This is a genomic window from Streptomyces sp. NPDC059009, from assembly GCF_042740175.1.
Lineage (GTDB): Bacteria > Actinomycetota > Actinomycetes > Streptomycetales > Streptomycetaceae > Streptomyces.
Window position 1 is genome coordinate 1 of the sequence record NZ_JBHYJB010000054.1, and the last position, 57,277, is coordinate 57,277.

Here is a 57,277-nt window from a genome sequence, read left to right on the forward strand (position 1 = left end):
GCGGCGGACCTTGAGGCCGCCGGGCAGGATGCCCTCACGTGACATGCCGCGGCTGACGCACGCCTGCATGACGCGCCAGATGTCCAGCAGGCCGGCACGGATCTCGTCCTCGGTGCGCCATGCCTTCTCGTTCTCCAGCATCAGCGAGGAGATGGACAGGCCCGTCTCCCGGGCCAGGCGCAGCATCTCGTCGCCCGTGCGGAAGGGGTACTTGAGGACCGTGTCGTCGGGGACGATCGGGTTCTCGCCCGCGGTGCCCTCGCCGGACAGCACGGTCTCGTCGACGACGAAGCCGCCGCCCACCGAGTAGTAGGTCTTCTCCAGCAGCTCCTCGCCGTCGGCGTCCTGCGCCCACAGCGTCATGCCGTTGGCGTGGTACGGCAGCGCCTTGCGGCGGTGCAGGACCAGGTCCTTGCCGAAGTCGAACGCGATCTCGTGGGCGCCCAGCAGGCTGATGCGGCCCGATTCCTTGATCGTCTCGAATCGCTCGTCGGCCGTCTCCACGTCGACGGTGCGTGGGGACTCGCCCTCCAGGCCGAGCAGCACCGCCTTCGGGGTGCCGTGGCCGTGGCCGGTCGCGCCCAGGGAGCCGTAGAGCTCGGCGCGCACCGAGGCGGTGTGGGCCAGCAGGCCCTCGCCCTTCAGGCGCCGCGCGAACATGCGCGCGGCGCGCATCGGGCCGACCGTGTGGGAGCTGGACGGGCCGATGCCGATCGAGAACAGGTCGAAGACCGAGACGGCCATGGGGGCGTTTCCCTGTCTGGTGGTGGCGGAGGGGATGGAGGGGGTGGAGGAGAGAGGGGCGCCCCGTTGAAGGGGCGCCCCGTCGTTTCGGCTACGCCGACTGAAGTTCCCGGTCGGGGTGGTCGGAGGGCGACTTCTCCGGCTCCGCCCCGGCCTCCGTCTCCGACTCCTGCGGCGCGTCCAGTACGGGATCCGGCGCGGGCAGCCCCGCCTCGTGGGCCCGTACGCCCGCCCGTACCGCCCAGAAGTAGAAGCCGATCGCCGAGACCGCCACGACGGCGATGTCCACGCCGCCCGGGATCACGCCGTAGCCGCCGAACTCCGAGCTGCCGAGGGCCGACAGCGTCGCCATCCACAGCAGGAAGCCGATCATCCACCAGGCGGGCGCGAACTGCCGTGCCAGGTTCTTCTCTCCCTTGCGGCGCAGCACGATCGCCGCGATCGGCGCCGAGACCAGGGTCAGCAGTGCGACCTTGCCGGTGTCCGGCCACTTCGACCAGTACAGGGCGCAGGCCGCGAAGGCGAACGTGATCGGGCAGAGCACCTTCGCCGCCGGAAGCCGGAAGGGGCGCGGCAGTTCGGGCTTGGTGATCCGGAAGACGCCCACCGCGATCGGGCCGATGAGGTACGAGACGACCATGGCCGCCGACACGACGCTGGCGAGCGCCTCCCAGCTGTGGCCGACCGTGACCAGGAGCAGCACGGAGAAGCCGAGGTTGAGCCACATCGCGGGGCGCGCGGTGCCGTACTTGGGGTGGGTCTCGCGGATCTTCTTCGGGAAGAAGCCGGTCTCGGCGAGGTTCTGTGCCATGTACGAGGCGGAGGCGACGTTGCCGATGTTGGCGCCGGAGGGCGAGATGAACGCGCCGAACTGGAGCATCGTGACGACCCAGTGCAGCATCAGCATCTTGGCGAGGTCGGCGAACGGCGACGCGAAGTTGATGCCGCTCCAGCCGCCCGCCTCGGCGAGCTTCTCCGGCGGCACGGAGCCGATGAACGCGATCTGCAGCGCCATGTAGATGACCAGGCCGAGGCAGAGCGCGCCGACGAGGGCGAGCGGGATGGCGCGGCCCGGGTTCTTCGCGGCGCCGCCGAGGTTGACGACGGCCTGGAAGCCGTTGAAGGCGAAGACGACGCCGGAGGTGGTGACGGCGGTCATCACGGCGGACCAGCCGTTGGGCGCGAAGCCGCCGTGGTCGGTGAAGTTGCCGGTGTGGAAGCCGGAGGCGATGAGCGCGATCACGGCGAGCACGGGGATCGCGAACTTGACCAGCGTGAGCATGTTGTTGGCGCGGGCGAGCAGCGCCACCGACCAGTAGCAGGCCAGCCACAGGGCGACGGTGAGGACCAGGGCCATCGCCATGCCGGTGCCGGTGAGCGAGCCCTCCGACACCAGGCCGCGGGCCCAGCCGAAGTTCCAGGACGACATGTACTGGGTGCCGGCGATCGACTCGATCGGGATCAGCGCGGCGATCGCGATCCACACGGCCCACCCGGTGATGAAGCCGAGGACGGGCCCGTGGGATATGGACCCGAAGCGGGCCATGGAGCCGGGCAGCGGGTAGGCGGCGCCCACCTCCGCGTACGACATGGCGATCATGCCGATGAAGACGGCTCCGATCACCCAGGCGACCAGGGCCGCGGGACCCGCGACCTGAGCTGCCTTTCCGGCACCGAAGAGCCAGCCGGAGCCGAAGATCGACCCCAGACCGATCATGATCAGGGCGAAGAGGCTGAGCCCCTTCTTGTTGGCCGCGCTGATGTCCATGGACCTCAGCCTATTTGCCGATCTTTGACCATCTGTGCGCTGATGGCCCCATGTGTGTGGGACGTTCGTCACGCAAGATCCCCTCGCGAGGGGGGCGGGGCTCAAGCCGCCGGCGAAGACCTCCGCACCCGCCGCCACACCGTCGGCGCCGCGCTGATCAGCACCGTCAGGCCGACCGCGAGCGCCACGCCCTCCCACGGCTCCTTGAACAGGGAGCCGCCGAGGATGCCGATCAGCTGGTACGTCACCGCCCAGGCCAGGCACGCGGGGACGTCGCCGCGGGCGAACCGGCGCAGCGGCATGCGGGCCATCAGGCACGCCAGCATCACCGGGATCCGGCCCGCGGGGACGAGGCGGGACAGGACAAGGACCAGCACGCCGTGGTCGCGCAGCTTGTCCTGGGCCTGGGTGAGGCGCTCCTCGGGGGCCCGGTCGCGGATCGCCGACAGCCAGCGGCTGCCGTTCTTCGAGCGCATGCCGCGCTGCCCCAGCCAGTACAGGGCGACGTCCCCGAGGAACGCGGCGAGCGCCGCCACCCCGAAGACCAGGAGCAGCGCGAACGGCGCCGTCTGGTGGAAGGCCACCACCGCCGCCGAGCTCACCAGGGCGCCCGTCGGCACCACCGGCACCAGCGCGCCGATGAAGACGAGGAGGAAGAGGGAGGGGTAGCCGACCGCCTGTTGCGTCGACTCCGGCGGCACCGAGTGCGTCGCCGCGTGGGCCGCGGCAGTGATCATCGGGCGGCCTCCGGCCGTACGCTCTCGCCGTGTTCGAGGCGGTGCACCGCCACGTCCGGCGCGAGCTGTGCCGCCCGGCGCACGAACTCGTCGCCCGGCGTGTGGAATTCATGGGGCCGCACCGCGTCCATGCCGATCGGCCAGTACGTGCCGTAGTGCACCGGGACCGCGCTGCGCGGCCGCAGCCGGGCGAGCGCCTCGGCGGCCCGCCCCGCGTCGAGGTGCCCGGTCCCCAGGTACGGGCCCCAGCCGCCGACCGGCAGCAGCGCCACGTCGACCTCGCCCACCCAGTCGGCCATCTCGTCGAAGAGCCCGGTGTCCCCGGCGAAGTACGTGCGTGCCGCACCGCTGACGACGTAGCCGAGCGCCGGGGCGCGGTGCGGGCCTATGGGCAGCCGGCGGCCGTCGTGCAGCGCGGGCACCACCCGGACGGTCAGCGGCCCCTCGCGGACCTCGTCGCCCGGCACCACCTCGGTCAGGCGCAGGCCGCGCAGCCGGCGCAGTCCCGGCACCGCGCGGGGCGCGCCGCGCGGCACCAGCACGCGGGTGCCGGGCGCGAGCCGGGCCAGGGACGGCAGATGCAGATGGTCGGCGTGCAGATGCGAGACGAGCACGAGGTCGGCCACGGCCGCCGCGGGCGGCGGCAGCGCACCGCGGCGCCGGTGCAGATGTGCCAGGCGCCCGGCGAAGAGAGGGTCGGTGAGGACCCGGGCGCCCGAGTCCTCGACCGTGCAGGTGGCATGACCCCACCACGTGACCTCCACCGGCACCCGGTTCCTCCTTCGCGAGACTGTCTCCGAGCCTACGGCCAGGAGTAGGGTCTTCGGCTGACACCGGAGGTCCGACGCCAGAGGTGAGGGGGAGGTCATGAGAGACACCGCACGGGCCGCGGCCCCGCCCGCGGTGCGGGTCACGGCGATCGCCAGCCTGACGCCCCTGGAGGAGCTGGAGGCGGATCCGTTCCTCGTCGATTCGCGCAGCCAGCACGCGATGTGCGCCCAGTGGGCCGCCGCACGCGGCTTCGTCGTCACCCAGGAACTCGTCGTACGGGGCCTGCGGTTCGACCACGCCGCGCTGTGGGCCGACGTCGAGGCGGGCCTCGTCGACCTCTTCGTGGTCCCCAGCCGCCGTGTCCTGGAGCGCGCGCTGAGCAACGCGGACGCGTTCACGGCGGAGTGCGCGAGACGAGGGGTCCGCGTGGAGACGGCGGGTCTGGCGGAGCCCGCGTACGACAGCGAGATGAAGGCGCACGTCCACCGCCGCCTGTCCATGCCGACGGCGGGCTACGACGGCCGCTGATCAGCCCGGCCGCCAGCCAGCCCGTCCGGCGTTTGAGGACGAGGCGCGAAGCGCCGATGCGGGGGTCCGGGGGCGGAGCCCCCGAGAGGGCGCCCCACCCAAAAGGGAGCCTGTGACAGGCTGGGTGCCCAGTTCGTCCAGTTTCCCGAGGGGTGGCACGTGGCCGCAGGCCGTTGGCGACGGGTGGGCAGCACCCTGTGGAGGGTCATCGCCGTCTGGGCGGTCAGCACCCTGACCATGCTCGCGCTCGCCGGGATACTGCCCGACTTCAAGCTCCAGTCGGACGACGGCGACAGCGCGACCCGCGTCGCGATCACCGCCGCGTCCGGCGCCGGAGCCTTCGGTCTGCTCTCCGCCGTGGTGTGGCCGCTGCTCGTCCGGGCGCTGCTCCTGGTGCCCGCCCTGGTCCTCGGCCTGCTCGCGTTCTTCCTCAACGGATCGCTGCTGCTGCTCGCCCTGAGCCTCATCCCGGACGGGCGGGGGGAGGCGAACGCGCAGACCGCCGTCGTGGTCGCCGCCGTCATGTCGGCGGTCGCGTCGGCGACCGGTGCCGCCCTCGCGGTGCGGGACGACGACGCCTACCGGCGCCGCCTGTACCGGCTCGCCGACCGCCGAAGACGCGGCGTCGAGGTGAGCGAGGGCCCCGTCACGCCCGGCACTGTCTTCCTCCAGCTCGACGGCGTCGGCCACGACGTGCTGCGCTCGGCCGTCGACAAGGGGCTGATGCCGACCGTCGCGCACTGGCTCGGCGCGGGCCCGGAGGACACGGACAAGGAGAGCCCCGGCAAGGAAGGCCCCGGCAAGGAAGGCCCCGGCAAGGAAGGCCCCGGCAAGGAAGGCCCCGGTAAGGAAGGCCCTGTCAGGAGGGACGCCACCCACCGGCTCACCCCCTGGCGCACCGACTGGTCCAGCCAGACCGGCGCCAGCCAGCTCGGCATCCTGCACGGCTCGAACTTCGACGTGCCCGCCTTCCGCTGGTACGAGAAGGACACCGGCGAGGTCATGGTCTCCAACCGGCCCGCCTCCGCCGCCGAGCTGCAGCGCCGCGCCATCGAGCGCACCGGCGACGGCGGACTGCTCACCGTCGACGGCGCCAGCCGCGGCAACCTCTTCAGCGGCGGCGCCGAACAGCTCGCCCTCGTCCTGTCGATCGCCGCCCGCCGGGGCAAGGAGAACCGCTCGCGCGCCGGGTACTTCGCCTACTTCCGCGACCCCGCCAACGCGGTGCGCACCGCCCTGTCCTTCGTCGCCGAGGTCGGCCGGGAGATCGGCGAGTCCACCCGGGCGCGGTTCCAGCGGCGCCGCCCACGGGTGAGCCGGGGCGGGCTCTACCCCTTCATCCGGGCCTTCGCGACCGTCGTCGAGCGCGATGTGGTGGTCGCCGCGGTGATAGGGGACATGCTCGCCGGGCGCAGCGCGGTCTACGCGGACCTCGTCGCGTACGACGAAGTGGCGCACCACTCCGGCCCCTGCTCCCGCGACGCCGAGAAGGTCCTGGCCCGCCTCGACCGCTCCCTCGCGCTGCTCGCCAAGGTCGCCGAACACGCCCCGCGCGCCTACCGGATCGTGCTCCTGTCCGACCACGGGCAGAGCCCCGGCGAGACCTTCCAGGCGCGGTACGGGCTCACGCTCGAAGACCTCGTCAAGGCGGGCTGCGGCCTGCCCGTGCCGCGCAAGGCGCAGCGCACCCACAGCGGCGCCGAGGCGCGCGCGGCGGTGCGGGCCGCGCTGCGCAGGCCCGTCGAGGAGGGCGCGGGCGAGCACCGGCCCGAGCGCCGCGCCGAGCCGGTCGTGCTCGCCTCCGGCAACCTCGGCCTGGTCTCCTTCGGCGACGTACCGCACCGCATGACGCGTGAGGAGATCGACCGCCGCCACCCGGCGCTGCTCCCGACGCTCGCCAACCACCCGGGCATCGGCTTCCTCCTCGTCCGCAGTGCGGAGCGCGGCCCCGTCGTGCTGGGCGCGCGCGGCGCCGAGGTCTATCTCGACGAGGAGCCGAGGGAGCCCGCGGAGCCCGGGCCGCTCGCGGACTTCGGGCCCGGCGCCGCCGACGCGGTGCGCCGCACCGACGGCTTCCCGCACGTCGCCGACATCATGGTCAACTCCTGGTACGACCCGGACGAGGGCGAAGTGCTCGCCTTCGAGGAGCAGATCGGCTCGCACGGCGGGCTCGGCGGCGCCCAGTCCCACCCCTTCCTGCTCTCCCCGCTCACCCTCCGGCCACCCGTGGCCGACGGGGCCGACGGGGCCGAACTGGTGGGCGCGGAGCGGGTGCACGAGGTGCTGCGGGGGTGGCTGGGCGAGGAGAGCGGGCCGCAGATTCCCCGGGAAGAGCAGGGTGGCGACACAGCTTTTGCGGTCGTCCGCCGTGCCGCGCAGGACAAAACACTCTGATTTGGCGGAGCCTTATGCGTACCTGACCATGGGCCTGCGTCCGGCGATCCCGGGCCCGGGCACGACGAGAGGCACCACCACCCCATGCACGACACCGAAGCCGCACCGACTGGGGTGGGTCAGGAAGAGCCCGGGCAGGACAGCAAGCACGCCCGCCGCTTCGGCCTCCCGATCGCCACCTGCCTGGTCATGGGCAACATCATCGGCGGCGGCATCTTCCTGCTCCCGGCCTCCGTCGCCCCGTTCGGCACCGTCAGCCTCGTCGCGTTCGCGGTCCTCACCGCCGGGGCCATCGCCCTCGCCCTCGTCTTCGGCCGCCTCGCCCAGCGCGATCCGCGCACCGGCGGGCCGTATGTGTATGCGCGCGAAGCGTTCGGGGACTTCGCGGGGTTCCTCGCCGCGTGGGCGTACTGGATCACCACCTGGGTGTCGAACGCGGCCCTCGCCGTCGCCGCCGTCGGGTACTTGAACGTCCTGATCCCCGTCAACGACCACAAGTGGTCGGCCTGCGTCGCCGCCCTCGTGCTCCAACTCCTGCCCGCACTCGCCAACTTCGCCGGCACGCGGTACGTGGGCGCGGTCCAACTCGTGGCCACCGTCCTGAAGTTCCTGCCGCTGCTCCTCGTCGCCGTCGGCGGGCTCTTCTTCTTCGACAGCGCGAACCTCGGGCCGTTCCAGGCCACGGACGACTCCGCGATCGGCGCCGTCTCCGCGTCCGCCGCGATCCTGCTCTTCTCCTACCTGGGCGTCGAGTCCGCCGCCGTCAGCGCGGGCGAGGTCCGCGACCCGCGCCGCAACGTCGGCCGTGCCACCATCCTCGGCACCCTCGGCGCCGCCCTCGTCTACCTGCTCGGCACCCTCGCCGTCTTCGGCACCGTCGCCCACGACAAGCTGGTGACCTCCACCGCGCCGTTCTCGGACGCCGTGAACGTCATGTTCGGCGGGTCCTGGGGCGGCACCGCCGTCGCCCTGGCCGCCCTCGTCTCCATGGTGGGCGCCCTCAACGGCTGGACGCTGCTGAGCGCCCAGACCCCGTACGCCGCCGCCAAGGACGGCCTCTTCCCGGGCGCCTTCGCCAAGAAGCAGCGCGGCGTGCCCACCATCGGCGTCGCCGTCACCGTCGTGCTCGCCTCGCTCCTGACGGTCTACAACTACACGGCGGGCTCCGGCGGCGTCTTCGAGTCCCTCGTTCTGATCACCACGTTCACGGCGACCGTGCCGTATCTGCTCGCCACCGCCGCGCAGATCTACTTCCTGGTCTCCGGGCAGGGCGAGCGCGTCAACCGCTCCCGCCTGGTGCGCGACGGCACCCTCGCGGGCGTCGCGTTCGCCTTCTCCATGTGGCTGGTCGCCGGCTCCGGCTACGCGGCGGTCTACCAGGGCGTGCTGTTCCTCTTCGTGGGCGTCCTCGTGTACGCGTGGATGGCGGCCCGCAAGCAGCGGACCGCCACCACGAGTTGAGCCTGGCAGGTCTTACCGGGCGAGCGGGGCCACGACCCAGCGCTGGGTCTTGAACATCCCGTCCGCCGGGCCGATCTCGACGAGCCTGCGGGCGGCGAGGTACGCCTCGTTGCCCTGCATCTCGTAGCCGACCTGGAAGGTGCCGGGCACCTCGCGGACCTCGGGCTCGGCCTGCGCGGCGGCGCTCTGTCCGGGCTCGTCCGCGGTGACCGCGGCCAGCCGGGCCAGCATCCGCTGCTGGGCGTTGTCCAGGGCGCGGCGCGGGTCGCTCTCCTGCACGGTCGGCCGGGCGCCCTGAGAGGGCTCGGGCGCGACGCTCGCGTGCGGGGCGCGGGTGACACCGGTCGCCTTGCGTGTGGAGATCTGCGCCTGGACGACGGTGCCGTCGTTGTCCAGACCCACCCGGATCAGGCCGCGGTCCGGGGAGATCACCGGCACCCCGTTGAAGACCTGACGGAACGTCACATGGGTCTGGAGCGAGACTGGTTCGCCGATCTCCGCGCCGTCCTTCGTGCCGGAGTTCTGCATCAGGTCGTGCACGCTCTCGACCGCGAGCTCCGCGCCCTCGGCGTACCGCTCGGCGAACTCGCGGGCCGTCTCGACCGCGCGGTCGGTGGGCAGCTGCGTGATGTTGCGGTGGTTGGGCTCGGCGAGCTGCACCCAGCGGATGGCGTGCGGCGCCGTGGAGATGAGCCGGTCGCCGGAGGAGGCGCTGAGCACGCCCTGCCGCTCGACCTGCACGTCCTGGAGGGCCGCAGAGGGGAACCCGGTGATGCGGCCGAGGGTGGTGAGTTCCTCGCTCGGGTCGCGCGGGGCCAGCTGGATGACCTGCTGCTCGCCGGGCAGCTGGGTCAGCGGGTCGGTGAGCGTGGCGCGGGCGTAGTACCAGCGCCAGGCGTACCAGTTGTCGGAGACGTGGTCGCGGTAGAAGTTCCGCTCGGTGTTCAGGCGGTTGGTGGCCTCGGCCTGGGTCGCGCCGACGGCCGCCACGGAGGGCGCCTGGCCGTGGTAGATGTCCCAGCTCGCGTTGAGCCACGCGTCGCAGAACGTCTGCCCGGCCCGCCACTTGTCCCAGAACTTCTTGCCGTAGTCCGGGCTGTCGATGCTCGTCGTCTCGAAGCCGAAGATCATCCGGAAGCCGATGTTGGGCCCGCCCCAGGTACGGATGGGGGAGTGCCCGTCGAGGACGCGCAGCGAGTTGCAGGTGGACCAGAAGATGTAGTTGACCTTCTCGTTGCCCAGCGACATCCGGTTGGAGATCGCGTCGCTGCGGCCGTCCCAGACCGCGCCGAGTGGCGCGAAGAAGACGCCGTTGCCGTCCATGCCGCCGTGCCCGGAGTGGTACACGGCGCACACCGCGTCCATCCCGTAGCGGTCCTGCCAGTTGTCGTACGTCTCCTCGTACGCCCACACCTGCGCGCCGCCGTCCGCGAACCAGAAGTTGCGGTCGTAGAACTGCTGGAGGTACGCCAGCCAGCCGGTGGCGTCCTCGTGCGTGTGGTAGAGAGTCGCCTGGTTGACGAACTTCTGGATGCTGAAAGCCCCCCACCAGCCGAACGTCGAGTCGCGGTCACCGGCTGCTCCGGGTTTCTCCAGTTGAAGCGGAGACGGACCCCGGTCCGCGTAATTCATGCGCATGACCTAACCCCCTGCAGTGGACTTCTCACCCCTGGCTCTCCCTGGGGTGAGAGGGGCCTCAAAGTGTCACCGCGACGGGTGCTTGGACAGGTGGCATTCCAGACATCTGGCGTGCGCAACGGGCATATCGTGCGCCCCTGGTGTCCCGGTGGAGGGCGCATCCGGGGTGGTACGGCGGTCACTTGGGAGAGGCGCCGGTGGGGCCCGGTGAGGATCTGCCGCCCCGACGTGTCCCAGGCGTCCGTGGCCGGTCCTGCACACGGCTCGCCGTGCGGTGTGGTCGGATGGGTGCTTACGGAACGTCGCTCACCGAACACCACCGAAGGGATCCGCATCGTGGCTACCACGCGCTCCGCGCACACGGTCTGGGAAGGCAGCCTCACCGAGGGCTCCGGCACCGTGACCTTCGACTCCTCCGGCATCGGCCAGCAGGCGGTGTCCTGGCCGTCCCGCGCCGAGCAGGCCAATGGCAGGACCAGCCCCGAGGAGCTCATCGCCGCAGCGCACTCCAGCTGCTTCTCGATGGCCCTCTCGCACGGTCTGACCGGGGCGGGCACCCCGCCCACCAAGCTCGTCACGTCGGCGGACGTCACCTTCCAGCCGGGCACCGGCATCACCGGCATCCACCTCACCGTCGAGGGTGAGGTGCCGGGCCTGGACGAGGCCGCCTTCGTCTCGGCCGCCGAGGACGCCAAGGCCAACTGCCCGGTCAGCCAGGCCCTTTCGGGGACGACCATCACGCTGTCGGCGAAGCTCGCCTGACGCCGCACCGCCGCACCTCACCGACTGCCGCGCCCCTTTCGAAGGGGCGCGGCAGTCGTGCTGTGCGGTCTTGACAGGAGCCCACTCAAGTTTTGTGCTGGAGACCTGGATAGCGGGGTGCGGACAACCGGGAGAGGGGACGGGACATGGCTCGTGCGGTCGGGATCGATCTCGGGACGACGAACTCGGTGGTGGCGGTCCTGGAGGGCGGCGAGCCCACCGTCATCGCCAACGCGGAGGGGGCACGCACCACTCCGTCGGTCATCGCCTTCGCCAAGAACGGCGACGTGCTGGTGGGCGAGGTCGCCAAGCGGCAGGCGGTCACCAACGTGGAGCGCACCGCACGGTCCGTCAAACGCCATATGGGTGAGGGCGGTTGGCGCTTTCCCGAGAGCGGCTCCGTGGACGGCACCCGCTACACCGCGCAGGAACTGGCCGCGCGCGTGCTGCAGAAGCTGAAGCGCGACGCCGAGTCCTATCTGGGCGAGGACGTCACCGACGCGGTCGTCACCGTCCCCGCCTACTTCGACGACACCCAGCGGCAGGCCACCAAGGAGGCCGGGGAGATCGCCGGCCTGAAGGTGCTGCGGATCATCAACGAGCCGACGGCGGCCGCCCTCGCGTACGGCCTCGACAAGGCCGACGAACAGCTCGTCCTCGTCTTCGACCTGGGCGGCGGCACCTTCGACGTCTCGCTCCTGGAGATGGGCGAGGGTGTCATCGAGGTGAAGGCCACCAACGGCGACACCAAGCTCGGCGGCGACGACTGGGACCAGCGGATCGTCGAGCACCTCGTGCAGCAGTTCAAGAACGCGTACGGGATCGACCTCGCCAAGGACAAGATGGCGCTCCAACGGCTGCGCGAGGGCGCCGAGAAGGCGAAGATCGAGCTGTCCTCGTCCAGTGAGACGGACATCAACCTCCCCTACATCACGGCCTCCGCGGACGGCCCGCTGCACCTGGCGGAGAAGCTGACCCGGGCCCAGTTCGAGGCGCTCACCGCCGATCTGCTCGACCGCTGCAAGGAGCCCTTCCACCAGGCGGTCCGGGACGCGGGCGTGCAGCTGTCCGCCGTCGACCACGTGATCCTGGTGGGCGGCTCGACGCGGATGCCCGCCGTCACGGAGCTGGTGCGCGAACTCACCGGCAAGGACCCGCACAAGGGCGTCAACCCGGACGAGGTCGTGGCGGTCGGCGCGACGCTCCAGGCGGGCGTCATCCGCGGCGACGTCAAGGATGTCCTGCTGCTCGACGTGACCCCGCTGTCCCTCGGCATCGAGACCAAGGGCGGCATCATGACGAAGCTGATCGAGCGCAACACCACGATCCCCACGCGCCGTTCGGAGACCTTCTCCACGGCGGAGGACAACCAGCCCTCGGTCGGCATCCAGGTCTTCCAGGGCGAGCGCGACATCGCCGCGTACAACAAGAAGCTCGGCGTCTTCGACCTCACGGGCCTGCCGCCCGCCCCGCGCGGCGTCCCGAAGATCGAGGTCACCTTCGACATCGACGCCAACGGCATCATGCACGTCTCGGCGAAGGACGAGGCCACGGGCCGCGAGCAGCGCATGACGGTCACGGGCGGCTCCGCGCTCCCCAAGCAGGACATCGACCGGATGGTCAGGGAGGCGGAGGAGCACGCGGAGGAGGACCGCAAGCGCCGCGAGGCCGCCGAGACGCGCAACCAGGCGGAGCAGCTCGTCTACCAGACGGAGCGCTTCCTGCGCGAGAACGAGGAGCGCGTCCCGGTCGACACGAAGACCGAAGTGGAGGCGGCCGCAGGGGAGTTGAAGGCTCTTCTGAAAGACGGCACGGACACGAACGCGATGCGCGCGGCGGCAGAGAAGCTCGCGACGGTCAGCCAGAAGATGGGCCAGGCGATGTACGCGAACGCGCAGTCCGAGCAGTCCGCGCAGGCCACGGAGCAGCCGCCGCAGGACGCATCGGCCCAGGAGGACGTCGTGGACGCGGAGATCGTCGACGAGGACAAGGAAGGCAAGGGGGACAAGGGGGACGGCAAGGGCGAGGGAGGGGCGAAGGGCTAGGGCCTGCGGGACGAACCAGAAACCCGCTGCTGGTGCGGGAACGATCAGCTGGAGTCGGCGAGTTCACCGGACATGATGAGTACGGTGTGGCTGGTCGTCAGCGGAGCCGGCGCATTGGGTGCGGCTCTGTTCGCCGCGGATCGCGTCCTGTTATGGGCCGAGAGGCGGGGCTGGATCTACTGGCGCAAGCGCAAGGGCCTGTCGTCCATGGGCGCGGACTTCCTGCAGGAGATCACGCCCGGGGCGCAGGCCCAGAAGCGCGCCATGGAGCAGGAACGCGTACGCAAGAACGTCAGACCTGCGGAAGATCCGCCCTTCCACGTCGACCTGGACGCGAAGGTGGTCCGTATCAGGACCCCGTCCGCTCCCACCCCCGCCGCGGCGGCCGCGGCCCCATCTGCTTCGGGTCGCGGCTGCGGTACACCACATACGGCCGGAACAGATACTGGACCGGGGCGCTGAACATGTGCACGAGGCGGGTGAAGGGGAGCAGGGCGAACAGGGCCATGCCGATGACGGCGTGGATCTGGAACGTGAGCGGGACGCCCACCATCGCGTCCACCTTCGGCTGCAGCGTGAACAGGCTGCGCGCCCACGGGGCGATCGAGTCGCGGTAGTTGTAGCCCTCGTCCAGGCCCGAGTTGGTGAGCTTGGCCCACATGCCCATGATGATCGCCGCGAGCAGGAAGACGTACATCACCTTGTCGTTGGTGGTGGTCGCGCGGAACACGGGCGCGTTGGTGCGGCGCCGGTAGATGAGCATGAAGATGCCGAGCACCGCGAGCGCGCCCGCCGCCGTGCCGCCCCACAAGGACAGCCGGTGGTAGGCGAGTTCCGTCATGCCGACCTTGTCCGTCCACGACTCGGGGATGAACAGGCCCATGAGATGGCCCACCAGCACGAAGAGGATGCCGTAGTGGAACATCGGTGACGCGATGTTGAGGAGCTTCGACTCGTAGACCTGCGACGAGCGCGTCGTCCAGCCGAACTTGTCGTAGCGGTAGCGCCAGATGAGGCCCGTGACGAGCAGCACGAAGGCGACATACGGGAGGGCGCCCCACAGCAGCGTGTTCATGATCGGTCTCCGGTCAGTACGGGCAGCAGCCGGGTGGCGCCGAACGGTTCGAGGCCGACCTCCTCGGTCGGCGGCCCGGAGCGGGCCAGGGCCTGCGCCTCGGCGCGGTCCTTGGGCGAGGGCCCCGGCAGCGTCGCGCAGACCGCTTCCAGCACGCGTGCGTAGGGCGTGCCGTGGTCGGTGAGGGCCAGGCGCAGGAGCTCCAGGCCGCTGCGGTGCTCCTCCAGGAGCAGCGGGCCCGCCTGCGCGGAGAACTCCAGGACGGCGGGCAGGAAGTCCGGCAGCTCCTCGCCGGTGAACTCCAGGCCGTGCTCCCGGTAGATCTGCTTGAAGCGGACCAGGGACATCCCGCGCCGCCGCGTGTCGCCGTCCCGCCACCAGCTCAGGTACAGGCTGTGCCGGTTCTTGAAGTCGAAGACCCGCACGTAGTCCTCGGCGAGCTCCTGCGGGGGAGTGGACTCCGCGTAGGAGAGGAAGTCGGCGAGCTTCGGGGCCGCAGCCCGCAGCAGGGGCAGCCGCTCGTGGAACTCCGCGTCGGGGTAGGCCAGGCAGAGCGCCGCGGCCTGGTACAGGACGGCGTGCGACGGCGCCGGGGACGCCTTGCGCGCCGCGGTCCTGCTCGACCTGCTCGACTTGCTGGACCGGCTCGACCGGCTCGGCCTGGTCACGGGCGCTCCTCCACTTCGGGCTCCTTGTCGGCGGTCTGCCGCTCGCGCAGCGCGTGGAAGTTCTCGATCGTGACGAGGGGCAGCTGCTTGCGGCCCGAGTCCTGGCCGAACGGCCCGTCGCCGCCCATGCCGGGGCCGTCCTCGTAGTCGAGGCTGCACGAGTCCGGCAGGGCCGACTCCTCCAGCGCCTTCGCGTCGCCCATCGCGGCCGTCGGGATGACGTAGCGGTCCTCGTACTTGGCGATGGCGAGCAGGTGGTACATCTCCTCGATCTGCGCGGCCGACATGCCCACCGACTCCGCGATGGAACGGTCCGGCCGGTCCCCGAGGTTGATGGCCCGCATGTGCGAGCGCATCGCGGCGAGCTTCTCCAGGGAGGAGCGGACCGGGCCGACGTCACCGGCCGTGAAGATCGACGCGAGGTATTCGAGGGGGATGCGCAGGGTGTCGATCGCCCCGAAGAGGTTGTCCGCGTCCTCGCCGTCGTGGCCGGTCTCGGTCAGCGCGTCCACGACCGGGGAGAGCGGCGGGATGTACCAGACCATCGGCATCGTGCGGTACTCCGGGTGCAGCGGGAGCGCCACCTTGTGCTTGCTGATGAGGGCGTGCACGGGGGAGCGGCGGGCCGCCTCGACCCAGTCGTGCGGGATGCCCGCCTTCTCGGCCGCGCGCTGCACCTCCGGGTCGTCCGGGTCGAGGAAGACGCCCAACTGGGCCTCGTACAGCTTGTGTTCGTCCGGTTCGGAGGCGGCCTCGGTGACCTTGTCGGCGTCGTAGAGGATCACCCCGAGGTAGCGGAGGCGGCCCACGCAGGTCTCCGAGCAGACCGTGGGCAGGCCCACCTCGACGCGCGGGTAGCACATGGTGCACTTCTCGGCCTTGCCGGTCCTGTGGTTGAAGTACACCTTCTTGTACGGGCAGCCGGTGACGCACTTGCGCCAGCCGCGGCAGTGGTCCTGGTCGACCAGGACGATGCCGTCCTCGGACCGCTTGTACATCGCGCCCGAGGGGCAGGAGGCGACGCACGCCGGGTTCAGACAGTGCTCGCAGATCCGCGGCAGATAGAACATGAAGGTCTGCTCGAAGGCGAACTTGACCTTCTCGGCGGCCTGTTCACGGGTCTTGGCCACCATCGGGTCGAGGTCGCCGTGCTCCGGGGCGCCGCCCAGGTTGTCGTCCCAGTTCGACGACCACTCGATCTTCATCGGCTTGCCGGAGATCAGCGAGCGCGGCTTGGCCACCGGGTAGTCGTCGCCCAGCGGGGCGTCGGTGAGGTTCTTGTACTCGTACGTCCAGGGCTCGTAGTAGTCCTTGACCTCGGGCAGCTTCGGGTTGGAGAAGATCTCCAGGAGCGACTTGATGCGGCCGCCCTGCTTGAGCTTCAGGGCGCCCTTCTTGTTGAGCTCCCAGCCGCCCTTCCACTGGTCCTGGTCCTCGTAGCGGCGCGGATAGCCCTGCCCGGGGCGGGTCTCGACGTTGTTGAACCAGACGTACTCCATGCCGTCCCGGTTGGTCCACGCCTGCTTGCAGGTGACCGAACAGGTGTGGCAGCCGATGCACTTGTCGAGGTTCATCACCATCGCGACCTGTGCCATGACGCGTCCGATAGTGGCTTCGCCACGGGGCATGTCAGTACTCCACATCCTGCGAGCGGCGGCGGATGACCGTCACCTCGTCGCGCTGATTGCCGGTCGGGCCCAGGTAGTTGAACGCCCAGGACAACTGGGCGTAGCCGCCGATGAGATGGGACGGCTTGAGGATCACGCGGGTCAGGGAGTTGTGGATGCCGCCGCGCTTCCCGGTGGCCTCGGCCTTCGGGACGTTCACGGTGCGCTCCTGCGCGTGGTGCATGTACACCGTCCCCGCGGGCATGCGGTGCGAGACGATCGCGCGGGCCACGACCACGCCGTTGCGGTTCACGGCCTCGATCCAGTCGTTGTCCTTGACCCCGATCGCGTCCGCGTCCTGCGGCGCCATCCAGATGCACTGGCCGCCGCGCGACAGCGACAGCATGAACAGGTTGTCCTGGTACTCGGAGTGGATCGACCACTTGTTGTGCGGGGTGAGGTAGCGGACCGTCACCTCCTTCGTCCCGTCGGGCCCGAGCCGTGGCTCGCCGAAGAGGCGGTTCATGTCCAGGGGCGGCCGGTAGACCGGCAGCGCCTCGCCCAGCTCGTGCATCCAGTCGTGGTCGATGAAGAAGTGCTGGCGCCCGGTGAGGGTGTGCCAGGGCTTGAGGTGCTCGGTGTTGAGGGTGAACGGCGCGTAGCGGCGCCCGCCCGACTCGCTGCCCGACCACTCCGGGGAGGTGATGACGGGCACCGGCTCGTGCTGGGTGTCCGCGTAGCTGACGCGCTTGCCCTCGTGCTCGGCGGCCAGGTGCGCCATCTCCTGCCCGGTGCGCGCCTCCAGGGTGTGGAAGCCCTGCGTGGCGAGGCGGCCGTTGGTGGTGCCCGACAGGGCGAGGATGGTGTTGGCGGCCTTCACCGCCGTGTCCATCGCGGGCCGCCCGTCGGCGGGGCCGCCGCGCACCACGCCGTTGCGCTCGCGCAGCTCCTCGACCTCCTGGTCGGGGCGGAGCATGATCCCCTTGGCGGGCAGGCCGAGTTGCTCCACGTTCGGGCCGAGCGCGATGAACTTCGCGCCGATCGCCGTGTAGTCCCGCTCCACCACCGCGAGCCCCGGCATCGTCCTGCCGGGCACCGGCTCGCACTCGCCCTTGCGCCAGTCCAGGACCACGCCGCCGGGCTGGGCGATCTCGCCCGGGGTGTCGTGCTGCAGCGGCGTCGCCACCAGGTCCTTGCGGGTGCCCAGGTGGTCCACGGAGAGCTCGCTGAGCCGGTCGGCGATCGCACGGAACGCGTCGAAGTCGGAGCGGGCCTGCCAGGGCGGGTCGACGGCCGGGGTGAACGAGTGCACGTACGGGTGCATGTCCGTCGTCGCGATGTCGTGCTTCTCGTACCAGGTCGCCGCGGGGAGCACCACGTCCGACAGGAGCGTCGAGGAGGTCTGCCGGAAGTCCAGCGACACGAGGAGGTCGAGCTTGCCCTCGGGCGCCTCGTCCCGCCAGGTGACCGTGGTGGGCCGCTCGTCGGGGGCGGCCTCCTCGGCCCGCAGCGACGAATGGGTGCCCAGCAGGTGCTTGGTGAAGTACTCGGCGCCCTTCGCGGACGAGCCGAGCAGATTGGCCCGCCACAGGGTCAGCACACGCGGCCAGTTCTCCGGGGCGTCGGGATCCTCGCAGGCGAACTTCAGCGTGCCCGCCTTGAGTTCGGCCACCGTGTCGGCCACCGGGTCGGAGGTCTCCCCGAGCTCCAGGGAGCTGCGGTCGAAGGTCGGGTACGAGGGCATCCAGCCCGAACGCGCCGACAGCGCAAGGCAGTCGGCGCCCGTCATCCCCTCGAACTGCCCGGTGCCCAGCGGCGAGGACAGCACGTCGGCGGAGAACTTGTCGTAGCGCCACTGGTCGGTGTTGGTGAACCAGTACGCGGTGCCGATCATCTGGCGCGGCGGCCTGCTCCAGTCGTTGGCGCTCGCCAGCGTCGCCCAGCCGGTGATCGGCCGGCACTTCTCCTGGCCCACGTAGTGCGCCCAGCCGCCGCCGTTGCGGCCCTGGCAGCCGGTGAGCTGGAGCAGCGCGAGGAAGCCGCGGTAGATGGTCTCCGAGTGGAACCAGTGGTTCGTCCCCGCGCCCATCAGGATCATGCAGCGCCCGCGCGACTTCTCCGCCGTAGCCGCGAACTCCCGCGCGATCTTCACGCACTGGGCCGCCGGGACGGAGGTGTGCGCCTCCTGCCAGGCCGGCGTGCCGGGCGTCTCCGCGTCCTCGTACGACGCGGGCCACTGCCCCGGCAGCCCCGGGCGCGAGACGCCGTACTGGGCGAGCAGCAGGTCGAAGACCGTGGTGACCAGCGGCCCGTCCTGCCCGCCGAGCCGGGTCGCGGGCACGCCCCTGCGCACCACCTCGCCCCGGCCCTGACCGTGCTCGCCGCCCTCCGTGTCGAAGCGGGGCAGCAGCACCTCGACGCCGCTCGCGACGTCCGCGTCGTGCAGCGACAACTGCGGCTTGATGTTGCCCAGTTCGAGGTTCCACTTGCCCTTGCCGGACTCCGTCCAGCGGAAGCCGAGCGAGCCGTTCGGGACGGCGGGCTGGCCGGTCGCCTCGTCGAGCACGACGGTCTTCCACTCGCCGCCCTCGCCGGGCTGGTTCAGGTCGCTGGCGCGCAGGAACTTCGACGGGACGTAGCCGCCGTCCCTCTCGGTGAGGGTGACCAGGAAGGGCAGGTCCGTGAACTTCCGTACGTAGTCGGTGAAGAAGTCCACCTGCCGGTCGACGAAGCACTCCTTGAGGACCACGTGCCCCATCGCGAGCGCCAGCGCGCCGTCCGTGCCCGGGTGGGGGTGCACCCACTCGTCGGCGAACTTCGTGTTGTCGGCGTAGTCCGGGGAGACCACCACGACCTTCTGGCCCCGGTAGCGGGCCTCCGCCATCCAGTGCGCGTCCGGGGTGCGCGTGACGGGGACGTTGGAGCCCCACATCATCAGGTAGGCGGCGTCCCACCAGTCACCGGACTCCGGTACGTCGGTCTGGTCCCCGAAGACCTGCGGCGAGGCCACCGGGAGGTCCGCGTACCAGTCGTAGAACGACAGCATGGGCGCGCCGATGAGCCCCATGAAGCGGGCCCCCGCGGCATGCGACACCTGCGACATCGCGGGGATCGGGGAGAAGCCCGCGACCCGGTCCGGGCCGTACGTCTTGATGGTGTGCACGTGCGCGGCCGCGATGATCTCGACGGCCTCGTCCCAACTCGCCCGCACCAGGCCGCCCTTGCCGCGCGCCTGCTGGTACTTCCTGCGCCGCTCGGGATCGCCCTGGATGTCCGCCCACGCCAGGACCGGGTCCTTCAGGCGGGCCTTCGCCTCCCGGTACATCTCCACGAGCACGCCCCGCAGATACGGGTACCGGACGCGGGTCGGCGAGTACGTGTACCAGGAGAACGCGGCGCCGCGGGGGCAGCCGCGCGGCTCGTACTCGGGGCGGTCGGGGCCGACGCTCGGATAGTCCGTCTGCTGGGTCTCCCAGGTGATGATGCCGTCCTTGACGTACACCTTCCAGCGGCAGGAACCGGTGCAGTTCACCCCGTGCGTGGAGTTCACCACCTTGTCGTGGCTCCACCGGTCCCGGTAGAAGGCGTCCGCCTCCCGGCCACCGGTGAGGGACACGCTGTGCAGGTCGGGGGCGGCGGTGCCGCGGCGGAAGAACTTCCCCGCACGCAGGAGTGCGGCACCGGGCTCGGTCGTCTCAGTCACCCTTGGCTCCCTAGGTCTGCCTCTTGCCGAACCTAGGGGCGGGGAATGGGGGGCACACCCCTGTGAGGGCCGTATGGGTTGTTTGACCGGGGCGCGGTCTTACCTCTGACGTAATCGACCCTCAGCCCGCGCCTCGGCACAGTGATGTCACCGGGTCCGGTCCGGCGCACTCCGGACCGGACCCGGGCCCCGAACCCGGCAAGGAGGCTGATCCGCCATGTCTGCACCGTCTGCGTCGTCCACGTTCCAGCTCACCGCCCTCGCCCGCACCACCGACCCCACGGCGATGCTGCGCCGCTTCCTCGGCCTCGACGCCGTCGTCACCGGCGTGAACGGGCTCGCCTACGCCGCCGCGTCCGGGCCCCTGGGACGGCTGCTCGGCGTCGACGGTGAGCTGCTGCTCACGCTCGGGCTCGGCCTCGTCGTGTACGCGGCGGGGGTCGGCGTGCTCGCGGCCCGGACGCGGCCGCCCGTGCTCGGCGTGCGGGCCGTCGTCGAGATCAACGCCGTCTGGGCGGTGCTCAGCGTCGTCGCGCTGGCCGCATGGTTGTCGCCGAGCGCCGCGGGGGCCGTGTGGATCCCGCTGCAGGCCCTGGTCGTGGCCGGGTTCGCCGCGGTCCAGCACGGGGCGCTGCGGGCCGGGCGGGCGAACGCGGCGGGCGCGGCCGGCCCGGCGGGCCCGGCGCTCAGGGCGTGAGGGTCTGGAGGTACTTGACCGTCGCCGGGTCGGCCGGGAGCAGCGTCTCGATGGCCAGCTCGGCGACCGTCACGTCCATGGGCGTGTTGAACGTCGAGATCGACGACACGAAGGACAGCTCGCGGCCCTCGTGGCGCACGCGGAGCGGGAGCGCGAAGTACGGGACGTCGGTGCCGTCGGCGAAGGCGTCCTCGCCCGGGTCCGCCACCGGGTAGGCCGCCACCTCCTCGTACACCGCCCGCAGTGCGTCGGAGCGCTGCAGCGCGATCTGCCGCTCCATCTGGTGCAGCAGGTGGCCGCGCCACTCGCGCAGGTTCAGGATCTTCGGCGCCAGGCCCTCGGGGTGCAGGGTCAGGCGCATCGCGTTGAGGGGCGGCTCCTGGAGGTGCTCCGGGAGGCCGTCCATGAGCATCGCGATGCCGCGGTTGGCGGCCACCACCGTGTACGAGGCGTCGACGACCAGGGCCGGGTACGGCTCGTATCCGTGCAGCAGGCGCTCCATGCCCTCGCGCAGCGTCTCGAAGGCGGGGTCGTCCATCGAGGTCTCGGTGAAGCGCGGCGCGTAACCCGCCGCCAGGAGAAGGTCGTTGCGCTCCCTGATCGGCACGTCCAGGTGGTCGGCGAGACGCAGCAGGAACTCCTCGCTCGGCCGGGACCGGCCCGTCTCCACGAAGCTGATGTGGCGGGCCGAGGAGTCGGCGCGCAGCGCGAGGTCCAGCTGGCTGATCCGGCGCCGGGTGCGCCAGCCGCGCAGCAGCGGCCCGACACCTGTGGCCGGATCCCTCGCGTCCTTCGCTTTTCCGTTGGCGCGCGCGGCAGTTGTCATGCCGAGAACCGTAGTCGAGGAGTGGCGTGCGGTGGGTGTGTGGGGCAGGCTGAGAGCTCCACATGTGCGCGGACCTGGAAGGAGCGGTGAGCATGGCAGTCGAACCGCTGTCGCAGAAGGACATCGAGGACCGGCTCGCGGAGCTGCCGGGCTGGTCGGCCGACGACGGCAGGCTCAGCCGCACCTACCGTCTCGGCACGCACTTCGCCGCCACCGCGATGGTCGTGCACATCGCCCAGGTCCAGGAGGAGCTCGGCCACCACTCGGACCTCACCCTCGGCTACAACACCGTGTCCCTGTCCGTGAACACGCACAGCGCGGGCGGCGCCCTGACCGAGCTCGACTTCGAACTGGCGCACCGGGTCCAGGAGTTGGCGCCCGGACACGGCGCTGAGTGAACGACCAGGACGACCAGGACGACCAGGACGACCGAGGCGACCAAGACGACCGAGACAACTGAGACGACCGGGGCGACCGTGCTCGACTACGCCGAAGAGGCCGACCGTTACGACGCGAGCCGCGGCGGCGAACCCCGCGCCGAGGCCGCCGCCGCTGCCGTGCTCGGCCTGGTGCCGCCCGGCGCCCGCACCCTGCTGGACGTCGCCTGCGGCACCGGCCTCGTCACGCGCCGACTGGCCAGGAACGGCCTGGCCGTGACGGGGGTGGACGCCACCGAGCGCATGGCGCGCATGGCCGCAGGACGCCTTCCCGGCGCCGTCGTCATCGGCGACAGCCGCCAACTCCCCTTCCCCGACGCCTCCTTCGACGCCGTCTGCGCGGTGTGGCTGCTGCACCTGCTCTCCGGGGAGGAGGAGACGGCCACGGTCGTCGGGGAGTGTGCGCGCGTGCTGCGGCCCGGCGGGGTCTTCGTCACGACCGTCGACAAGGCCGCCGCGCACGACGTGGGCAGCGACATCGACGCGGTCCTCGCCGACCGGCCCCGGCGCCCCTCCGCCGACGCGGCGGCCCTGGTCGCCGGGCACGCGGCCGGTCACGGTCTCCACCGGATCGGAGCCGCCCGTTTCCGGGGCCACGGGCAGGGCCGCTCCCCGCGCTCCACGGTCGCCGACCTGCGGCGCGGCTGGTTCACGCAGCTCGCCCCCGACGCCCCCCTGAGCCGCCGCTTCGCGGCCGAGCTCGCCCGCCTCCCGGAGCAGGAAGTCCCGCGCCCGGACCCGGAGTTCACGCTGCACGCGTACGCGAAGCCCTGAGCCGCCGCCCTGCGGGCGCCTGGCCCCGGGCGGCGCTAGCTCCGCCGCGTGAACGCCATCGACCAGTTCTCCACCCATGTCTCCCCGCCGTCCAGTGAGAACGCCTGCTCCCACCGGGCCGTGGTGCGCGAGATGCCTGACCAGACGAACCGCACGCGCACGTCCTTGCCGTCGTGGGTGTCGTCGCCGTGGAACTCGCCGCGCCCGTCCTCGCCGAACGCCCCGAACACGGGCGGGAAGAGGCGCCCCGTACGGTCCGTGGACCAGTTCAGCGACCACTTCCGCGTCGTCGGGTCGAAGAGCCGCAGCGTGAGCCCGGTCCAGCCCTGCTCCGGCACCGGCATCTCGTCGATGTTGGCGGCCCCGCCGAACAGGCTCCAGCACCGGTTCCGCGCCGAGAACTCCTCCCAACCGCTGTGCGGATCAAGGAAGTCGAGGCGGCGGCGGTGCGCCACGTCCCAGTCGCCGAAGAAGAAGTCGAAGTCGTGGGCGGTGCTCATGCGGCGAGGTCTCCTGTCGTGGCGCCGGGGCGGGAGTCGGTGAGATAGGCGTCGAGGTCGGGAACGTCGGGGGCGAGCACGTGCCGTATCCACGCGTCGCGTTCGTGCTGGATCGGCGGCAGCTCCCACACACAGCCGATCCACGGCACGTCCGGGGTGATGAAGTGCGTCGGGTCCGTGTCCGGGCAGCCCAGCGCGGGCTGGCCCGCCGCCGCGCCCTTGAAGTGCAGGACGTTGTCCCACACCCAGCTGTACGCGTTGAGATAGGCGCCGCTGTCGCCGCCCCGGTGCAGCACCACGAAGGTCGCGGGCGGCGTCGTCCCGTCCGGCTCGGGGAGCAGCCGGGGCAGGATCGCGTACGCCGCCTCCGCCACCTCCGGTGCGATGCCCGCCGGGTCCGTGGTGACGTGGTAGCGCTTGATGTGCCGGCCGGACACCTGGAACGGCGGCCGCACGGTGATCAGTTTCTCCTGGAAGGGCATGGCAGGAAGCTAAAGCCGCTTCACTGACATCCTGTGTCAGTGAAGTCGGCGACGATTCGGCGAAAATGGCGCGGTGAAGTCCAGCCGACTCGTCTCGATCCTGCTCCTGCTCCAGACCCGTGGCCCGATGACCGCCGCCCGGCTCGCCACCGAGCTCGAGGTCTCCGTGCGCACCGTCTACCGCGACATCGAGGCGCTGTACGCGGCCGGGGTCCCGCTGTACGGCGACGCGGGCCACGCGGGCGGGTACCGGCTGCTCGACGGCTACCGCACCCGGCTCACCGGCCTCACCACCGGCGAGGCCGAGGCCCTCTTCCTCGCGGGCGCGCCCGGACCCGCCGCCGAGCTCGGCCTCGGCCCGGTCCTCGCCGCCGCCCAGCTCAAGGTCCGGGCGGCGCTCCCGCCCGAGCTGCGCGGCCACGCCGACCGGATCAGCGCCCGCTTCCACCTCGACGCCCCCGGCTGGTACGCGGAGGAGGATCCGGTGCCGCACCTGCCCGCCGTCGCCGACGCGGTGTGGAACGGCCGGGTCCTGGACGTCCGCTACCGCCGCTGGCGCGCGCCCACAGAGGTGGAGCGGCGGCTGCGCCCGTACGGCCTGGTCCTCAAGGCGGGCCGCTGGTACGTGATCGCGGCGGCATCTGCCGGGTCCGGGTCCGGGGCTGCGGCTGCGGCCGGGGGCGAGCACCCGCGCACGTACCGGGTGGACCAGATCCTCCGACTCGACGTGGCGGACGAGGAGTTCACGGTCCCGGACGGCTTCGACCTCGCCGCGTACTGGCGGGCGTACCAGGAGTCCTTCCACGCCCGGCTGCACGAGGGCGAGGCAGTGGTCCGGCTCGCCCCCGAGACGCTGCCCCGCCTCACCGGCGCCGCCGCGCGGGCGGCCGAGGCGACGGGCCGCCTGGAAGGGGACGGCTGGACCCGGGCCGTGCTGCCCATCGAGAACGTCCCGCACGCCCACGACGCGTTTCTGCGCCTGGGCGCGGGCGTGGAGGTCCTGGCGCCGGCGGAGCTGCGGGAGCGGCTGGCGGGGACGGTGCGGAGGCTGTACGGGTTCTACGGGGGCGGGCCGAGTCCCACGAGGAGGAGGGAGACGGGGGAGGCGGATGCGCCCTTGCCCGCGGCGGGTGCAGAGCCGCCCTCTCCTTGCTGAATCGGCAACATGGCTTGCCCGAGGGGCGAGGGTGCGCGCACGCTGACAGCGGTCCGGCGACGGGCCACGGACCACCGGCCCCGCGGGCCGAGAACCCCGCGGACCGAGAACTACGGAAGGGCGGCGACGATGGGCCATCACGACCACCACGGCGCACAGCAGGGCAGCGCGCACACCCAGAGCCACGGCCAGGGGCATGGTCACGGTCATCACGGTCACGACACCGAGCTGGACTGGGCCGCCATGATCCCGCATCTGGAGCAGAACGCCGAGGTCACGGCGCCCCTGTACCGGGACGCCGCGGCCTGGCTCCGCGAGCTGCGCCCCGCGCCCGCGACGGTCGTCGACGCGGGCAGCGGCCCCGGCGTGGTGTCCTGCCTGCTGGCCGAGGAGTTCCCCGGGGCGCAGGTGATCGCGATGGACCCCGAGGAGGCGCTCCTCGAGCGGGCCGCCGCCCGCGCCGCGCGCGAAGGGCTCGACGGCCGCCTGCGCACCCTGCGCGCCGAACTGCCCGAGGGCATCGGCGAGCTTCCCCCCGCCGACCTGATCTGGGCGGCCCGCTCCTTGCACCACGTGGGCGACCAGGGCGCGGCGCTCGCCGCGCTCGGCGGGCGGCTCACGCCGGGCGGCGCCCTCGCCGTCCTGGAGGGCGGCCTGCCCGCCCGCTATCTCCCGCGCGACCTCGGCTTCGGCCGCCCCGGCCTGCAGGCCCGGCTCGATGCGACGGAGGTGGAGTGGTTCGCGCAGATGCGCGCGGGCCTGCCCGGCGCGCGGGAGGCGGTCGAGGACTGGCCGACCCTCCTCGACGCCGCGGGCCTGCGGCACGTGGCGACCCGCACCTTCCTGCTCGACCTCCCCGCGCCCCTGTCCGAGGCGGCCCGGGCCCATGTGATGGACCAGTTCACCCGCTTCCGCGAGGGCTTCGCCGAAGCCCTCGCCCCCGACGACAAGGGCACCCTCGACCGCCTGCTCGACCCCGATGACCCACAGGGCCTGAGCCGCCGCCCGGACCTGTTCCTGCTGGCGGCGCACACGGTGCACGTGGCCGTCAAGGAGTAACGAGTCGGTGGGGAGGGCGAGTTCAGCGGAGGCCGACTGGCCGGCGGAGGCCGTCAGAGGCCGGCGGAGGCTCGCAGAGTTCAGCAGTGACCGGGGCGCGCGTAGAGGATGACGCGCGCCCCGTCGACGTTCCGGGTGCGGCACTTCTCGAAGTGGCGGTCGAGGACCGACCGCTTCACCGCCTCGCCCGCCGTGGTGTCGGCCGCGGCGTCGGTCGGCCCGTGCGGGTCGGTGGCCACGACGACACGGGACCGGCGGGACTGGGCGAGGAGCCGGGCGCGCAGGACGTCGGCGGGGACCTCGGTCCCATACAGGTTGTCCGCCGCCACCGGATCCCGGTCGAGCGCGATGTCGCGCAGACCCGCGGCCGCCCACGGGTACGGACGTGACCAGGCGCGCCGGCGCAGCGGCAGATACAGCACGGCGTCGCCGTACCGGCCGGTGTCGCGCAGGGCGCGTGCCACGGCCGTGGTGTCGTCGACGCGGCTCTCCGGAGCGCGCAGCCGGACGGAGAGCGGGACCAGGGAGACGAGGGCGGCCCCCGCCACCCCGGCCGCCACGACCGCGCGCCACCGGGCACCCCGCGCCGCCCGGTCGAGGGCCCCGCCGACGAGCAGGGCGAGCCCCGCGTGGGAGTACAGGACGTACCGGTCCATGTAGAGGGGGCGGACGAGGGAGGCGAGCAGGAGCAGCACGGAGGGCAACACGGCCAGCCCGACCCCGAGCCGCACGAAGGCGCCCCCCTCACCGATGCCCGTCGTGCCACCCGTGTCCTGGCCCGAGCTCCGACTCCGGCCCCGGCCCTGGTTCCCGCCCCGGTGCACCGTGCCCCACCACCCGCTGTCCCGGGCGAGGAACGCGGCGCAGGCGACCCCGATCCCGGCCAGGACGGCGAGTGCCTGGGCCGCTGTCCGGCCCGGTCCGCCGATCCACTCCACCTGTGCCGACTGCCGCTGGCTCAGCACCGCCAGCGGGGTGAGCCCGGCGACCACGGTGGCCGCGGCCACCAGCCAGCTGCGCCGGGCCGCGCGCGGTACGACCAGCGCGTGCGCGGCGAGCGCCAGCACCGCGAACTCGTGCAGCAGACAGGCCAGGAGCAGCACCGCCGCGTACCCCGCCCACCGCCGACGACCGCCCAACTGGACGGCTCGCACCAGCAGATACGTCGCCCAGACGACGGCCGCGCACACCATCGCGTACGACCTGCCCTCCTGCGCGAACCGCTGCACCGGCGGCAGCACGGCGAACACCAGCCCGGCGAGCAGCCCGGTCCGGGGCCCCGCGAGCCGCAGACCGGTCAGCGCCACCCCGGCCGCGGCGACCGCTGTCGCGAGCACCGACGGGATGCGCAGCACGAGCGTGAGATCGACGCCGTACGGGACCGTCCGGAAGAGGCCGTGCATGAAGAGGTAGTACAGGCCGTGGACGGCGTCCACGTTTCCCAACGTGTCCCAGAGGTCGGGCAGTTCACGGCCGGCGACGTCGACGGTCACCGCCTCGTCCCGCCACAGGTGGCCCTCGCGCCGCACTCCCCACAGGCCGAGGGCGAGAGCGAGGAGTGCGCCGGGCAGGGCGGCCGACCACAGCGGTCGCTGAAGGGCTCGCGGCGGAGCCGGGGCGCGGGCGGGGCGTGGGGTGGTGCGCTGGGTCTGGAGGGCGGTGGTGATGGCGGGCTCCCCGTACGGACGGATCGGTGGTGACCGGGCCCTGCACAGGGCCCGAAAGGCCGAGTTCAGCCGAGCGGGGATTGATGGGCAGCCCTGTTCCGGGCCGTCAATCAATTGCTAGCGTGGCTGGGATCTTCGCCGGTGGAGGGGCGGGCGAGGACGGAGAGGGGGGAGTCCGGTGGGGCGCAGGGAGAAGCCGCTGGAGCCGACGGCGGGCCCTGTCCAGCGCCTCGCGTACGAGCTCCGCAAGCTCCGCGTCGACGCGGGCACCCCCACCTACCGGTCGATGGCGCAGCGCGTCCCCTACTCGGCCCCGACCCTGTCCGCCGCGGCCTCCGGGGAACGGCTCCCCTCCCTTGCCGTGCTCCTCGCGTACGTCGCCGCGTGCGACGGCGACGCGGGGGAGTGGGAGCGGCGGTGGCACGAGACGGTCGCCGCCAACGCCCAACCGGCCCCGGAGGGCGCGGAGTCACAGGAGTCGCCCTACCCGGGGCTCGCCCGCTTCGGCCCCGGCGACCGGTCCCGCTTCCACGGCCGCGACGACCTCGTGGACGAACTCCTCGGCCTCACCGCGCGCCATCGCCTCGTGGTGGTGCTCGGGGCATCGGGCAGCGGCAAGTCGTCCCTGCTGCGGGCGGGCCTCATCCCGGCGCTGCGGGAACACCCGCCGGGCCGAGCCCTGCCCTCGCCCCCGCCCTCGCCCTCGGCCCCGGCCCCGGCGCGAGGCACGCACAGCGCACCGCCGACGCCCGTCGTGATCCGCCTCTTCACCCCCGGCGACCGGCCGGCCCGTACGCACCGTGCCCTGTTCACCCCGGCCGACGGAGACGGCGACACGCTTCTCGTCGTCGACCAGTTCGAGGAGACCTTCGCGCTCTGCCGGGACCCGGCCGAGCGCGCCCGCTTCCTCGAACTGCTGCTCGCCGCCCGTGAACCGGCCCGCCGCCTCCGCGTGATCCTCGCCGTCCGCGCCGACTTCTACGGCCACTGCGCCGAGCACGCCCCGCTCGCCGACGCGCTGCGGGGCGCGAGTCTCCTGGTCGGACCGATGACGCCCGCCCGCCTCCGGGAGGCCGTCGTCCGGCCCGCCGCGGCCGAACACCTCGTCGTGGAGCGGGCGTTGACCGCCCGCATCGTCGCCGACGTGGCCGACGAGCCGGGCGGACTGCCCCTGATGGCGCACGCGCTGCGCGAAGTGTGGCGGCGGCGCAGCGGCAAGACGCTGACCGAGGCCGCGTACGAGGCGATCGGCGGTGTCCACGGGGCCGTCGCGCACACCGCCGAGGAGGTCTTCGCGAGCTTCACGGAGGATGAAGCGGCGGCAGCCCGCAGCCTGTTGCTGCGCATGGTCGAGCCGGGCGACGGCACGCAGGACACCCGTCGCCCCGTCGAGCGCGCCGAACTGCCGGGCGGGAGGGGAGAGGCTGGCGGGACCGGGGAGGTTGACGGAACCGAGGAAGTTGGCGGGATCGGGCAGGCCGGTGGGAGCAGTGAGGTGCTGGAGCGGCTGGTGCGTGCCCGGCTGCTCATCGCCGACGGCACCACCGTCGCCCTGGCCCACGAGGCCCTGCTCAGCGCCTGGCCCCGGCTGCGCGGCTGGGTCGAGGCGGACCGCGAACGGCTGCGGCTGCGGCGCGCGCTGACCGAAGCGGCGTACGCCTGGGAGGAGTTGGGGCGGGACGCCGGGGCGCTGTACCGCGGGGCAAGGCTCACCGCGGCGCGGGACGCCTTCGCCGCCGGAGGTGGAGGCAGAGGTGGAGGTCGACGTGGCGGCGGAGGTCGAGGCGGAGGCCGAGGTGGAGGTGTAGGCGGAGGCGGAGGTCTGGGCGGAGGTGGAGGTGTCGATGGCCTCGAACTGAGCAGGTTGGAGCGGGAGTTCCTGCGGGCGAGCGTCGATGCGCACGATCACGGCGTACGCGCCTTGGCCCGCGCGGCCCGCAGGTCGCGGGTGCTGGTGTCCGCCCTCGCCGTGCTGCTCTGCCTCGCGGCCGTCGCGGGCGCGGTGGCATGGCAGCAGAACCGCACCGGGCAGCGGCAGCGGGCGGAGGCGGAGGCGCGCCGGATCGTGGGCGTGGCGCAGACGCTGCGCACCTCGGACCCGGTGACGGCGGCGCGGCTGAGCGTGGCGGCCTGGCGCCTCGCCGACCTGCCGGAGACACGGGAGGCGGTGCGGACGGCGGGGGCCCGGCGGGAGCGGGACACGTTCGCCGGCCTCGACGACGGCACGGTGCCCGACGCGACGCGCTTCCTCAGCGCGGACGGCCGCGTCCTGACGTCGGTCGACCGGGACCGGGTCGCCCGGTGGGACCTGCGCACCCATCGCCGCATCGGCACCTACGCGATCCGGCACGAGGCCGACGCCGCTGCGGAGGTCAGTGCGGACGGGCGGCTGCTGGCCGTCTGGGGCGAGCGGGGCGTGCAGGTCGTGGACCTGCGGCGGCAGCGGGCGGTCGGGCAGCGCTTCGGGCCGTCCCACCGGGGGAGCGTGGAAGGGGAGTTCGGGCCGAGCGGGCGGACGTTCGTCGTCGTCGACGAGGACCGGGACGAGGTCCAGGTGTGGGACGTGCGCCGGCACCGGCTCCTCGCCAAGGCCGAGGACGCGCGCTCCAGCAGCAGCCCGGCCCCGGCGGTCAGCCCCGACGACCGGCTCCTGGCGACCTGCCTCGACGACGACGGCGGCCTGACCGTCACGGACATCAGGACGGGGCGCGCCCTCCGGAAGACCTGGCCGCGCGCGCTCGACGCACGGGCGTGCACCGCCCAGGACGTGTCCTTCACACCGGACGGCCGGGCGCTGGTCGTCCCCGCGGACGGCTCCGTCCGCACCTGGGACGTACGGTCCGGACGCGAGCGCCCGAGGATCAAGGTGCCGGGCACCGAGGAGCCGGAGGTCGCGTTCAGCGCGGACGGCGCCTTCGCCGTCACTCTCGGCAGGGACGAGTTCGCCCTCTGGCGCACCGCGCGTCCGGACGCCCCGCTGCTGCGCCATGCCCGCGAGGACGCGGGCGCCGGGGAGGTGCGGCTCGACGCGGCGGACGGCGTCGTCCGCCACTTCGCCGGGCCCGAGATCGTACGGACCGTCGACGTGAGCGCGGAGCTGTCGGCCGCCCCTGGCCTGCCGAGGCCCCTGCAGGCGGCACGGTTCAGCCCGGACGGCCGCACGGTCGCCACCGTCGAACCCCACGGGGACAAGGGGGACTTCACACTCCGGCGCGCCCGCGACGGCCGGGCCACGGCCGTGCTTCCGGGAGGCACCTGCGCGGACTGCAGCGAACCGATGGCGTTCTCGCCGGACGGCCGTACGGTCGCCTACGCGCAGTACGGGGCGGACGGCACGACCCTGCGGGCCTGGGACCTGCGGCGGCGCGCGGCGACGCTGCGGCAGACCGTGCCGTCCCGGGTGGACGGCGTGGTGGTGCCCGACGCCGGCGCGCCGCTCGTGACGACGGGCGGCCCCGTCGGCAGCCACGACAGCGACGACCGCCGCATCGACACCTGGCAGGTCGACGCACACACCCGCCACCGCGTCCTGCGTCGCGCGACGGCGGGAATCCAGGCCACGCTCACTCCCGACGGCCGGTCCGCACTGACCTGGGACGGCGTGCTCACCGGCCTCGCGACCGGCCGGACGGCGCACGTGCTGCGCGGCGAGGACATGGTCGAGACGGCCGAGTTCAGCCCCGATGGGCGCTACCTCGCGGTGGTCGACCACAACGGGAAGACCACCTTGTGGAACGGGCGCGGAACGCGTGTCCTCGGCGTGCTCGCACCCGGCTCCCAGGACGACAGCACCGGGGCCGTGGGGATCCCCGTCCTCTCCTTCTCCGCGGACGGCCGCCACCTGGCCGCGGGCCGCGAGAACGGCTCCGTCCGCGTGTGGGAGACGTCCACACCGCGCCTGGCCGGAGCGGAATACCCGGCGGCGGACGGCCCCGTCCTGGCCCTGGGCTTCGCCGGCGGCACACTCCGCGTCGCGACCCCGAGCTCGGTGACCCGTAGCCTCGCGGTCGCCCCGGACAGCGCCGCCGCGGCGGCGTGCGCGCACGCCCACGGGGGCCTCACCCGGTCCCAGTGGCGTACGCATCTGCCGAACACGCCGTACCGGAGCACCTGTTGACAGGCATGATGCCCGCATGACCACAGGGGAACGGGCCGGGACCGGCGGCACCGAGGGCAAGGTGATCGGCGGTCGCTACCGGCTCGTCGAGCGCATCGGCGCGGGCGGGATGGGCTCCGTCTGGCTCGGACACGACGACCTCGTCGACCGGGACGTCGCCGTCAAGGTGGCCCACCTCCCCGAACTGCTCTCGATCGAACCCGCCGCCCAGGCGGCCCGCGTCGAACGCATCCTGCGGGAGGCCCGCGCGGCGGCACGGGTGCGCCACCCCGCCATCGTCACCGTGCACGACGTCATCACGGACGGCGGGCTTCCCTGGATCGTCATGGAGCGCATCGAGGGGGAGTCCCTCGCCGACCTGCTCGCCCGCGAGGGCGCGCTCTCCGAGCCCGAGGCGGCCCGCATCGGCCTGCACGTGGCCAGGGCCCTGGGCGCGGCCCACGCGCGCGGCGTGCTGCACCGCGACGTGAAGCCCGCCAATGTGCTCCTCGGCGCCGACGGGCGCGTCGTCCTCACCGACTTCGGCATCGCCTACATCGAGGGCGACGAGCCGCTGACCCGGTCCGGCGAGTTCGTCGGCTCCCTGGAGTACACGGCGCCCGAACGGATGGGCGGCCACCGTCCGGCGCCCCCGTCCGACCTGTGGTCGCTCGGGGTGCTGCTCTTCCGGGTGCTGGAGGGGTGGTCGCCGTTCCGGCGGGAGACGCTGGAGGGGACGGTCGCGGCCGTGCTCACCGCTGAGAGCGTGCCGGTCGAGAAGGGCCGTGAACTGGGCGCACTCGTACGGAAGTTGCTGGCCAAGGTGCCCGAGGAGCGGCCGTCGGCGGAGGCGGTCGTAGAGGTGCTGCGGATGGTGGCGGAGCCACCGGCCCCGGCACCGGCACCGGCCGTGCTCCGGACGGCGGAGGGAGCGGGGGCCCGGCCGCGACCGCGGCGCCCGGCACGCGACCGACGCCGTGTCGTCCCCTACGCCGTCGTCGCGGCCGTGCTGGTCGCCGTCGCCGCCCTGACCGTCCGGCAGCTCACGGACGGCGACGGGTCGTCTCCCGAGGGCGCGTCGGACAAACCGTCGGTCACTCACTCGCCCCCTGCCCCGCACTCGCCCCGGCCCTCGCAGGGCAAGGCGAAGGAGAGAGCGGCGGCCAAGGGGTACCGGTTCGTCGAGGAGAGCTCGTTCCGCATCGAAGTGCCGGACCGGTGGGAGCGGCACGACAGGAACAGCGAGGGCCAGTACCTGTTCACCGGCGGCGACTACCGGCTCACCGTCGTGCCCGGCCGGGATTCGGCTGACCGGTACGGGAAGGAACCGATCAAGTACCTGAACGAGGGGGAGCCGGAACTGAAACCGTTCCGGGATTCGTCGTGGTCCTCGGTCACCGGCCTCCGACAGATCGAAACGCGAGGTCTGACCATGGCGGAAGGCCGTTACACCTGGCAGGAGGAGACCGGCCGGGAGGTCTACGTCCGCAACCTCGCCATCCTCTCCAAGGGCCGCTACCACCTCATCCTGGTGACGGGCCCCGAGTCGCGCCGCGACGCCGTGAACCGGGTCTACGAGCGGGCCATGGCGACGTATCGCGAGCGGTAATTCCCAACGCCCCCTGACGGGGCCCCTGTTGACGTTAACGTTCCTACATGAGCGAGCTGATGCGCTGGGAGTCCGACGACGGCCCCGTCGTCGTCGAGGTGGACACGCGGGACCCCGGATTCCGGTCCGTGTCGCGACGGCACCCCGATGGGGAGATCCACGATGTGCAGGGGCGGTTCGAGGACGCCCTGGACAGTGTGCGCGGGGCCGCCGAGGCGGCGTTGCGGGCGTTTCGGACCACCGTGCTCAACCCCGACGAGATCGAGCTCGAATTCGGTGTGAAGCTCAACGCGGCGGCCGGGGCCGTCATCGCGAAGACCTCCGCCGAGGGGCATCTGACCGTGAAGCTGTCGTGGACGCGGTCACGAGGGGATGCTGGAGAGGTCGCGCCCGGGGTGCCCGCACAGGGTCAACAGGGCGGTGCGCAGGGCGAGTAGAGGCGGACACAGAGGCGAATAATGGGGGACATGCACTGGCGTGCGCGGATCGCCACGGACGGGGGCCGGCCGGTGGGGGCCGGGGTGCTGGTCGACGGTCGGCGCATCGTCACGTGCGCCCATGTCGTCCACGGCCTCAGTAAGGTGGTCGTGGCGCTGCCCGGGGTGGCCGGAGACCTGACCGCCACCGTGCGCGACTGCGGCACGGGGTGGGAGCGGCTCGACGACCTCGGGGACATCGCGGTTCTCGAACTCGACACACCACTGGAATCCGAGCGCGCCTGCGTCTTCGCCCCGCTTGATGCCCTCGTACCCCAGAACGGCTCGCTCACCTATGAGTTGACGGCTCTCGGCTATCCGCTCGGGCACGAGCAGGACGGCACGCACGTCACCCTCCGCACCAGCGGTGACCGCCTGCTGCGCGCGGAGTGGCTGGAGGTCGAGGTCGTCCAGGCCCATCTGCGGCGCCTGGACGAGGGGTTCAGCGGGGCCCCCGTCTACGACCCGACCACCGAGCGCGTCGTGGGGATCGTCACCGACGCCGTGCTCGGCGGCGAGCAGGGAGGGTACACGGGGCGGATGCTGCCCCTCGCCTCCATGCGGCGGCACTGGGAAGACCTCGACGACCTGCTGGACCTCGACTGGCTCGCCCCCGAGCCGCGCCGCGAACTACGCCTGCGGTGTGCGGGAGTCGAGCCGCGGATCGGTCTTGAGGTCATCGTCCGGAAGGCGTTCCCCGCCTTCCGGCGGCCCCTGCCCGCCTTCGCCTCCGTATGGGACGCCATCCGGTACGTGGGCGAGCATATGCCCGGCGGCGAGGACCGGCTCGAGCGGCTGCTGCGGGTCCTCGTCCCCCAACTCCCCACGCCCGCCCGGGACGGCGTGGAGGAGTGGATGCGGTGCTGGCTCGTCGGGTACGCCGAGCGGGGGACCGCCGCGGTCGGTGCCGCCGCCCGGTCCACCGGCTCCGTCATCGTGCGGCTCGAACCCCTCACCCGCGGCGCCAGCCTCGAACTCACCGTCTCCACCGTCGTCGACGGCGTCCGGGTCGGCGGCGCCGGGCCCGAGCGGGTGCGCCGCGCCCAGGTCCCCGCCAAGGTCGAGGCGCTCCTCGCCGAGCAGGTCGCGAAGGTCCACGACCTGGACTGGATGCTGGAGTTCGTCGTCCCGGAAGGGCTCATGAACCAGCCCTTCGAGGACTGGCGCATCCACGAGCCCGGCGCGGCCAGACCCCGCCCCCTGCGCTCCGTGCCCGTCGTCGTCCGCCACGTCGAGCGGCTCAAGCCGGTGACGGCGGCCCGTCTCACCCGCAAGCGCTGGGAGACCGTGCGCGCCCGGCGCGAGACCCGGCCGCAGCCGGTGCGCTGCGGAAGCCCCTACGACTACGCGGAGTTCTACGACTGGCTCGACGCCGACGACGACCTGTGCGCGCTCGCGTATGCGGCGACGCCCCGGCCGGACTGGCTGTCGGCCGCGCTCGACACGGGCGTGCCCATCATGCTGTGGCGGCGGCGCGAGTGCGGGGCGGACGGGGGCGAGGGACACGTCCGCTGTGCCGCCGAGGCGTATCTGGACGTGCTCGTCGCGGCCGTCGGCGCCGTGGCCCCCGACCTGCTGCCGACCGAGGTCATGAAGCTCCGCAAGGAGGCGCGTTCCCCGCACAAGGGAAGCGCCGACCACTGTGGGCACCGGCTCACCCTGTTCTGGGACGACCCGGAGCGCAAGCCCGATCCACCCTTGGCGATGGGGAGTTCGTGAGATGGCGTCTGATGAGACCGCCGCGCCGACCGACTGGCAGCTCTACACCGGGGAGCGCGTCCCGCACGAGGGGATCGAGCGGCTGCCCGACCCGCCGCCGTGGCGCACCTTCACGGGCGGCCCGCCCCTGCCCGTCCCGCCCGGCGACTCCGGGAACCGGCACGCCGCCGCCAGCTACCGCCCGAGCCGCGACGCCGTCCGGCAGGTCAACGCCGCGCTCTACCTCCGCAGGCCCCTCCTCGTCACCGGCGCCCCAGGCACCGGCAAGTCGTCCCTCGCCTACGCCGTCGCCCATGAACTCGGCCTCGGCAAGGTGCTGCACTGGCCCATCACCAGCCGCGTCGCGCTGCGGGACGGGCTCTACGAGTACGACCCGCTGACCAGGCTGTACGCGGCGGAGCGCGCCCGCGAGGACGGGCCGCGGGGCGCCACCGGGCCCGACGACATCGGCGACTACCTCCGCCTCGGCCCCCTCGGCACCGCCCTGCTCCCGTACGAGCGTCCGCGGGTCCTGCTCGTCGACGAGATCGACAAGAGCGACATCGACCTCCCCAACGACCTCCTCACCATCTTCGAGAAGGGCTCCTACGAACTCGTCGAGCTGGCCCGGCGCGCGGAGCCGACGGCCAGGGTCATGACGGCCGACAGCACCACCGACCGGGTGGAGATCCGCGACGGCACGGTCACCTGCCGCGCCTTCCCGCTCGTCGTGATGACCAGCAACGGCGAACGCGAGTTCCCGCCCGCGTTCCTGCGGCGCTGCGTGACGGTGGACCTGAAGCAGCCCGCGACCGTCGAGGAGCTGACGGCGATCGTGCGGGAGCACCTCGGGGGCGTGGTGGGCGCGGACCACGGCGAGGGCACCGAGGGTGAACTCCCCGACGGGGCAAGGGAGATCATCGAGCGCTTCTTCGCGCGCCGCAGCAAGGGGCTGCTCGCCAACGACCAGCTCCTCAACGCGATCTACATGTGCCACCACGCGTCGTTCAGCGAATCCCCCGAGACGGTCGCCGAACTGGCGGACCAGGTCATGCCGTACCTGAGCCGCGACACGGCCGGGCTCGACGACGACGGCGGCGCCCCGCGATGACCGTCGAGCGCCTCCGTGACGCCCTCGAAGCGCTGGGCCCGCCGGTCACGCCGCTGGAGCTCGCGGAGATGCTGTGGCTCGCGGAGCGGTTGCCGGGGGAGGGGGAGGACGAGTGCGCGCCGGGGGAGGGCGGCGGACGGCCTGGGGGGCAGCGCGTGGCGGGCAGCTGGTCCGACCCGTGGGCCGTGATGGACCTGGCCTTCGAGGACCCTGTGCGCGGGGACGGACCGGACGACGATCAGGATGCGGCCGCTGAGGAGGACGAGCCCCGGGACGGCGCCGACGAGGAGGGGACCGTCGCAGGCGGCCGCCTCCTGCACCTGCCGCGCGGGGCGGGCCTGTCCGGCTCGGACGCCGACGAACTGCTGGTGCCCGCGCCGCGCGCGCTCCGCCACGAACTCGCGATCCAGCGGGCCCTGCGCCCGCTCAAGCAGCGCGTCCCCGACCGCAGGCGCCGCCGCCTCGACGAGGACGCCACGGCGACCCGCGCCGCCCGCCGCCCCGGCCGGCGCCCCTGGACCCCGGTGATGGTCCCCACCACGGACCGCCTCCTCACTCTCTCCCTCGTCGTCGACACCGGCCCCGCGATGGGCGTATGGCGGCCGCTGGTACGGGAGTTGAGGGAGGCGATGCGGCGGACGGGGGCGTTCCGGGATGTGCGGGTGTGGTACCTGGCGGACCTGGGACGGGGACTGGCCGTCCGCCCGTCCCCGACCGGCCCGGCGAGGGAACCGGCCGCCCTCGTCGACCCCACAGGGCGGGACCTCGCCCTCGTCCTCAGCGACTGTTCCGGGCCGCACTGGTGGGCCGGGCGGGTGGGGCCCGTCCTGCACCGGTGGGCGCGCAGTGGGCCCACGGCCATCCTCCAGCCGCTGCCCGAACGCCTGTGGCGCCGTACCGCGGCCCCCGCCGTGCCCGGCCGGGCCATCGCCTCGCGCGCGGGCGCGCCCAACACGGCCCTCCGGTTCACCCCGCACGACGGCCGCACGAAGAGGGATCCGGGCACGCTTCCCGTACCCGTACTGGAGCTGTCTCCGGAGTGGCTGGCCGACTGGGCGGGGCTCGTGATGGCGACGGGGGACCGGCGGCGGGACACGGCGGTCACGTACGTGTGTGCGCGAGAGATAGTGCGGGAGGTGCGGAGGCGCGATGGCCAACCATCCCTGGTGGAGGGTGACTTGCCCCTGGAGGAGCGGCTGCTGCGCTTCCTGTCCGCCGCGTCGCCCACCGCCGCCGACCTCGCCGCCCACATCGCCCTCTCGGTCCCTGCCCTCCCCGTGATGAGGCTCATCCAGCAGCACGTCACCGTCGACTCGCCACCGAGCGACCTGGCCGAGGTGCTGCTCAGCGGGCTCCTCGAACCGGTCGACGGGGAGCGGGAGTTGTACGAGTTCGTGCCGGGCGCGAGGGGAGCGTTGCTGGAGACGCTGCCTCGGCCCGAGTCGCTCGCCGCCGCCGAGCTCCTCGGCCGGATCGGCGAGGGCATCGCCGCGCGGACGGGGGCGCGCAGTGAGACGTTCCGTGCGGTCGTGCCGGTGGAGGAGGGGACGGGCAGCCGGGGGCTCGGGACGGCGGGAGAGCCGTTCGCGCTGGTGAGCGAGGAGGCGTTGGGGCTGCTGCGGAACACTGCTGTGGCTGTGTCGGAGCGGAGGTTGGTGGCGGCGCCGCCCGTCGTCGCGTCGGAGGGCGTCATTCTGGTCTCGGACGAAGCGGTGGCCGCGCAGCTGGGGAAGCCGGCGGAGGCGGAGAGCTCCGGGAGTGGGGTGGCGGCGGAAGCCGAGAGCGAGGTGGAGGCGGGAGACGCGGATGTGGATGTGCGGCCGTTGGCGATCTTGGAGCAACCCGCTCTCATCCCCTGCCCGCCCGGCCTCTCGAACACCCCGCCGCCGCGCAACATCATCGGCCGTGAGCGTGAACTCGCCCTGCTGGATGAGGCGTTCATTCGGGCCGCCACGCGTGAACCCTCCGTCGTCGCCGTCACCGGACTCGGGGGCGTGGGCAAGACGGCCGTGGCCGTGGAGTGGGTGCGGGAGATCGAGGAAGAGGACGTGTACGAGGGGGTGTGGTGGATCGACGGGGACACCGCCGACACCCTCGACGAGGGCCTCGCCGCGCTGGCCGTCGCGGTCCACCCCGAACTGCCGCAGAACGTCCGGCCGTTGGACGCGATGCCGACCGAGCTGCTGCGGGAGTGGGCCCTGGGGTGGCTGCAGGCGCACCACTGCCTGGTGGTCGTGGACAGCGCGGCGGGTCCCGCGGACATCCGCACCCTGCTGACCCGGGCCGGGCCACGCGGCAGCTTCCTGGTCCTGGGGCGGCTCGGCGGCGAATGGTGCCCGCCGGACACGACGGTGAACGTCGGACCGCTCGAACTCCCCGCAGCGGTCGAACTGTTCAACGAGGAGTCCGGCTTCACGGGGGCCGCCGCCGACGGGGTCGAGGAGCTCTGCGAGGACCTCGGCCGCCTCCCGCTCACCGTTTTCATGGCGGCTGCCCACCTCCGGCAGGCCGAGGGCACCACCATCATCGAGTACCGTGCCGAACTCGCCCGCATGGCCGCCCAGACGGCGAGCGAACCGGGCCCGGGCGGGTTCCCGCCGGAGGCACGGACGTTCGTGACCCTCGCCCTCCAGGCCGTCGACAACCGCCTGGCCACCCGGATCCTGCTCGTCCTGGCCTGGTTCGGGTCCGAGCCCGTGCCGCTGCGTCTGCTTTCGCTCCTGGAGTCGGCGCCGAAGCGGGACCGCGCTCTGCGTGGCCTGGCGCGCGTCAAGCTCGTCGTGCTGGACGAGGGCGAGGGCGAGGACGCGGCGACGGTGCGCGTGCACGACCACGTACGGAGGGCGGCGCGGGTGCCGGACCCCGATGATCCGGCCCAGGGGGAGCAGGCTGTGGCGGAGGCGCGGGACCTGGCCACTCTCTGTCTTCGCCGGGCGCTGTCGCAGGGCTCGACCGAGCAGCTGCCGGAGCATGCGGACACGGTTGCCGAGTGGCGCGAAATCCGCCCGCACATCGAGGAGTTGGCCGACGTCGCGCAGAGGGAGGAGAACAGTCTTGCCTTCGCCGGCCTGATGGTGGTGGCCGCGGAGCGCGTCGGTGGATCAGGCGACCCGGAGAAGGCCATCTCCTGGCTGCTGCGGGCGATGGCGTGTCAGCGGCGGCTCCTCGAACCCGTGGACCCGGAGTATCTGTCAACGGTGGGGGCGCTCGCCCGGGCTTTCGGGGCGACGGGAGACATCGAGGCGTCGTTCGCCGTCTACGCGGACGCGCTGGATCCCTTGGGGCCGGTCCTCGGCGTGCACCACTCCGAGCTGTGGGCCTTGGTCAAGGACGTCGCGCGGTCGCCCTCGCGGCTGCGCCGGCAGACGCGTGAGCGCAAGCGCAGGCTGCAGGCGGACGCCGACGCCCGGTTCCTGGAGATCCTGAGCGCGGTCGAGGATACGGCGTCCGGTGACCGCCCCACCATGGACCTCCAACCCGAGGCGTTCGACGCACAGTTGGATCTGGCGGAGAGTGAGGAACGGCTCGCTGAGGCCCGCAGGACTCTGGGCCCCGAGCACCCGACGACGCTCACCCGCTGGCTCGACCTCACTCGCGCCTGCCACGAGGCAGGTGACACCGAGGGGGCGATGCGCGAGCTGGAGCGACTCCTCGCCGCGTGCCGCCGGGGCCTCGCCGCGGACGATGGCTTCACCACGGTGGTGAAGGCCGAGGTGGCCCGCCTGTACCTGCTCTCGGGCAACGTCAACTGGGCCGCCGCGACGTACGACGACGTCCTCGCCACCAGGGTCAGGACGCTGGGCGAGGAGCACCCGGACACCCTGGACGCGCGCGAGGGTGCGGGCCTGTCGCACCTGGCGCTGGGGGAGCTGGGGCAGGGCATGCGGTTGCTCGACGAGACGCTGACCACCCGGACGCGGCTCCTGGGGCCCACCGACCCGCTGACCCTCCGTACCTACGAACACGTCGCAGAGGTGCATCTGGCGCAGGACGAGCCGAGGTCGGCGGTCGAGATCTACGAACTCACGTACACCAGAAGGGCCGCCACGCAGGGCGAGTCGCACCCGGACACGCTCCACAGCCGCGAGGGCCTGGCCCGGGCCCAGCAGGCGGCCGGATACCTGGACGTGGCGATCGACCTCTACCAGCAGCTGCTGGAAGGCAGGTCGGCACAGTCACGCCCCGGCGCCGAGATCGACCGGACCCTGGAACTCCTGGCCCAGGCGTACACGGATGCCGATCGCCACGAAGACGCCCGCCACATGTACGAGCAGCTGGCGGACTCCCGGAGCTGGGAGCTCGGCGAGGATCACCCGGACACGCTCCGCGCCCGTGACCAACTCGGTGAGGTCTTCGAGAAGTTGGGTGACCGCGCCGCGGCCATCAGGTACTACCAGCAGGTGCTCGACACCCGGGTCAACCTCTTCGGTGCCGACGCGGCCGAAGTGCTGGCCGTCCGTGAGAAGCTGCACAACCTCATCTGACGTGAACGGCCCACCACACGAACGTGAACGGCCCGCCGCACGCACACGCGCGGCGGGCCGTGCAGGCCGGACCAGCCGGGGCTCAGGCCACGTCGAACGTGGCCGGATCCGGCCCCAGCCTCCGGTCCTCGTTCAGCGCACTGATCGCCGCCATGTCCTCGACATCGAGCTCGAAGCCGAACACATCGATGTTCTCCTTGATCCGCGAGGGCGTCACGGACTTCGGGATGACGACGTTGCCCAGCTGGACGTGCCAGCGCAGCACGACCTGCGCGGGGGTGCGCCCGTGCTTCTGCGCGATGGCGACGATCGCGGGGACCTCCAGGAGGCCCTTGCCCTGGCCCAGCGGCGACCACGCCTCCGTGGCGATGCCCTGCTCCGCGTGGACCTCGCGGGACGCGCGCTGCTGCAGGTGCGGGTGCAGCTCGATCTGGTTGACGGCGGGGATCACCGACGTCTCGGCGAGGAGCCGCTCCAGGTGCTCGGGGAGGAAGTTCGAGACGCCGATGGACTTGGCGCGCCCCTCGGCCTGGATCTTCTCGAACGCCTTGTACGTGTCCACGTACAGGCCCTTGGAGGGCAGCGGCCAGTGGATCAGGTACAGGTCCACGTAGTCGAGGCCGAGCTTCTCCAGGGACGCGTCGAAGGCGCGCAGCGTGGCGTCGTGGCCCTGGTCCGCGTTCCAGAGCTTCGTCGTGATGAAGAGCTCCTCGCGGGGGACGCCGGACGCGGCGATCGCCTTGCCGGTGCCCTCTTCGTTGCCGTAGATGGCCGCGGTGTCGATGCTGCGGTACCCGGCCTCAATCGCGGTGCCGACGGCCTTCTCCGCCTCGTCGTCCGGCACCTGCCAGACGCCGAAGCCGAGCTGGGGCATCTCGACGCCGTTGTTCAGAGTGATCGGGGGGACCTTGCTCACGAGCTCTCGATCCTTAAGTCGGTTGCTGCCAACGAAGGCAGGATTGGTACTCCCATGGTCAACGATCAGCCGTGCTGTCGCATTCCTGGGGGTGGTTTCGCGACGCGCACGGCTTCAGAACGGTCTGCACCATTGACCGCGTCCCGTCATGCCGCGACTCTATTGCACGTGAGTGAATCCAGGTCACTCATGTGAACGCTGCGCGAGTTCTGCGCACACCCTCCTGAACCCCCACCCCCGTCAGGAAGGCAGGCACGCACATGACCGAGCACGAGAGCGTCACCCAGGACGGCACGGCCCCCGCGGCCCCCACCCCTTGGGAGACCCCCGAGTACGTGGTCGTCGACACCGCCCTGGAGGTCACGGCCTACCGTCTCGCCGACCGGTAGACCCACCGCCATGCTGCTGCAGGTGCTCGGCACCGCGGCGGGCGGCGGACTGCCCCAGTGGAACTGCGCGTGCCCCGGGTGCACCGGGGCACGCGCCCACCCGGAGCGCCGCCGTCTGCACGCCTCGCTCGCCGTCCGCGCGGGCGAGCGCCACTGGTACGTGGTCAACGCCACCCCCGACCTCGGTGCCCAGATCGAGGACTGTCCGGCCCTCCACCCGGGGCCGGAACCCCGCAGGACCCCGCTCGCCGGTGTCGTCCTCACCGACGCCGAACTCGACCACGCCCTCGGCATCGCCCGGCTGCGCGAGGCCCGCGACGGCGTGGAGATCCTCGCCACCGCGCCCGTGCGCCGTGCGGTGCGCGACGGGCTGCGCCTCGACGCCGTGCTCGGTCCGTACACCGCTGTGCGGTGGCGTGAACTGCCGGACGCGACGGGGGCGGAAGGCGTCAACCCGCTGGTGCTGGACGGGAGTTCGGGGATACGCGTCTCCGCCCTGCCTGTTTCGGCCAAACGGCCCCGCTACGCCGCCGGCCCGGGCGGCCCCGACACCCCCACCTGGTCCGTCGCCCTCCGCCTCCACGACCCCGCCACCGGCGCCACCGTCCTCTACGCCCCCGCCCTCGCCGTCTGGACCGACGCCTTCGAGCGGGCCGCGCGCGAGGCCGACCTCGTCTTCGCCGACGGGACCTTCTGGGACGACGACGAGCCCGTGCGGGCCGGGTTCACCACGCGCACCGCCACCGCCATGGGGCACCTCCCCATCAGTGGCCCCGGCGGCACCGCCCACCGCCTCGCCCGCCTCCCAGGCCGGGTCCTCTACACCCACCTCAACAACACCAACCCCCTCGGGGACCCGCACGCCGAGCAGCACAAGCAGCTCGCCGAGTGGGGGCTCGAGGCCGCCGCCGACCGGATGGTGATCGAGCTGTGACGGCCGCCCCTTCCCTGTACCGCGAGAACTCCGAGCCCCCCGCCCCCTGGACCCCGGACGAGCTCACCGCACGCCTGCGCGCTGTCTCGGCCGAGCGCTACCACGACCGGCACCCCTTCAACGTACGCATGCACGAAGGCACCCTGACGCGCACGGAAGTGCGGCGCTGGATCGCCAACCGCTTCCACTATCAGCGGCACATCCCCGTCAAGGACGCCCTGATCCTCGCCAAGTTCGAGGACCCGGCGCTGCGGCGCGGCTGGCTGCGCCGCATCCAGGACCACGACGGCGAGAAGGACGGTGACGGCGGCATCGAGAGGTGGCTGCGGCTCGGCGAGGCGGCGGGGCTGTCGCGCGGGCAACTCACCGACACCTCAAGGGTGTTGCCGGGCGTGCGGCTCGCCGTCGACGGCTACGTCAACTTCTGCCGGCTGCGGCCCGCCCTCGACGCCGTCGCCGCCTCCCTCACCGAGCTGTCCGCGCCCGACCTGATGCGCACCCGGATCGCCGCCTTCGAACGCCACTACCCGTGGCTCGACACCGACGGGCTCGCCTACTTCCGTACCCGGGTGGGACAGGGGGGCCGCGACGGGCAGGAGGCGCTCGCGCTCGTCCTGGAATGGGCGCGCACCCGCGAGCAGCAGGAGCGTGCCGTCGCCGCGCTCGCCTTCAAGTGCGACGTGCTGTGGTCGCTGCTCGACGCCGTCGACCGGGGGGAGGGAGCGGCATGACGGACGTCCCCACGCATGCCTCCCACTTACGGGGCCGCTGGCGTCCCGCCCTCGTCCGCTCGGTCACCCTGCGCCACGACCGGGTGCGCGACGTCGACCTCCTCGTCCTGCCCGAGCGGGTCGTCGTGCTGCGCGGGGCGGCCGGGCAGGTGCTGCGGCTCTGCGACGGCGAGCGGGACGTCGACGCCATCGTGACGGAGCTCGCGCACCGGCACCCGGACGCGCCCGTCGCCGACGAAGTCCCCGTGTTCCTGGAGAAGTTACGGGGGGAGGGGTGGCTCCGGTGACCCGGGTTCCCGATCCTCCGTGGGCGCTGCTCGCCGAACTCACCCACGGCTGCCCCCTGCGCTGCGCCTACTGCTCCAACCCCACCGAACTCGTCGCCCGATCCGCCGAGTTGACGACAGCCCAGTGGAGCGACGTCTTCCGGCAGGCCGCCGACCTCGGTGTCGTCCAGACCCACCTCTCCGGCGGCGAGCCCCTGCTCCGCCGCGACCTCGCCGACATCGTCGCCGCCGCAGACAGTGCCGGGATCCACACGCAGCTCGTCACCAGCGGCGTCGGACTGCACCGCGAGCGGCTCGCCGTGCTCGTCGACGCGGGCCTGCGCAGCGTGCAGCTGTCCGTGCAGCACCCCGACCCCAAGGAGGGCCAACTCATCGCGGGCGCACGGGCGTTCACCGCCAAGCAGCGGGCCGCACGGCTCGTGCGCACGGCCGGCCTTCCGCTCGGGCTCAACGCCGTGCTGCACCGCGCCAACCTCGACGCACTGGACGGGCTCGTCGAACTGGGCCTTGCGTGGGGTGCGGACCGGATCGAGCTGGCCAACACCCAGTTCTACGGCTGGGCGCTGCGCAACCGGGACGCGCTGCTGCCGAGCCGCGCCCAGGTCGCCGCCGCCCGCGCCGCCGTCGAGCGGTGGCGGGAGCGGCTCACCGGGCGCATGGAGCTCGTCTGGGTCGCGCCCGACTACGTCGACGGCACCGCGAAGCCCTGCATGGGCGGCTGGGGCGCCCTCTCCCTGACCGTCGCCCCGGACGGCACGGTGCTGCCGTGCCCGGCGGCGGGCGAGCTCCTCGGGGCGGCCGCGCCCAACGTCACGGAGCACCGACTCGCCTGGATCTGGCGGGAGTCGGACGCCTTCAACCGGTACCGGGGCGAGTCCTGGATGCGCGAGCCCTGCCGCAGCTGCGAGCTGCGCGCCACGGACTTCGGCGGCTGCCGCTGCCAGGCGTACGCCCTCACCGGCGACGCCGCACGCACCGACCCCGCCTGCCACCGCTCACCCGACCACCCCGTGATCCGCGCCCTCGTCGACGCCCCGCGCGACCCGGCGCCGGTCCCCGCGTACGCCTATCGCGAAGGAGGGACATGATGCGAAGGAGGGACGTGAGAAGACTCAAGGCGCTGTGCGCCGCCGTCGTGGCCGCGCTGCTCGCCGCCGCCCCCACGGCCGTGGCAGGTCCCGCGCAGGCGTCCCGGAGCGCCGCCCCCGCCCGGTCCGTCGACTGGTCCACCGCCATGGTCGACTCCACCACCGCCCGCTTCACACCGGACAAGATCGGCGGCTGGTCCTACCCCGTCGGGCTCTACCTCTACGGCCAGTACCGCACCTATCAACGCACGCACCAGGCCCGCTACTTGACGTACATCAAGAGCTACGTGGACCGCTTCGTCGACAGCTCCGGGAACATCGGCCAGAAGTTCAACAGCCTCGACAGCATGCAGGCCGGACGGCTCCTCGTGATCCTGCACCACGAGACCGGCCGGCAGCGGTACCAGGTCGCCGCCCGCAAGATCCGCGACCGCCTGAAGACCTACCCGCGCACCGGCGACGGCGGTTTCTGGCACGCCGACACCGACAGCCGCGCCCACCAGCTCTGGTCGGACGGCGTCTACATGGTGAATCCGTTCCTCGTCGAGTACGGCAAGGAGTTCGGCGACGCCGCCTACGCGAACGCCGAGGCCGTCCAGCAGCTCAATGTCTACGGGAGCCATCTCCAGGTCGGCAACGGGCTGTTGCGGCACGCCTTTGACGAGTCCCGCACCGCCTCCTGGGCCGACCGGGACACCGGGCTCGCCCCCGAGCACTGGTGCCGCGCCATCGGCTGGTACTCGATGGCCGCCGTCAACGTCCTCGACGCGGTCCCGGCGGACCAGCCCGGACGCGCCCAACTCATCGGCACAGTGCAGAAGTTGGCTGCCGGGATCGAGAAGTACCAGGACCCCGCGACCGGCCGCTGGTTCCAGGTCGTCGACAAGGGCGACCGCGACGGCAACTGGACCGAGACGTCCTGCTCCAGCATGTTCACCTACGCGCTCTCCCGGGCCGCCCAGCGGGGCTATGTGGACCCGCACTACGCGCAGGTCGCCCGGCGCGGCTACGAGGGCGTCCTGAAGAAGATCTCCCTCGGCTCCGACGGCCGCACCGACCTCGCCGACATCTCCATCGGCACCAACGTCGGCGACTACGCCTTCTACGTCGCGCGCCCCCGTGAGACCAACGACTTCCACGGTCTGGGCGCCTTTCTGATCATGAACGAGCAGCTCAGAGGACTCACAGAGCCCAGAGAGCCCAGAGAGCCCAGAGAGAAGGGATAGGAACACATGACTCCATCACGAAGGGCCGTGCTGGGAGCGGCACTCGGCGGCACGGTGGCGGCGGCCGCCGGGGCGCGGGTCGCCGCCGGGGCGCCCGTCGGCGGGGCGCCCGCAGCGTCCTGGCAGCTCCGCTGGTCGCCCTCCGCACGCACGGACGGCCTGCGCGCCTTCGAGACGATCGAGGACGACCGCGCCGACTCGCACCCGGCGGGGCGCCCCCACATCAAGCCCGACGGGGACGCCTTCCGCTTCACCATGCACACCGTCGACCGGGACACCCACACCGACCGCCAGCGCCAGGAGGTCACGGGCCTGCGCACCGGGGACTCGTACCTCAAGTGGCAGTCGGGACAGACCTGGCGGGTCACGTACCGCATGTACATACCGAGCTCGCTCAAGGCGACGACGACCTTCACGCACATCATGCAGATGAAGCAGCCGGGCCAGGGCAGTTCACCGATCGTCGTGCAGTCGCTGCGCCGTGTGGACGGCCGGCAGACCATCGAGCTCAAGCAGTTCACCGACGACGTCCTGGTGGGCCGCACGGACCTGGAGCCGCTGCAGGACAAGTGGATCGACGTCGACTTCCAGATCAAGATCGGCAACGGTTCGGCGGGCTCGCTGCGCTGGATCCTCAAGAGCGGCGCCACGACCGTCATCGACACGTCGAAGTCCGGCGTCGACACCTTCCTCGCCGACCGGGTGCGCCCCAAGTGGGGCATCTACCGCTCCCTCGGCGACACCTCGGGCTCGCTCCAGAACACGTACATGCTCCTCACCGACCTGCGCGGCTACCAGCTCACGTAACTCCGTTCCGCACTGCACGCGTTGGGACACCTCTGCCCATCCACTGTTAGGAACTCTTCCTAACACCGAGAAGGAGAACACAGCCCCCATGGCCCACACCCCCCGCAGAGTCACCACGGCCCTGGCCGCCACCGGCCTCCTCACCGCCGCCTCGCTCACCCTCGTGACCGAGCCGTCGTCCGCCCAGGCGTCCCCCGCGCCCTCCGCACCGCGTGCCGCGGGCACCCTCCACGCCGCCCCGTACGAGTACCTGGGCTGGGGCAACCCGCAGAAGCCCACCGACGTCATGGCCGCCACCGGCGTCAAGTGGTTCACGCTCGCCTTCATCCTGTCCGACGGCGGCTGCAACCCGAAGTGGGACGGCAGCCGCGCCCTCAAGGGCGGCTCCGACGAGGCGGCCATCAACTCCATACGCGGCGCGGGCGGCGACATCGTCGTCTCCGTCGGCGGCTGGAGCGGCAACAAGCTCGGCGAGAAGTGCACGAGCGCCGCAGCGCTCGCCGGCGCCTACCAAAAGGTCATCGACGCCTACAAGTTGAAGGCGTTCGACATCGACATCGAGAACACCGAGTTCTCCAACGCGACGGTCCGCCAGCGCGTCGTGGACGCCCTGAAGATCGTGAAGCAGAAGAACCCGGGCATCGTCACGTACGTGACCATGGGGACCACGCCGAACGGCCCCGACGCCACCGGCAAGGACCTCATCAAGCGGGGCGCCGCGGCCGGGCTCGCCAACGACGCCTGGGTGATCATGCCGTTCGACTTCGGCGGCCACAGCGGCTCCATGGGCCAGGCCACCGTCAGCGCCCTCGACGGCCTCAAGGCGGCGGTCAAGAGCGCCTACGGCTACGGCGACACCGATGCCTTCAAGCACATCGGCGTCTCCTCCATGAACGGCAAGACCGACGAGGCCGACGAGACCGTCACCACCGGCGACTTCAAGACCATCCTCGGCTACGCGCAGCAGCACCACATCGCGCGCTTCGCCTTCTGGTCCGTCAACCGCGACCGGGCCTGCGGGTCCGGCGGCGACGGGGACGCCTGCAGCGGGGTCCCGCAGCAGCCGTACGACTTCACCAAGATCGTCGCCCAGTACGGAGGTTGAGATGAACAGCAGCACCACGCGCGTGCGACGCCGTGCCGCCGTCGTAGGGGCGGCCGCCGCCCTCGTCGTCGGCGTCAGCCAGTACGTGCCGTCCGTCTCCGCCGCACCCGTGCGGCCCTCGGCGGAGGACAGCGAGCCGAAGGACATCGGCACCATCTCCACCGGCTGGACCATCCCCTGGGGCACCTACTGGATGCCCGACGGCTCCTCGGCGCTGGTCACGGAGCGGGACGACTTCCGGGTGTGGAAGGTGTCGGCGGACGGCAGCAACAAGACCCAGGTCGGCACCGTTCCCGAGGCCCAGACCACGGGCGGGGAGGGCGGGTTGATGGGGGTCGCCGTCGACCCGGACTGGGCGAGCAACCACTACGTGTACTTCATGCACACCTCGTCCGAGGGCAACCGCATCGCCCGCATGACGTACGACGGGACGAAGCTCAGCGACTACAAGGCGCTGCTCAAAGGCATCAAGAAGAACAAGTACCACAACGGCGGCCGCCTCGCCTTCGGCCCCGACGGCTATCTGTACGCCACCACCGGCGAGGCCCAGACCCCCGACCTCGCCCAGGACAAGAACTCCCTCAACGGCAAGATCCTCCGCATGACCAGGGACGGCAGGCCCGCTCCCGGCAACCCCTTCGACAACTACGTCTACAGCCTCGGCCACCGCAACCCGCAGGGCATCGCCTTCGACCCCCAAGGGCGCCTGTGGGAGGCCGAGTTGGGCAACAGTTCCAAGGACGAGCTGAACCTCATCAAGCCCGGCAAGAACTACGGCTGGCCGATATGTGAGGGCACCTGCGACACGTCCGGCATGACCAACCCCAAGAAGACGTGGGGAGTCGCCGAGGCATCCCCGAGCGGCGTCGCCGTCGTGGACGGCGCGATCTACATGGCGGCCCTCAGGGGCGAACGCCTGTGGCGCATCCCCATCAACGCCGACAACGAGGACGTCGGCACGGCGAAGGCGTTCTACGTGGGCGACTACGGGCGCCTGCGCGCGGTCACCGCCGTGCCGGGCGGGGCGAAGGAGCTCTGGCTGTCCACGACGAACGCCGACAACAACGGCGGTGAGCCGGACGGCTCGGACAAGATCTTCAAGGTCACGCTCGGGTAAGGGCGGTCCGTCATGGCACTGATGACGGGTCCGTCATGGCCCTGATGACGCTCACGACGGGCGTGCGGCGCCGCTTCCTGTCGGTCCTGGCCGCGCTGGCACTCCTCCTCGGGGTGCCGGCGCTGCCGGGCCCGGCGGCCCGCGCCGATGTCCACCACCCGCGCCAGGACTTCCTGCGCTCCTCCGTCGGCGGCCTCTTCCTCCACTGGGGCGAGCGCACCGCACCCGCCCACACCGACTGCCGCGACTGGGAGAACGACGTCACGGCGGGCGGCTGGACCCCCGACCGCTGGGTGCAGGAGGCGCAGAAGCTGCACACCCAGTACCTGGTCCTCGCCACCTTCCACAGCCGCCTCGGCTACGCGCGCCCCTGGCCCTCCACGATCCCCGGCAGCTGCTCGACGCGCCGCGACTTCCTCGGCGAACTCATCGCGGCGGCCAAGGCCAAGGGCCTCAGGACGATCCTCTACATGACCGACGACCCGCAGTGGCACGACGAGGGCGGCCACGAGTGGCTCGACTCGAAGGCGTACTCGGACCACAAGGGCCGCGACGTCGACCTCACCACCCGCGACGGCTTCGGCGAGTTCTCGTACGACAACTTCTTCGAGGTCATGGACCGCTACCCCGACCTCGGCGGCTTCTGGATCGACAACGACAACGCGTACTGGGAGAGCCACGACCTCTACCGCAAGATCTATGAGAGGCGCCCGCACTACACCCTGAGCAACAACAACGAAGACACGCCAATCATGGACATGATCAGCAACGAGCAGAAGACCGGCATGACCCCGCCCTACGACTACCCCCAGGCCATCTACACGGCGGCACCCCGCCTCACCGAAGCGGACTTCAAGCTCCCCTCGACGGGCTCCTGGTGGTACACGGGCAGCGACCCGGAGGTGGACCGCAAGCTCACGCTGGGCCGCCTGGTGACGAACGTGGGCTCCTCGGTCAAGTCCCTGATGGCCGAGACGGCCATGCTGAACGGCGAACTCCCCTCCAGGCAGGCGGCGTTCAACACCTTCGCCGACGGCTACCTGGACCGGATCTGGGAGTCCCTGAGCGCAGTGGAGGGCGGCGGCTACCTGTACGGCGGCCTCAAACCAGGCTTCTGGAACGACGGCGCACACGGGGTGACGACGGTCAGCAGGGCGGACCTGGACCGCCACTACATCCACGTACTGACACCGCTGGGGTCGTCCACGCTCAAGGTCCGCGACAACGGCTACCGGGTCACGGCGGTCACCGACCTCCGTACGGGAGAGCGCATCCCCTTCTCCCAGTCCGGCGGAACGCTGACGCTCACGGACCTCGCCCTCGGCACCTGGGACCCGTACGACACGGTCTTCAAGGTGACGACGGCGGGACGGGAGGGCGCGATCCCGCGTGACGGCTACACGATGAGCGCGAGCAGCGCGGCGGGCGGCCACCCCGCGTCGGCGGCGGCCGACGGCGACTACGAGACGTACTGGGACAGCGACCGCACGGCATCCACGTCGCTGACCTTCGACCTGGGTACGGCGGCGCGAAAGGTGCGCTACCTGTCCCTCAACCAACGGGAGGACTCGGTCAGTTACCCCCGCTCCGGCACGGAGCAGTCGGCACGCATCAAGGGCTACCGGGTGTACGCGAGCACCGACGGCACACACTGGGGCACCCCGGTCAAGGCCGGGACCCTGCCGAGCCACCGGGGCGTGGCGGTCCTCGACATCCCGCCGACGACGGCCCGCCACATCCGGCTCGAGGTGACCGGCACCCACGCGGCGTCGACCGACACCACCCGCTACCAGCGGCTGCGGATCGACGAGGCGTGGCTCGGCGCGTCCTACCCGGTCGGCGGCTCCTCCGGGTAGGGCGGGCGGCGGCCGGGGCGCGCGTGGTGTCCGTCGGGCAGACGCGCACCTCGGCTGCCGTGAGCTGCGCCGTAGACGACGAAGAAGAGCGAGAGGCCCCGAAAGGGAGCGGGTCCCGAAAAGAGCGCGAGCCCCCGCACCCCCCAGATGTAGCCTCGCTCCCTATGAGCTGGCTGCCCGAAGACTTCGTCCACCCCGTCCACGTCCCCGTACCCGGCACCACACTTCACCTCCGCCCGATCCGCGAGGCCGACACGGCGATCGACTACCCGGCCGTGATGGGCTCCCGGGAGCGCCTCTGGAAGATCTTCGGCCCGGCCTGGGACTGGCCCCAGGAGTCGATGACCTACGACGAGGACCGCATCGACCTCCTGCGCCACGAGCGCGAGATCGCCGCCCACCAGTCGTTCAACTACGCGCTCCTGGACGAACAGGAGACGGCACTCCTCGGCTGCGTCTACGTCGACCCGCCCGAGCGCGTCGGCGCCGACGCCGAGATTTCCTGGTGGGTGGTGGACGCCCTGGTCGACAGCGAGACGGAGCGGGCGCTCGACGCGCTGGTGCCGCAGTGGCTGGCCGCGGAGTGGCCCTTCAAGCAGCCGCGCTATGTGGGGCGGGACATCACGTGGCGGGAGTGGCTGGCGCTGCCTCCGGTGGGGTGAGGGCCGGAGCGGCTGAGGGGAGACGGGCATGGTGAGGGCTGCGTACTACCGCGCCGACAGCGAGAACGGCGACTGCGTCGACGATCCGTCCGAGGACGCCTTGTTCATGCTGGTCGACGACCTTGACGACGCGGACAACACTTTCGTCGTCATTCAGCCCGACGAGGCCGACCCGGCCTGGTTCGTGTCGGTCGCCGTCCTGGAGGAAGGTGGCTACGAGGTGGTTCGTCGTGATGTCGCCCGTCGTGAGCACCAGGTCTCCACTGCCGCCGAGGTCGGCGAGATCGCCCGCGACCTCACTATCTGGATGACCGAGCGCGCCTGGAGCGGTCGCGCGGGGGCGTGATGCCAGCCTAGGCCCGAGGGCCGACGATCTGCTCTGCTGCGTCAAGAACCCGAGGCCACGGATATTCGTCCGGGCGCCCTTGGCCCGGCTGATTCGGCGCGAACCCGCCCTCTCCGTACAGCACCTCTACGCCCATCTCGCGCAGCTCGACCACTGACCGCTCGAACCGCCGGTGCTGAACGTAGGCGGTGTTCACGCACGGCATCGTCACCAGCGGAATGCCCTTGCCGATGCCCTCGGCGACTACTCCGATCACGAAGTCGTGCGTCAGCCCGAGAGCCCACGAGTTGATCGAATTGAAGGTGGCGGGCGCGAACGCGATCACGTCCGCCTTCGGCCACGCATCCGGCTCCCCCGGCCGTTTGTACTCCCAGCGCACCGGATGCCCAGTCAACGCAGCCAGCCCATCCAGGGACTCCTCCAACCAGCGGGCCGCAGTCGGCGTCAACCCGAGACATACATCGAACCCCCGCTGCTGCGCATCCTCGATCACCTTCGCCACGTCGAAGACCGGAGGAGCAGCAGACCCGAAGAGATACAGCACACGAGACGTCATACGCCCCATCCGATCACATGCGACCGCCCCAGAACTGGACAGGTCGGGGGCGCAGCGAGGCCCAACACCCCCTGGCGTGGGTACCGTTCCAAGTGGCTGCAAGGAATGGAGACCCGTATGCCCGGACTGGACGGCGACCACACAGGCGCACGCATCAGAGAGCAACGGAAACTGGCCCGCCTGACACAGGTCCAACTCGCGGACCGGATCCCCTACTCCTACAGCCTGCTGAACCAAGTGGAATGCGGTGCCCGCCCTGCAACTGACGACTTCACTGCGGCTGTCGCCCGTGCCCTCCAGGTCGACGTCACCGTCCTGAACGGACAGCCCTATATCACCGAGCTGCAGCAGGATCGCCTCGCTGCGCTGGTCCGCCCCATCCGTGAGGCCATCGACCTCTACGACCTCGGTGCCAACCCCGACCTCACCTGCCGACCGGCCCAGCAGCTCATCGAAGCCGCCGACTGCTTGTGCCAAGAGGTCCGTGCCACTCACCTGAGGAATGCGGCCCAGGCGTTGCCCGGAGTCATCGCCGAACTCACCAGCACAGCGTGGACAGAACCCTCCACCGCCCTCTGGCGGGCGCTCGCCTCCACCTACCGGACCGCCCACGACATCACCGTCAAACTCGGCTATTACGACCTGTCCGCCGTCGCCCTCGACCGGATGGACTGGGCCGCCGCCCGCGCCTCCGACCCCTGCCTCGCGGCGGTTCGCCAATACATGCGAGCACTGGTGTACTTCCGTGAAGGCGAGTACTCGATCGGGCAACGCCTCATCATCTCCGGACACAGGATCATCGACCAGGCTGGCCGGACACGTGAAGCTCTCGCTGTCACCGGGCAGCTGCACCTCGGCGCATCCGTCATCGCCGCTCGCGCCGACGACGAACACGCCGTCAACAGACACCTCGCCGAAGCCAAGCAGCTGGCCGAACGCACCGGCGACGCCTCAGACATCCACTGGCTGTCCTTCGGCCCGGCCAATGTGGCCTTGCACCGGATGTCCACCGCAGTCGAGATGCGCCACTACGACGACGCCCTGAAGCAGGGGCGCAAGATGGTTCTCCCGCCGGCTCTCGCCACCAGCCGCCGAGCGCACTTCCTCATCGAGCGCGCCCACACCGAGATGGAGACCGGCCACACCGAGGCTGCGCTCCACTCCCTCGTCGACGCCCGCCGCGCCGCACCCGAGCAGACCCGCTACCACCCCGGCGCCCGCGAAACCATCACCGGTCTCGTCCACCTCGCACGCCGCACACCCGACACGCTGAACCACATGGCTGCCTGGATCGGCCTCTAGGTCCCGCTCGCAACGCTCACAAATCTGTGAGCATTGTGACCCCGGCTGGGGCCCACGCTGGTCACCTACCTGATCAACGTGGATGCGGGGACACCATGAACGCTCAACTCTCCCCGGTGGACGACCTCATCGAGGAAGCCCTCTCGGCCTGCCGCACCCTGCCGTGCACAACTGACATGCGTGCCCTGGACGAGCGACTCCGAGCCGCACTGCAGGAACGCTTGCCGCTGGTGCAGAGGCAGGCGGACGGATTGGACCGCGGCACCGTCGACTGGTGGAACCGGCAGCGTGTCATCGACGCAGCCGACAACACCCTTGCCGAACAGCTCCCCGCAGACGCCCCACTGGCCGCGGCCGTGTACGTCGCCGAGCTCGGCCGCCGCCTCCGCGAACTCGACGCCTACGCACAGGAGGTTGAGCATGACTGAAGAGAAGGTGCATCTGCGGGGAGTCGAGATTCCGGGTCTCTGCTGGGATCAGAAGCCCGAAGACACCTATCGCTGCTGCCGAAGGGCGGGGCACGGCGGCGACCACCACCACTACTACGGCGGTGGACGGTGGCCGCAACAGGGTGGTGGCCCGCCGGGGTAGGTCACGCCGTCGTCGCCGCCCCCAGGTACGCATCCCGCACCCTCGGGTCCTCCCGGACCTCCGCCGCCGTGCCCTGGGCCAGGACCCTGCCGAGGTCGAGGACCACGACGCGGGCGCAGAGCTCCATGACGAAGGCGACGTTGTGCTCGACGAGGACGATGGCGCAGCCCTCCTCGTCGGCCAAGTGGCGGATGACTGCCGTCAGGTGGGCTCTCTCGTTCGCCGTCATGCCGGAGGCCGGTTCGTCCAGGAGCAGGACGCGTGGGGGGTCGGCCACCGCGCGGGCCAGTTCCACCATGCGGGCCTGGCCCACCGGGAGTGCGCCCGCGTAGTCGGCTGCGAGTGTGTCCAGGCCGCATTCGCGCAGGACGGCCGTGGCCCGTTCGCGGCGGGATGCCTCGTGTTTGCGGCGGGTCGGTGCGGAGAGCAGGTCCGCTGCGAAACCGCCCCCGCCGCCTCGCCACTCCTGCGCGACCAGGAGGTTGTCGGTGACCGTCAGCTGACCGAAGAGCTGCTGGCGCTGGAACGTGCGGCGCATGCCGTGGCGGGCCCGCCAGACGGGGGAGCGGCGTGTGACGTCGGTGCCGTCGAGGAGGATCCGGCCCGTGTCGGGGCGGCGGATGCCGGACAGGACGTCGAAGAGGGTTGTCTTGCCTGCCCCGTTGGGGCCTATGAGGCCGCAGACCTCGCCGGGGCTGACCGTGAGGTCCACGCTGTCCAGGGCGCGGATGCCGCCGAAGCGGACGCCGATGCCGGAGGCCGCGAGCACGTGTTGGTGTGGGCGGGTCATGGGTGGCTCACTCCTTCCGTTGTCGGGTCGGTGTGTGTGCTTCTGCTTGTCCCGGTCGTGGTTGATGTCATTCCCAAGTACGCCTCCGTCAGCCGATCCGTCCTGACCTCCGCGCGCGGGCCGCACCACGACACGCGGCCCTGTGCGAGATACGCGACCGTGTCCGCCACCCCGAGGACCTCCGCTGCCTTCTCCTCCACGAGGAGCAACCCGGCTCCTGCGTCGCGGAGTTCGGTGAGGAGGTGGAACACCTCGTCGACGATGCGGGGCGCCAGACCGAGCGACGGCTCGTCCGCGATGAGCACCTTCGGTGGGCGCTGGAGGAGTGGGGCCAGGGCAAGGAGTTGCTGTTCGCCGCCGGAGAGGGAGCCTGCTGCCACCTTGCGGCGGGCGGCCAGCGCCGTGAATCGGGCGTAGACGGCGTCTCGTTGGTCCTTGTCGGGGAGGTGGAGGGTGAGGTTCTCCTCGATGGTGAGGGAGGGGAAGATGCCGCGGCCCTCGGGGGCGAGGAGGATGCCGGAGCGGGCGCGGTGGGCGGGGCCGGTGTGTGTGACGTCGCGTCCGCCGATGCGGATCTGGCCCTCGGTGGGCGGGATGAGTCCTGCGGCCGCCTTGCACGTGGTCGACTTTCCGGCGCCGTTGGGGCCCAGGAGGGCGACGATCTCGCCGGGGTGGACGGTGAGGGTCACTCCGTGGAGGACGGGGGCGCCGTCGTAGCCCGCGTGGAGGTCGTGGAGGGCGAGGGCCGGGCCTTCGGCGGTCCTTTCCCCAGTCCCGCCCCTTCCCGAATCGGCGACTCCGTCGCCCTGGGGCGCCCTTCCCGGGGCTGCGCCCCTGGACCCCGCTGTCGGCGCTGAACGCGCCTCGTCCTCAAACGCCGGACGGGCTGGATCCGCCCCAGGAGGCGGCATCGAAACCCGCCTCCGATGCAACCGCACCGAAACCGCCGCACAATACCCGTCCGGGTCGTTGGCCAACGCCAGCCCGGCCAAGCCGAACAGCACCACAGGCACCTGAACCGACTCCGTCACGTAGTCGCTCAGCACGTGCGGGACCGCCGCGAACACCACCCCCGCCACCACCGCGAACTGCGGCCTCCGCACCCCCGCGGCCACCACCACCGCCAGCCATACGAGCCCCGTCATCGCCGTGAAGTCCGTGGCAGTGATCCGGGTGTTGAACGACGCGTACATCACCCCGCCGAAACCGGCGAGCCCCGCCGACAGCGTGAACAGAAGCAGCTTCGTCCGTATCACCGAAACCCCCGACGCCAGCGCCGCCGCCGGAGCCGAGCGGACCGCCAGCATCGCCCGGCCCGACGCCGAGTTCCGCAGCGCGCTGAGCGCCGCGACCGCCGCCGTGGCGAGGACGACCATCGCCACCCCCATCGCCCGGTCGTCGCTCAGGTCGACGGGGCCGAACACCGGGCGCGGGATCTCCCACCCCGTGTCGCCGTTCCTCAACCACCCCATCTGGAACAGGACTTGGTCCGCCAGGAACGCCAGCGCCAGCGTCGCGAGCGCCAGAGACCTGCCCCCCAGCCGCAGCGCCGGGAGCGCCACCACCGCGCCCAGCAGCGCCGCGCACCCCGTCCCCACGAG

General features: G+C 71.9%; 48 protein-coding genes (1 of these 48 cut by a window edge). 31 read left to right on the forward strand and 17 right to left on the reverse strand.

Annotation, left to right across the window (positions count from 1 at the left end):
- From ACFWYM_RS38920 to ACFWYM_RS38935, 4 genes are all read right to left on the reverse strand, one after another.
- Positions 1–744 (reverse strand): serine dehydratase beta chain (locus tag ACFWYM_RS38920; protein WP_384848333.1); only part of this gene is annotated, 744 nt, incomplete at its 3' end.
- Positions 745–835: 91 nt separating this feature from the next.
- Positions 836–2,512, reverse strand: coding sequence for an APC family permease (locus ACFWYM_RS38925; RefSeq protein WP_384848336.1), 1,677 nt, complete (start codon positions 2,510–2,512; stop codon positions 836–838).
- 101 nt (positions 2,513–2,613) lie between these two features.
- Positions 2,614–3,249, reverse strand: coding sequence for a DedA family protein (locus ACFWYM_RS38930; protein ID WP_384848339.1), 636 nt, complete (start codon positions 3,247–3,249; stop codon positions 2,614–2,616).
- Positions 3,246–4,019, reverse strand: coding sequence for an MBL fold metallo-hydrolase (locus ACFWYM_RS38935; protein WP_384848341.1), 774 nt, complete (start codon positions 4,017–4,019; stop codon positions 3,246–3,248). Before ACFWYM_RS38935 ends, ACFWYM_RS38930 begins: the two co-directional genes overlap by 4 nt.
- Before the next feature lie 97 nt (positions 4,020–4,116).
- Here ACFWYM_RS38935 and ACFWYM_RS38940 point away from each other — a divergent pair, with 97 nt between their 5' ends.
- The 3 genes from ACFWYM_RS38940 to ACFWYM_RS38950 all read left to right on the forward strand — a co-directional run bounded on the left by ACFWYM_RS38940 (position 4,117) and on the right by ACFWYM_RS38950 (position 8,403).
- Entirely contained in the window at positions 4,117–4,548 is a 432-nt protein-coding gene (locus ACFWYM_RS38940; RefSeq protein ID WP_384848344.1) for a hypothetical protein, read from the forward strand.
- Between the two features lie 159 nt (positions 4,549–4,707).
- Complete coding sequence (locus ACFWYM_RS38945; RefSeq protein ID WP_384848347.1) at positions 4,708–6,942, forward strand: phage holin family protein; 2,235 nt, start codon at positions 4,708–4,710, stop codon at positions 6,940–6,942.
- An 84-nt stretch (positions 6,943–7,026) separates the two neighbouring features.
- Positions 7,027–8,403, forward strand: coding sequence for an amino acid permease (locus ACFWYM_RS38950; protein ID WP_384848350.1), 1,377 nt, complete (start codon positions 7,027–7,029; stop codon positions 8,401–8,403).
- 12 nt (positions 8,404–8,415) lie between these two features.
- Here the strand turns inward: ACFWYM_RS38950 and ACFWYM_RS38955 are convergent, their stop codons facing one another.
- Positions 8,416–10,041: a DUF6345 domain-containing protein gene (locus ACFWYM_RS38955; protein WP_384848353.1), complete on the reverse strand. Its 1,626-nt coding sequence runs from the start codon at positions 10,039–10,041 to the stop codon at positions 8,416–8,418.
- A gap of 336 nt (positions 10,042–10,377) precedes the next feature.
- Between ACFWYM_RS38955 and ACFWYM_RS38960 the strand changes: the two genes are divergently transcribed.
- Positions 10,378–10,803, forward strand: a complete 426-nt coding sequence (locus tag ACFWYM_RS38960; RefSeq protein WP_384848356.1) for an OsmC family protein — start codon at positions 10,378–10,380, stop codon at positions 10,801–10,803.
- Between the two features lie 146 nt (positions 10,804–10,949).
- Positions 10,950–12,848: a molecular chaperone DnaK gene (dnaK, locus tag ACFWYM_RS38965; protein WP_384848359.1), complete on the forward strand. Its 1,899-nt coding sequence runs from the start codon at positions 10,950–10,952 to the stop codon at positions 12,846–12,848.
- Between the two features lie 349 nt (positions 12,849–13,197).
- On the opposite strand, the gene narI is transcribed toward dnaK, so the two are convergent.
- From narI to ACFWYM_RS38985, 4 genes are all read right to left on the reverse strand, one after another.
- Entirely contained in the window at positions 13,198–13,923 is a 726-nt protein-coding gene (gene narI / locus ACFWYM_RS38970; RefSeq protein WP_384848362.1) for a respiratory nitrate reductase subunit gamma, read from the reverse strand.
- Positions 13,920–14,495, reverse strand: coding sequence for a nitrate reductase molybdenum cofactor assembly chaperone (gene narJ, locus ACFWYM_RS38975; protein WP_384848480.1), 576 nt, complete (start codon positions 14,493–14,495; stop codon positions 13,920–13,922). Before narJ ends, narI begins: the two co-directional genes overlap by 4 nt.
- A 92-nt stretch (positions 14,496–14,587) precedes the next feature.
- Positions 14,588–16,186: a nitrate reductase subunit beta gene (gene narH, locus ACFWYM_RS38980; RefSeq protein WP_384848365.1), complete on the reverse strand. Its 1,599-nt coding sequence runs from the start codon at positions 16,184–16,186 to the stop codon at positions 14,588–14,590.
- A 34-nt stretch (positions 16,187–16,220) separates the two neighbouring features.
- Positions 16,221–19,901 (reverse strand): nitrate reductase subunit alpha, encoded by a 3,681-nt coding sequence (locus ACFWYM_RS38985; protein ID WP_384848368.1) that lies wholly within the window; start codon positions 19,899–19,901, stop codon positions 16,221–16,223.
- Between the two features lie 217 nt (positions 19,902–20,118).
- Here ACFWYM_RS38985 and ACFWYM_RS38990 point away from each other — a divergent pair, with 217 nt between their 5' ends.
- Positions 20,119–20,598, forward strand: coding sequence for a hypothetical protein (locus ACFWYM_RS38990; RefSeq protein WP_384848371.1), 480 nt, complete (start codon positions 20,119–20,121; stop codon positions 20,596–20,598).
- On the opposite strand, the gene ACFWYM_RS38995 is transcribed toward ACFWYM_RS38990, so the two are convergent.
- Entirely contained in the window at positions 20,588–21,424 is an 837-nt protein-coding gene (locus tag ACFWYM_RS38995) for a helix-turn-helix domain-containing protein (protein ID WP_384848374.1), read from the reverse strand. The two genes, ACFWYM_RS38990 and ACFWYM_RS38995, sit on opposite strands and share 11 nt — an antisense overlap.
- Positions 21,425–21,516: 92 nt before the next feature.
- Between ACFWYM_RS38995 and ACFWYM_RS39000 the strand changes: the two genes are divergently transcribed.
- Together ACFWYM_RS39000 and ACFWYM_RS39005 are read left to right on the forward strand one after the other, a co-directional pair.
- Positions 21,517–21,822, forward strand: coding sequence for a 4a-hydroxytetrahydrobiopterin dehydratase (locus ACFWYM_RS39000; RefSeq protein WP_384848377.1), 306 nt, complete (start codon positions 21,517–21,519; stop codon positions 21,820–21,822).
- Between the two features lie 78 nt (positions 21,823–21,900).
- Positions 21,901–22,635, forward strand: coding sequence for a methyltransferase domain-containing protein (locus ACFWYM_RS39005; protein ID WP_384848379.1), 735 nt, complete (start codon positions 21,901–21,903; stop codon positions 22,633–22,635).
- A gap of 35 nt (positions 22,636–22,670) precedes the next feature.
- On the opposite strand, the gene ACFWYM_RS39010 is transcribed toward ACFWYM_RS39005, so the two are convergent.
- Positions 22,671–23,135: a hypothetical protein gene (locus ACFWYM_RS39010; RefSeq protein ID WP_384848382.1), complete on the reverse strand. Its 465-nt coding sequence runs from the start codon at positions 23,133–23,135 to the stop codon at positions 22,671–22,673.
- Entirely contained in the window at positions 23,132–23,617 is a 486-nt protein-coding gene (locus ACFWYM_RS39015; RefSeq protein ID WP_384848385.1) for a hypothetical protein, read from the reverse strand. Before ACFWYM_RS39015 ends, ACFWYM_RS39010 begins: the two co-directional genes overlap by 4 nt.
- Positions 23,618–23,690: 73 nt before the next feature.
- On the opposite strand from ACFWYM_RS39015, the gene ACFWYM_RS39020 reads away from it, so the two are divergent.
- Positions 23,691–24,773, forward strand: coding sequence for a helix-turn-helix transcriptional regulator (locus tag ACFWYM_RS39020; protein ID WP_384848388.1), 1,083 nt, complete (start codon positions 23,691–23,693; stop codon positions 24,771–24,773).
- Positions 24,774–24,902: 129 nt separating this feature from the next.
- Complete coding sequence (locus tag ACFWYM_RS39025; RefSeq protein ID WP_384848391.1) at positions 24,903–25,832, forward strand: class I SAM-dependent methyltransferase; 930 nt, start codon at positions 24,903–24,905, stop codon at positions 25,830–25,832.
- Between the two features lie 80 nt (positions 25,833–25,912).
- Here ACFWYM_RS39025 and ACFWYM_RS39030 read toward each other — a convergent pair whose 3' ends face one another.
- Entirely contained in the window at positions 25,913–27,613 is a 1,701-nt protein-coding gene (locus ACFWYM_RS39030; RefSeq protein ID WP_384848394.1) for a hypothetical protein, read from the reverse strand.
- A gap of 64 nt (positions 27,614–27,677) precedes the next feature.
- Here ACFWYM_RS39030 and ACFWYM_RS39035 point away from each other — a divergent pair, with 64 nt between their 5' ends.
- Genes ACFWYM_RS39035 through ACFWYM_RS39060 form a run of 6 tightly spaced genes read left to right on the forward strand, consistent with a single transcriptional unit; the run spans position 27,678 to position 40,973 of the window.
- Entirely contained in the window at positions 27,678–31,616 is a 3,939-nt protein-coding gene (locus tag ACFWYM_RS39035) for a hypothetical protein (RefSeq protein WP_384848397.1), read from the forward strand.
- A 16-nt stretch (positions 31,617–31,632) separates the two neighbouring features.
- Positions 31,633–33,204 carry a serine/threonine-protein kinase gene (locus tag ACFWYM_RS39040; RefSeq protein WP_384848400.1) on the forward strand — a complete coding sequence of 524 codons (1,572 nt, stop codon included), beginning with the start codon at positions 31,633–31,635 and terminating at the stop codon, positions 33,202–33,204.
- A gap of 47 nt (positions 33,205–33,251) precedes the next feature.
- The gene (locus tag ACFWYM_RS39045; RefSeq protein ID WP_384848403.1) at positions 33,252–33,641 is read left to right on the forward strand and encodes a CU044_2847 family protein; all 390 of its coding nucleotides are present in this window, start codon (positions 33,252–33,254) and stop codon (positions 33,639–33,641) included.
- Positions 33,642–33,671: 30 nt separating this feature from the next.
- The gene (locus ACFWYM_RS39050) at positions 33,672–35,399 is read left to right on the forward strand and encodes a trypsin-like peptidase domain-containing protein (protein ID WP_384848406.1); all 1,728 of its coding nucleotides are present in this window, start codon (positions 33,672–33,674) and stop codon (positions 35,397–35,399) included.
- A gap of 1 nt (position 35,400) precedes the next feature.
- On the forward strand, positions 35,401–36,489 hold the full coding sequence (locus tag ACFWYM_RS39055; protein ID WP_384848409.1) for an AAA family ATPase: 1,089 nt from the start codon (positions 35,401–35,403) through the stop codon (positions 36,487–36,489).
- Positions 36,486–40,973 carry an SAV_2336 N-terminal domain-related protein gene (locus ACFWYM_RS39060; protein WP_384848412.1) on the forward strand — a complete coding sequence of 1,496 codons (4,488 nt, stop codon included), beginning with the start codon at positions 36,486–36,488 and terminating at the stop codon, positions 40,971–40,973. The genes ACFWYM_RS39055 and ACFWYM_RS39060 overlap by 4 nt, the downstream gene beginning before the upstream one ends.
- Positions 40,974–41,055: 82 nt before the next feature.
- Here the strand turns inward: ACFWYM_RS39060 and ACFWYM_RS39065 are convergent, their stop codons facing one another.
- Positions 41,056–41,889, reverse strand: coding sequence for an aldo/keto reductase (locus ACFWYM_RS39065; protein WP_384848415.1), 834 nt, complete (start codon positions 41,887–41,889; stop codon positions 41,056–41,058).
- Between the two features lie 260 nt (positions 41,890–42,149).
- Between ACFWYM_RS39065 and pqqA the strand changes: the two genes are divergently transcribed.
- The 12 genes from pqqA (at position 42,150) to ACFWYM_RS39125 (ending at position 52,437) form a co-directional block, all read left to right on the forward strand.
- Positions 42,150–42,278, forward strand: a complete 129-nt coding sequence (pqqA, locus tag ACFWYM_RS39070) for a pyrroloquinoline quinone precursor peptide PqqA (protein ID WP_384848418.1) — start codon at positions 42,150–42,152, stop codon at positions 42,276–42,278.
- A 10-nt stretch (positions 42,279–42,288) separates the two neighbouring features.
- Positions 42,289–43,212, forward strand: coding sequence for a pyrroloquinoline quinone biosynthesis protein PqqB (gene pqqB, locus ACFWYM_RS39075; protein WP_384848421.1), 924 nt, complete (start codon positions 42,289–42,291; stop codon positions 43,210–43,212).
- Between the two features lie 14 nt (positions 43,213–43,226).
- Positions 43,227–43,943 carry a pyrroloquinoline-quinone synthase PqqC gene (pqqC, locus tag ACFWYM_RS39080; protein ID WP_384848483.1) on the forward strand — a complete coding sequence of 239 codons (717 nt, stop codon included), beginning with the start codon at positions 43,227–43,229 and terminating at the stop codon, positions 43,941–43,943.
- A complete protein-coding gene (gene pqqD / locus ACFWYM_RS39085) occupies positions 43,940–44,230 on the forward strand; it encodes a pyrroloquinoline quinone biosynthesis peptide chaperone PqqD (protein ID WP_384848424.1) in 291 nt (96 codons plus the stop codon). Before pqqC ends, pqqD begins: the two co-directional genes overlap by 4 nt.
- Positions 44,227–45,318: a pyrroloquinoline quinone biosynthesis protein PqqE gene (gene pqqE, locus ACFWYM_RS39090; protein WP_384848427.1), complete on the forward strand. Its 1,092-nt coding sequence runs from the start codon at positions 44,227–44,229 to the stop codon at positions 45,316–45,318. Before pqqD ends, pqqE begins: the two co-directional genes overlap by 4 nt.
- Positions 45,318–46,544 (forward strand): glycoside hydrolase family 105 protein, encoded by a 1,227-nt coding sequence (locus ACFWYM_RS39095; RefSeq protein ID WP_384848486.1) that lies wholly within the window; start codon positions 45,318–45,320, stop codon positions 46,542–46,544. Before pqqE ends, ACFWYM_RS39095 begins: the two co-directional genes overlap by 1 nt.
- A 6-nt stretch (positions 46,545–46,550) precedes the next feature.
- Positions 46,551–47,351, forward strand: coding sequence for a heparin lyase I family protein (locus tag ACFWYM_RS39100; protein WP_384848430.1), 801 nt, complete (start codon positions 46,551–46,553; stop codon positions 47,349–47,351).
- Positions 47,352–47,439: 88 nt separating this feature from the next.
- Positions 47,440–48,456: a chitinase gene (locus ACFWYM_RS39105; RefSeq protein ID WP_384848433.1), complete on the forward strand. Its 1,017-nt coding sequence runs from the start codon at positions 47,440–47,442 to the stop codon at positions 48,454–48,456.
- 1 nt (position 48,457) lies between these two features.
- Positions 48,458–49,573, forward strand: a complete 1,116-nt coding sequence (locus ACFWYM_RS39110; RefSeq protein WP_384848436.1) for a PQQ-dependent sugar dehydrogenase — start codon at positions 48,458–48,460, stop codon at positions 49,571–49,573.
- Between the two features lie 44 nt (positions 49,574–49,617).
- Positions 49,618–51,429, forward strand: coding sequence for a discoidin domain-containing protein (locus ACFWYM_RS39115; protein ID WP_384848439.1), 1,812 nt, complete (start codon positions 49,618–49,620; stop codon positions 51,427–51,429).
- A gap of 164 nt (positions 51,430–51,593) precedes the next feature.
- Entirely contained in the window at positions 51,594–52,091 is a 498-nt protein-coding gene (locus ACFWYM_RS39120) for an N-acetyltransferase (protein ID WP_384848442.1), read from the forward strand.
- Positions 52,092–52,119: 28 nt separating this feature from the next.
- Positions 52,120–52,437, forward strand: a complete 318-nt coding sequence (locus tag ACFWYM_RS39125; RefSeq protein ID WP_384848444.1) for a hypothetical protein — start codon at positions 52,120–52,122, stop codon at positions 52,435–52,437.
- 7 nt (positions 52,438–52,444) lie between these two features.
- Here the strand turns inward: ACFWYM_RS39125 and ACFWYM_RS39130 are convergent, their stop codons facing one another.
- Positions 52,445–52,993, reverse strand: coding sequence for a flavoprotein (locus ACFWYM_RS39130; RefSeq protein WP_384848447.1), 549 nt, complete (start codon positions 52,991–52,993; stop codon positions 52,445–52,447).
- A 117-nt stretch (positions 52,994–53,110) separates the two neighbouring features.
- Here ACFWYM_RS39130 and ACFWYM_RS39135 point away from each other — a divergent pair, with 117 nt between their 5' ends.
- The 3 genes from ACFWYM_RS39135 to ACFWYM_RS39145 all read left to right on the forward strand — a co-directional run bounded on the left by ACFWYM_RS39135 (position 53,111) and on the right by ACFWYM_RS39145 (position 54,886).
- Complete coding sequence (locus ACFWYM_RS39135) at positions 53,111–54,295, forward strand: helix-turn-helix domain-containing protein (RefSeq protein ID WP_384848450.1); 1,185 nt, start codon at positions 53,111–53,113, stop codon at positions 54,293–54,295.
- Positions 54,296–54,390: 95 nt separating this feature from the next.
- Positions 54,391–54,723: a DUF6415 family natural product biosynthesis protein gene (locus tag ACFWYM_RS39140; protein ID WP_384848453.1), complete on the forward strand. Its 333-nt coding sequence runs from the start codon at positions 54,391–54,393 to the stop codon at positions 54,721–54,723.
- Entirely contained in the window at positions 54,716–54,886 is a 171-nt protein-coding gene (locus tag ACFWYM_RS39145; RefSeq protein WP_384848456.1) for a hypothetical protein, read from the forward strand. Before ACFWYM_RS39140 ends, ACFWYM_RS39145 begins: the two co-directional genes overlap by 8 nt.
- Position 54,887: 1 nt before the next feature.
- Here ACFWYM_RS39145 and ACFWYM_RS39150 read toward each other — a convergent pair whose 3' ends face one another.
- Positions 54,888–55,676, reverse strand: coding sequence for an ABC transporter ATP-binding protein (locus ACFWYM_RS39150; protein WP_384848459.1), 789 nt, complete (start codon positions 55,674–55,676; stop codon positions 54,888–54,890).
- Positions 55,673–57,277 carry the 3' portion of an ATP-binding cassette domain-containing protein gene (locus ACFWYM_RS39155; RefSeq protein ID WP_384848462.1) on the reverse strand. It continues 1,218 nt past the right edge of the window, so 1,605 of the gene's 2,823 nt are visible here — the last part of the coding sequence; its start codon lies off the right edge, out of view; its stop codon occupies positions 55,673–55,675. Before ACFWYM_RS39155 ends, ACFWYM_RS39150 begins: the two co-directional genes overlap by 4 nt.

Excerpts from the sequence above, each read along its gene's own strand:
- pqqD (WP_384848424.1), top strand. The coding sequence starts at position 43,940 with ATGACGGACGTCCCCACGCATGCCTCCCACTTACGGGGCCGCTGGCGT.
- ACFWYM_RS39135 (WP_384848450.1), top strand. The coding sequence starts at position 53,111 with ATGCCCGGACTGGACGGCGACCACACAGGCGCACGCATCAGAGAGCAA.
- ACFWYM_RS39010 (WP_384848382.1), bottom strand. The coding sequence starts at position 23,135 with ATGAGCACCGCCCACGACTTCGACTTCTTCTTCGGCGACTGGGACGTG.
- ACFWYM_RS39110 (WP_384848436.1), top strand. The coding sequence starts at position 48,458 with ATGAACAGCAGCACCACGCGCGTGCGACGCCGTGCCGCCGTCGTAGGG.
- dnaK (WP_384848359.1), top strand. The coding sequence starts at position 10,950 with ATGGCTCGTGCGGTCGGGATCGATCTCGGGACGACGAACTCGGTGGTG.
- ACFWYM_RS38955 (WP_384848353.1), bottom strand. The coding sequence starts at position 10,041 with ATGCGCATGAATTACGCGGACCGGGGTCCGTCTCCGCTTCAACTGGAG.
- ACFWYM_RS38940 (WP_384848344.1), top strand. The coding sequence starts at position 4,117 with ATGAGAGACACCGCACGGGCCGCGGCCCCGCCCGCGGTGCGGGTCACG.
- ACFWYM_RS39115 (WP_384848439.1), top strand. The coding sequence starts at position 49,618 with ATGACGCTCACGACGGGCGTGCGGCGCCGCTTCCTGTCGGTCCTGGCC.
- ACFWYM_RS39150 (WP_384848459.1), bottom strand. The coding sequence starts at position 55,676 with ATGACCCGCCCACACCAACACGTGCTCGCGGCCTCCGGCATCGGCGTC.
- pqqB (WP_384848421.1), top strand. The coding sequence starts at position 42,289 with ATGCTGCTGCAGGTGCTCGGCACCGCGGCGGGCGGCGGACTGCCCCAG.
- ACFWYM_RS39120 (WP_384848442.1), top strand. The coding sequence starts at position 51,594 with ATGAGCTGGCTGCCCGAAGACTTCGTCCACCCCGTCCACGTCCCCGTA.
- narH (WP_384848365.1), bottom strand. The coding sequence starts at position 16,186 with ATGGCACAGGTCGCGATGGTGATGAACCTCGACAAGTGCATCGGCTGC.
- ACFWYM_RS39125 (WP_384848444.1), top strand. The coding sequence starts at position 52,120 with ATGGTGAGGGCTGCGTACTACCGCGCCGACAGCGAGAACGGCGACTGC.
- ACFWYM_RS38990 (WP_384848371.1), top strand. The coding sequence starts at position 20,119 with ATGTCTGCACCGTCTGCGTCGTCCACGTTCCAGCTCACCGCCCTCGCC.
- ACFWYM_RS39140 (WP_384848453.1), top strand. The coding sequence starts at position 54,391 with ATGAACGCTCAACTCTCCCCGGTGGACGACCTCATCGAGGAAGCCCTC.
- ACFWYM_RS38930 (WP_384848339.1), bottom strand. The coding sequence starts at position 3,249 with ATGATCACTGCCGCGGCCCACGCGGCGACGCACTCGGTGCCGCCGGAG.
- ACFWYM_RS38995 (WP_384848374.1), bottom strand. The coding sequence starts at position 21,424 with ATGACAACTGCCGCGCGCGCCAACGGAAAAGCGAAGGACGCGAGGGAT.
- ACFWYM_RS39040 (WP_384848400.1), top strand. The coding sequence starts at position 31,633 with ATGACCACAGGGGAACGGGCCGGGACCGGCGGCACCGAGGGCAAGGTG.
- ACFWYM_RS39055 (WP_384848409.1), top strand. The coding sequence starts at position 35,401 with ATGGCGTCTGATGAGACCGCCGCGCCGACCGACTGGCAGCTCTACACC.
- ACFWYM_RS39105 (WP_384848433.1), top strand. The coding sequence starts at position 47,440 with ATGGCCCACACCCCCCGCAGAGTCACCACGGCCCTGGCCGCCACCGGC.
- ACFWYM_RS39025 (WP_384848391.1), top strand. The coding sequence starts at position 24,903 with ATGGGCCATCACGACCACCACGGCGCACAGCAGGGCAGCGCGCACACC.
- ACFWYM_RS38950 (WP_384848350.1), top strand. The coding sequence starts at position 7,027 with ATGCACGACACCGAAGCCGCACCGACTGGGGTGGGTCAGGAAGAGCCC.
- ACFWYM_RS39050 (WP_384848406.1), top strand. The coding sequence starts at position 33,672 with ATGCACTGGCGTGCGCGGATCGCCACGGACGGGGGCCGGCCGGTGGGG.
- ACFWYM_RS39100 (WP_384848430.1), top strand. The coding sequence starts at position 46,551 with ATGACTCCATCACGAAGGGCCGTGCTGGGAGCGGCACTCGGCGGCACG.
- ACFWYM_RS39130 (WP_384848447.1), bottom strand. The coding sequence starts at position 52,993 with ATGACGTCTCGTGTGCTGTATCTCTTCGGGTCTGCTGCTCCTCCGGTC.
- ACFWYM_RS38925 (WP_384848336.1), bottom strand. The coding sequence starts at position 2,512 with ATGGACATCAGCGCGGCCAACAAGAAGGGGCTCAGCCTCTTCGCCCTG.
- ACFWYM_RS39045 (WP_384848403.1), top strand. The coding sequence starts at position 33,252 with ATGAGCGAGCTGATGCGCTGGGAGTCCGACGACGGCCCCGTCGTCGTC.
- ACFWYM_RS39145 (WP_384848456.1), top strand. The coding sequence starts at position 54,716 with ATGACTGAAGAGAAGGTGCATCTGCGGGGAGTCGAGATTCCGGGTCTC.
- ACFWYM_RS39095 (WP_384848486.1), top strand. The coding sequence starts at position 45,318 with ATGCGAAGGAGGGACGTGAGAAGACTCAAGGCGCTGTGCGCCGCCGTC.
- ACFWYM_RS39060 (WP_384848412.1), top strand. The coding sequence starts at position 36,486 with ATGACCGTCGAGCGCCTCCGTGACGCCCTCGAAGCGCTGGGCCCGCCG.
- ACFWYM_RS39015 (WP_384848385.1), bottom strand. The coding sequence starts at position 23,617 with ATGCCCTTCCAGGAGAAACTGATCACCGTGCGGCCGCCGTTCCAGGTG.
- pqqA (WP_384848418.1), top strand. The coding sequence starts at position 42,150 with ATGACCGAGCACGAGAGCGTCACCCAGGACGGCACGGCCCCCGCGGCC.
- narI (WP_384848362.1), bottom strand. The coding sequence starts at position 13,923 with ATGAACACGCTGCTGTGGGGCGCCCTCCCGTATGTCGCCTTCGTGCTG.
- ACFWYM_RS39000 (WP_384848377.1), top strand. The coding sequence starts at position 21,517 with ATGGCAGTCGAACCGCTGTCGCAGAAGGACATCGAGGACCGGCTCGCG.